The following is a 55699-nucleotide window of genomic DNA, read 5'->3' as shown; positions in this document are numbered from 1 at the left end:
CGAGCAGGTGTTCGTCGGCAACGGCTCCGACGAGGTACTCGCTCACACGTTCCATGCGCTGCTCAAGCACGACCGGCCGCTGCGCTTCCCCGACATCACGTACAGCTTCTATCCGACCTATGCACGCCTGTACGGCGTCCAGACGTCGATCGTGCCGCTCGCGGACGACTTCTCGATCCGCGTCGAAGACTATCTCGACGACGCCGGCGGCGTACTGTTTCCGAATCCGAACGCGCCGACCGGGCGCGCACTGCCGCTCGCCGACGTCGAGCGGATCGCGGCCGCGAATCCGTCGTCGGTCGTCGTGGTCGACGAAGCCTATGTCGATTTTGGCGCGCAGTCCGCGATTACGCTGATCGACCGCTACCCGAACCTGCTCGTCGTACACACGACGTCGAAGGCGCGCTCGCTCGCGGGCATGCGCGTCGGCTTCGCGTTCGGCGATGCGGCGCTGATCGACGCGCTGAAACGCGTGAAGGACAGTTTCAACTCGTACCCGCTCGACCGGCTCGCGCAGGTCGCCGCGCAGGCCGCGTACGAAGACACCGATTATTTCACCGCAACCTGCCGGCGCGTGATCGACAGCCGGACGCGTCTCACGCATGCGCTCGACGCGCTCGGCTTCGACATCGTGCCGTCGGCCGCGAATTTCGTGTTCGCGCGCCATCCCGCGCACGACGCGGGTGCGATTGCGGCAAAGCTGAAGGAACGGGAAATTTTCGTGCGGCACTTCGGGCTGCCGCGGATCGACCAGCACCTGCGCATCACCGTCGGCACGGACGCCGAATGCGATGCGCTCGTCGCGGCGTTGCGCGAGCTGCTGGCCTGAAACGAAAGAACCGGCGCCAGGCGGCGCCGATCCGGACGCGCAACGTGCGCACCGAAGCACTCGAGCGCGCGCGTCACCGCTGGGTCACGACGCGTCGTCGCGCTTCCCGGCGGTCAATGCGTGATACTTCTCCATCAACTGCGCGTGCGATTCGTCATGCTGCGGATCGCGCGGAATGCATTCGACCGGACACACCTGCTGGCACTGCGGTTCGTCGAAATGGCCGACGCACTCGGTGCACTTGCTCGGGTCGATCACGTAGATGTCCGGGCCCATCGAAATCGCGCCGTTCGGGCACTCGGGCTCGCACACGTCGCAATTGATGCACTCGTCGGTAATCATCAAAGCCATACTGATCTCACTTCTTCAGGCCGGCGGCCGGCTTCTCGACGAAACCGGCCGGCGCCGCGTCACGCGGCAGGGCCTCCGATCGCGGCGACTTTCTCGGTCAGCCACTTCTCGACGGACGGGAACACGAACTTGCTGACATCGCCGCCCAGCTGCGCGATTTCGCGCACGATCGTCCCCGAGATGAACTGGTACTGGTCGGACGGCGTCATGAACATCGTCTCGACGTCGGGCAGCAGGTAGCGGTTCATCCCCGCCATCTGGAACTCATATTCGAAATCGGACACGGCGCGCAGGCCGCGCACGATCACGCGCGCATTGTTGGTGCGGACGAAATCCTTCAGGAGGCCGGTGAAACTCATCACCTTCACATTCGGATAATGGCCGAGCACCTCGTTCGCAATCGTCAGACGTTCTTCCAGCGAGAAGAACGGCTTTTTCGCGCGGCTGTCGGCAACACCGACCACCAGCGTATCAAAAATGCTCGACGCACGCCGCACGAGGTCTTCGTGCCCGCGCGTCAGCGGATCGAACGTACCGGGATACACGGCGACTACCATGTCGCTCCTCCTGTCATCACGCAAACGGGATGGCAGCCGTGCGATGCGCACGCCGCCGCCGAGATGGGCATGCGTCGCCTTTGCGGCGCGCCGCCTCGTATGGAACGCGCATTATTCATCATTTTCGCGCCGCAGCAAATGATAGTGAACCGCACCTGCCTTGCCGTGCTTCACGACCTCCCAGCCTGCGAGCGCGTCGTGCGCGGCCGGATCGAGCTCCGCCCCCGTTTCGACGTACAGCGCGCCGCCTGCCGCGACGAGCGGCGCCGACAGCGTGATCGCGCGCTCGAGCGCAGCGGAATCGCCGAACGGCGGATCGAGAAACACGACGTCGAACGCGCCCGGCGTGAGCCCGGCCGCGAGCCGCAGCGCATCGGCTTCGGCGACTTCGACCGCACGCGCGCCGAGCTTGTCCTTGATCGCACGCAATTGCTGCGCGGCGCGCGGATGGCGCTCGACCATCACGACGCTCGCCGCGCCGCGCGACGCGGCCTCGAAGCCGAGCGCGCCGGTACCCGCGAACAGGTCGAGGCAGCGCCGGCCCTCGAGATCCTGGCCGAGCCAGTTGAACAGCGTCTCGCGCACGCGATCGGGCGTCGGCCGCAGGCCGTCGAGATCGAGCACCGCGAGCGGCGTGCGTTTCCAGTCACCGCCGATGATGCGGATCGTGTGCGGCTTGCCGCGGCCAGAAGGGGCCGCCGGGCGGCCGGGAGAGGAACGGGACATACGGAATATCGACGACGGAGGGACCGGGCGCGCGCGAGGGCGCACCGCTAAACAGGCGCACGTTACCACAGCGGCGGCGCGCACTGACGCGAGCGCCACGCCGCACTGATAAAATGCACGGTTTCGGCCGCCGTGCGCCGCGCCCGCGCGAACGCAGGACGGCCCGTCCGGTGCCCCGCCGCTGGCGGCGGCCCGCCCTCTTCCCGACGTCAGACCATGTTCAGCTTCTTCAAACGATTCAAGAAAACGCAGGAGCCCGATCCGGCGGAATCGCGATCGGCCGACGCGCAGCAAACGGACGAGCCGTCCGATGCGCCCGCGGTCGAGGCCCCGCCTGCGGCCGACCAGCCGCAGGCGCCCGCGCAACCGGCCGCGCCGGCCGTCGTGGTGACGGTCACGCCGACCAACGACGGACGCGACGAAGTCGTCGAGACGGTCGAAATCGTCCCGCCGCCGCTGCAGGACGCCACCGCGAAGAAATCGTGGCTCGCGCGCCTGAAAACGGGGCTCGCCAAGACGGGTTCGAGCATCACCGGCGTGTTCGTCAACACGAAGATCGACGAGGATCTGTACGAGGAGCTCGAAACCGCGCTGCTGATGTCCGACGCGGGCGTCGACGCGACCGAGTACCTGCTCGGCGCGCTACGCGAAAAGGTGCGCACGGGCCGCCTGACCGACCCGCAGCAGGTGAAATCCGCGCTGCACGACCTGCTCGTCGAGCTGCTGACGCCGCTCGAGAAATCGCTGATGCTCGGCCGCGCACAGCCGCTCGTGATGATGATCACCGGCGTGAACGGTGCGGGCAAGACGACCAGCATCGGCAAGCTCGCGAAGCACCTGCAGAGCTTCGACCAGTCGGTGCTGCTGGCCGCGGGCGACACGTTCCGCGCGGCCGCGCGCGAACAGTTGGCGGTCTGGGGCGAGCGCAACAACGTGACGGTCGTGCAGCAGGAAAGCGGCGATCCGGCCGCGGTGATCTTCGACGCGGTCAGCGCCGCGCGCGCGCGCAAGATCGACGTGATGATGGCCGACACGGCCGGCCGCCTGCCGACGCAGCTCCACCTGATGGAAGAGCTGAAGAAGGTGAAGCGCGTGATCTCGAAGGCGCATGACGGCGCGCCGCACGAAGTGCTGCTGGTGATCGATGCGAACACCGGCCAGAACGCGCTCACCCAGGTCAAGGCATTCGACGACGCGCTCGGCCTCACCGGCCTCATCGTCACGAAGCTCGACGGCACCGCGAAGGGCGGGATTCTCGCCGCGATCGCGCGGCAGCGCCCGGTGCCGGTCTACTTCATCGGCGTCGGCGAGAAGGTCGAGGATCTGCAGCCGTTCAGCGCGGTCGAATTCGCGGACGCGCTGCTCGGCTGAACTTCGCCGGCACGCATCGCACAGGGCGCCTTCGGGCGCCCTTTTTCATGCGCACCCGGTCATGCATGGCCCGGGCGCGCCGCGCTCATTCGGCGTCGGGCTGCACGCCAGGCTCGGCGGCCTTGAACGCATCGAGCGTCGACGCATGGTCGACGATCCGCTGGATCGTCGGATAGCGCGTCGTGTCGATCGAGAAGCGGTTCGCGTTGAACACCTGCGGCACGAGGCACACGTCGGCAAGCGTCGGCGTGTCGCCGAAGCACAGCTTGCCGGTGCGTGGATCGCTCGCGAGACGCGTCTCGAGCGTTTCGAAGCCCGCCTCGATCCAGTGCCGGTACCACGCGTTCTTCGCCTCCTCGGGCACCTTCAGCGTGTGCTTCAGGTACTTCAGCACGCGCAGGTTATTGAGCGGATGGATTTCGCACGCGATCTGCAGCGCGACCGCACGCACATACGCGCGATCGACCGGCTGCTTCGGCAGCAGCGCCGGTTCCGGATGGGTTTCCTCGAGATATTCGATGATCGCGAGCGACTGCTGCAGCGTCGCGTCGCCGTCGATCAGCGTCGGCACGACCGCATCCGGATTCAGCGCGCGGTACGCGTCCTTCAGTTGCTCGCCGCCGTCGCGCAGCATGTGCACCGGGACATAGTCGAACGGCAGCTGCTTCAGGTTCAGGGCGATTCGCACGCGGTACGACGCGGAACTGCGGAAATAGCTGTAAAGCTTCATGGGATGTCTCTCGTAGTCGTATTCGGCCGGCGACGGCACGGGCGCGGCGCAGCCGGCGCGCACCGCCGGGAACCAGAGTGTAGCGCGCCGCGCCGTGCGGCCTCGCTTGCGACGGCCGCACCCGTGCGATACTCGGGGCATTCCTCACCGCTCACAGCGCGGCCCGATGCCGGCCCGCCCGCCCCACGCCCCGATGACCGCTTCCCACGATCCCGCCGCCGTTCCATTCCCTTGCGCCCGCTTCATCAAGGAAATCGGCCGCGGCCCGAACGGCGCGCGCGCACTGTCCGCCGAGGACACGTTCGAGCTCTATCGTGCGATGCTCGACGCGCGTGTGTCGGACGTCGAACTCGGCGCGATCCTGATCGCCTATCGGCTGAAGGGCGAATCCGCCGACGAACTGGCCGCGATGCTCGCTGCCGCGCAGGCGTCGTTCGAGCCGGTGCACGTGCAGGACGCCGCGTTCCGCCCCGTGTCGATCCCGAGCTACAACGGCGCGCGCAAGCAGCCGAACCTCGTGCCGCTGCTCGCGCTGCTGCTCGCGCGCGAAGGCGTGCCGGTGCTCGTGCATGGCGTCGAGCAGGATCCGGGCCGCGTGACGAGCGCCGAGATCTTCTCGGCGCTGTCACTCGCGCCGTCGACGTCGCACGATGCAATCGAGGACACGCTTGCCGAGCGCCGCGTCGCGTTCGCGTCGATCGAGGTGCTGGCGCCGCGCATTGCACGCCTGCTGTCGATGCGCAGCGTGCTCGGCGTGCGCAACTCGACGCACACGCTCGTGAAGATCCTGCAGCCGTTCGCGCCGGCCGGCCTGCGGCTCGTCAACTACACCCACCCGCCGTACCGCGACAGCCTGGCTCAATTGTTCCGCGACCATCCGGACGCCGCGCTCGGCGGCGCGCTGCTGGCACGCGGCACCGAGGGCGAAGCCGTTGCCGATACGCGGCGCCAGGTGCAGGTCGACTGGCTGCACGACGGCGTTTGCGACACGCTGATCGAGGCCGAGCGCTCGTCGACCGATGCGCCCCCCGTCGCCCTGCCCGAATCGCGCGATGCGGCCACGACGGCCGCGTGGACGGACGCCGTGTTGCGCGGCGAAGTCCCGGCGCCCGACACGGTCACCCGGCAGGTCGCGACGATCGTGCAGATCGCCCGCATCGCGCGCTGACGGCACGCTCGCGAACCGGCTCCGCTTGCAGGGCATTTGACACGGGGGCGCATACTGGCATAGAGTTGCCGTCATGCGTTCCTATCCGAACACCCTCCGAATTACCTCCGGCCGCCTAGCGCGGCTGCTATCGCTACGACTAGCCTAAGGCTTTCGTAGCGCCGTGTGCTGTCCGCACGGTCCCTCCCAGCAGTTCCTCGCAGTACCCCTCTCGTAGTTTTTACAACCCGAAGTCGTCAGCATTCGTCCGTCTATCCGTCGGCCGACTCGCGAAGATCATCCGCATCCGCAGCGCGTTCACGTGCCGCGGAGCGAGGCAGCGCCAACCGTCGCCCATGCCGCCCGTCTTCGCTCGCGACTTGAGACCCGAGGTCCAGAAGATGCAGCGCAATCCGCAAGACAAGTACCGTCCGTTCGAGCCCGTCCGCCTCAATGGCCGCAAATGGCCGTCGCGCACCATCGAGCGCGCGCCCGTCTGGATGAGCACCGACCTGCGCGACGGCAACCAGTCGCTGATCGAGCCGATGAGCATCGAGCAGAAGCTCGAGTTCTTCGAGATGCTGGTTGCGATCGGGTTCAAGGAGATCGAAGTCGGTTTTCCGTCGGCGTCGCAGACCGACTTCGATTTCGTCCGCAAGCTGATCGACGACAAGCGGATTCCCGACGACGTGACGATCGAAGTGCTCGTGCAGGCGCGCGAAGACCTGATCGCCCGCACGTTCGACGCGCTCGAAGGCGTGCCGCGCGCGATCGTGCACCTGTACAACGCGGTCTGCCCGTCGTTCCGCCGCATCGTGTTCGGGATGTCGAAAGCCGATGTGAAGGCGCTCGCGATCGACGGCACGCGCATCATCAAGGAACACGCCGCCGCGCGCCCCGACACGCAGTGGACCTTCCAGTACTCGCCGGAAACCTTCAGCATGACCGAGTTGACGTTCGCGCGCGAGATCTGCGACGCGGTCGCGCAGACCTGGCGGCCGACCCGCGATCACAAGATGATCGTCAACCTGCCGGCCACCGTCGAAGCCGCGAGCCCGAACGTGTTCGCCGACCAGATCGAGTGGATGGACCGCAACCTCGCGTATCGCGACAGCATCGTGCTGTCCGTGCATCCGCACAACGATCGCGGTACCGCGGTCGCAGCGGCCGAGCTTGCACTGCTCGCGGGCGCCGACCGCATCGAGGGCTGCCTGTTCGGCAATGGCGAACGCACCGGCAACGTCGATCTCGTCACGCTCGCGCTGAGTCTCTACACGCAGGGTATCGATCCGGGCCTCGATTTCTCCGACATCGACGCGGTGCGCCGGGTCGTCGAACGCTGCAACCAGATTCCCGTGCATCCGCGCCATCCGTACGCGGGCGACCTCGTGTTCACCGCGTTCTCGGGCTCGCACCAGGACGCGATCCGCAAGGGCTTCGCGCAGCAGCGCCCCGACGCGGCCTGGGAAGTGCCGTACCTGCCGATCGACCCGGCCGACCTCGGCCGCAGCTATGACGCGGTGATCCGCGTGAACAGCCAGTCCGGCAAAGGCGGCGCGACGTTCCTGCTCGAACGCGGGATGGGCTTCACGCCGACGCGCCGCGTGCAGATCGAATTCAGCCACGCGGTGCAGACGCTCGCCGACACGTCCGGCGAGGAAGTGACGGGCGACGCGATCTGTGCGCTGTTCGCGCGCGAATTCTTCGACACCGACGGGCCGGCCGCGCGCCACGGCAACGGCGCGCGCTGGCAGAACCGCGAGATCGCGACGGCGCCCGCGGCGGATACACCGCCCGACGATGCCGTGCGACAGTTGGCCGCGGCATTCGCGGCGGCCGCCGGCGCGGCGATCGACATCGCGTCGTGCGAACACGCGCGCACGACGGATGGGCGGATCGCGGTATCGGTCGGCTGCCGGGTCGGCAATGCGCCGCTGCGGCACGGCGTCGGCCTGCACGCGGATGCGGCGAGCGCCGCGCTCGATGCAGTCGTCAGCGCGATCAACCGCTCGGCCTGGCACTGCGCGGATCACCGCGCGGCGGCCTGAGCGCCGGGTTCCGTTTCAGGGTTCAACCGTCAGCGAGCGGGGCGTGACCGCCCGTGCGCCGCGCGATCCGCGCCGCACGAGGCAGCAAAAAGCGGCCCAGAAGGCCGCTTCGGTCGGGACATGGAAACGAGCGCCACGCGCGCTCATGTCTCGGTCGCGCACCGCGTCGCCTGCCACGCGAACAGGCTCCAGCGGCCCTGTTCGTGGGTGTGGACGGAGGTATAGGCAATCGGGAAGACCAGGCCGCCGTTGTTCGTTTCCATCTCGATCAACGCGCGGCCGGTGACGATGCAGGTTTCATCGCCGACGGGCAGCACGTCCTGCGACTGGATTTCGATCTGGCGATAGCGGCGGCGGCCGGCGACGATGGCGTCGATGAACTGCTGCTTGGTTTCGCGTTTGCCGTTGGTGTGCACGAAGAACACCTTGTCCGACAAAAGCGCGTCGAGCGCCTCGCCGTCCCCGTCCACCATCGCCCGGAACCGATCGCGCTCGAGCGCGCGGATCGCATCGACCACCTTCGCCATCGCCTGACTCCTCGGCAACGCGCACGCCGTGCGCGGGCATGCGGATCAGAAGTTGTACTGCAAGTAGAACTGGTGGAAATTTATACCAGGATTCGGCTCTTTGATACCCGCGTTAGACACATGTTCAAAACGGTAGCCGACCTGATACTGTTGCCGTTGGCCGAACTGCACGCCCACCCCCGCCGTCGGCGCGAACTGGAACGCGGTCCCCATCGAGAAATGATCCGAGATCGTCGGGTGCGTCAGCAGCCTGACGCCGCCGCCGGCCTCGATGAACGGGCGAATCTCCCCGGCGCTCTTGATGAAGCGGAACATCGGCGTCACGCCGAATTCGCCAATGCTGCCGTGGACGTTGCCGCCCGTGTGCCAGTAGCCGGCGTGTCCTTCCACGACGAACGCGAAGTGCCAGCCGCCGATTTCCCACCAGTTCCAGCCCGGATCCCACACCACGCCGAGATCGGCCTTGTCGACACCGTGGCGATCCGAAAAACCGCCGCCCGCCTGAATCCCCCATCGATCCGCGCATGCCGCGCCTGATCCGCCGAGAAGGGACGCCGCCAGCATCGCGTGCAGCGCAAGCCGGCTGCGGGGCCAGCGATTCTTCTTATTGTTCATCTGACACTCCAACTTTGTGGGTTGAATGGAGCCTGCCGCTCTGGCCGGCTCAAGCGAACTGAATGGTATGGTAAAGGACTTTCCGGATCGGCATCACAAAGCGAAATGGCTTCCTTCCAAAACGACAAAAATTGAAATCGTCTACTGATAACCATCAGAAACAACGGCTTACGGAACTTCGCTTCGCCGCCTCGGTCGCAGAATAGACTATCGATTCGACTTTCTTGATAGAAAAACGGGAACTCCGATGCCCACGCTTGCTCTAAGGAATTAGCACTCATCTTGCGGGAGTGCTAAGATGGCCCACGGAATCTCATTCGAGACCGGGGGTTTGTCCCTGATTCCAAAGGAGTTTTTTAGTGAGCAACGCCCTGACCCTCCCGAACACCCTGAGCCCCACGCCGGCCAAGGCCGAATCGGCAGGCTCGCTGGCGCTCGCAGCCCAATCGATGTTGCCCGGCCAGCTCGGCAACATCGACGCGTATATCCAGGCCGTCAATCGTATTCCGCTGCTGACGGCCGAAGAGGAACGCCAGTACGCAACCGAATTCCGTGAAGGCAACAATCTCGACTCGGCACGCCGCCTCGTGCTGTCGCACCTGCGGCTCGTCGTGTCGATCGCGCGCAACTACCTCGGCTACGGCCTGCCGCACGGCGACCTGATCCAGGAAGGCAACATCGGCCTGATGAAGGCCGTGAAGCGCTTCGATCCGGCTCAGAACGTGCGTCTCGTGTCGTACGCGATCCACTGGATCAAGGCCGAGATCCACGAGTACATCCTGCGTAACTGGCGCATGGTGAAAGTCGCGACGACGAAGGCGCAGCGCAAGCTGTTCTTCAACCTGCGCAGCCACAAGAAGAGCATGCAGGCGATGACGCCCGAGGAAATCGACGGCCTCGCGCAAGAGCTCAACGTCAAGCGCGAAGACGTGACCGAAATGGAAACGCGCCTGTCGGGCGGCGACATCGCGCTCGAAGGGCAGGTCGAAGACGGCGAGGAGTCGTACGCGCCGATCGCCTACCTAGCCGACTCGCACAACGAACCGACCGCCGTGCTCGCCGCGCGTCAGCGTGACACGCTGCAGACGGACGGCATCGCGCAGGCACTCGACGCACTCGACGCGCGCAGCCGCCGCATCATCGAGGCGCGCTGGCTGCACGTCGACGACGACGGCTCGGGCGGCTCGACGCTGCACGATCTCGCCGCCGAGTTCGGTGTGTCGGCGGAACGCATCCGCCAGATCGAAGCGAGCGCCATGAAAAAGATGCGCACCGCCCTCGCCGAATACGCGTAAATCGCTGCGATTTAGAGCGCTTCATCAAAAACCGCTGCCCGACCGGCAGCGGTTTTTTTTCGCCCGTCTTTTCTCCTGCTTTTCATTCGCTTCTCCGCCCGCTTCATCACTCGTTTCCGCGCCGATTAATTGACCTGATTCGTCAGGCAATAGGCCGTTTGCAGGCCCCTTCCGCATAACCTTGATCTGCCTCAAGTTTCGGCCCGTGTTTCGCGACGGTCTGCCGCAGCGCAGCACTCGGAATCGGAAAGCCGTCCTTTTAAAATTGGCATGTCAGGCGCAAAAGGATTAAAACAGCTTCACGGCCGTCATAAATCCGACGTAAAGTCGCCCCAAATTCGACGTAAATCGATTCAGGATAATCGCCTTGATCTCGATCAATAAAGAGCCCGCGCCGCCTCCCCCGCGGCCGGCCGGCACGATCGGCTGGCGCGCGCGCATCGCCGCGTGGGCTCGCGGCCCCACCCTCGCCCGCGACATCACCCTGGTGCTGATCGTCAAGCTGATCCTCCTGATGTCGCTCAAATACGCATTCTTCAATCATCCGCAGGCCGAGCACATGGCGCTTGCGCCTGCCGTCGTCGCCGAGAAACTGCTCTCGGTACCGGCGCCAGCACCCACCGAGGGAGACCACCATGATAAGTAGTGAAGTCGTCGATCTGTCGCGTCTGCAGTTCGGCATCACGGCGCTCTACCACTTCCTGTTCGTGCCGCTGACGCTCGGCCTGTCCTGGCTGCTCGTCATCATGGAAGCTGTTTACGTGATGACCGGCAAACAGGTCTACAAGGACATGACCCAGTTCTGGGGCAAGCTGTTCGGCATCAACTTCGCGATGGGCGTGACCACCGGCATCACGCTCGAATTCCAGTTCGGCACGAACTGGTCGTACTACTCGCACTATGTCGGCGACATCTTCGGCGTACCGCTCGCGGTCGAAGGCCTGATGGCGTTCTTCCTCGAATCGACGTTCGTCGGCCTGTTCTTCTTCGGCTGGAACCGCCTGTCGAAGGTCAAGCACCTGATGGTCACGTTCCTGGTCGCGCTCGGCTCGAACCTGTCCGCGCTGTGGATCCTCGTCGCGAACGGCTGGATGAACAACCCGGTCGGCGCCGAGTTCAACTATCAGACGATGCGCATGGAGTTGACGAACCTGTTCGACGTGCTGTTCAACCCGGTCGCGCAGGTGAAATTCGTGCACACGGTGTCGGCCGGCTACGTGACGGCTGCGATGTTCGTGCTCGGCATCTCGTCGTGGTACCTGCTGAAAAAGCGCGACACCGATTTCGCGCTGCGCTCGTTCGCGGTCGCGGCCGGCTTCGGCCTCGCGTCGACGCTTTGCGTGATCGTGCTCGGCGACGAGTCGGGCTACACGACCGGCGAAGTGCAGAAGATGAAGCTCGCCGCGATCGAGTCCGAATGGGAAACGCAGCCGGCGCCCGCCTCGTTCACGCTGATCGGCCTTCCGAACCAGGAAGCGCAGCGTACCGACTACGCGATCAGGATTCCGTACGCGCTCGGCCTGATCGCGACGCGCTCGGTCGACGAACCCGTGGTCGGCCTGCGCGAACTCGCGAAGCACAGCGAGGAGCACATCCAGAGCGGGATGATCGCGTACGGCGCGCTGCAGAAGATGAAGGAAGGCGACGCGAGCGCGGCCACGCGCGAACTGTTCGACCAGCACAAGCAGTATCTCGGCTACGGGCTGATGCTCAAGCAGTTCACGCCGAATGTGGTCGATGCGACGCCCGAGCAGATCAAGGCCGCCGCCATGAAGACGATCCCGCCGGTCGCGCCCGTGTTCTTCTCGTTCCGGATCATGGTGTTCCTCGGTTTCCTGTTCCTCGCGACCTTCGTCGCCGCGTTCTGGTTCTGCGCGCGCCGCCAGTTGCTGCAGGACAACCGCCGCTGGTTCCTGCGCTATGCGGTGTGGGCGATTCCGCTGCCGTGGCTCGCCGCGGAATTCGGCTGGGTCGTGGCCGAGCTCGGCCGCCAGCCCTGGACGATCGCGGGCATCCTGCCGACGCATCTGTCCGCGTCGAGCCTGACGCCCACGGACCTGTACCTGAGCCTCGCCGGTTTCATCGCGTTCTACACGGTGCTGTTCGTCATCGAGATCAAACTGATGTTCAAGTACGCGCGCCTCGGCCCGTCGTCGCTGCATACCGGCCGTTATCACCACGAAATCGCGGCCGCCAGCGAGCGCGCCCCGGCGTGAGCACGCACTTGAAACGGAACAAGGAATCGCTATGGACTATGCAACTCTCAAGCTGATCTGGTGGCTGCTCGTCGGCGTGCTGCTGATCGGTTTCGCCGTCACCGACGGCTTCGACATGGGCGCGACCGCGCTGCTGCCGTTCCTCGGCAAGACCGACGAGGAACGCCGCATCATCGTCAACACCGTCGGCGCGACGTGGGAAGGCAACCAGGTGTGGCTGATCACGGCCGGCGGCGCGATGTTCGCGGCCTGGCCGCTCGTCTACGCGGCGTCGTTCTCCGGCTTCTACTTCGCGATGCTGCTCGTGCTGTTCGCGCTGTTCTTCCGGCCGGTGGGCTTCGACTACCGCAGCAAGCGGCCGGACCCGCGCTGGCGCGCGGGCTGGGACTGGGGCCTGTTCGTCGGCGGCTTCGTGCCGGCGCTCGTGTTCGGCGTCGCGTTCGGCAACCTGCTGCAAGGCGTGCCGTTCAAGTTCGACAGCGACCTGCGCGTGACCTACTACGGCGGCTTCTGGGCGCTGCTGAACCCGTTCGCGCTGCTGTGCGGGCTCGTCAGCCTCACGATGCTCGTCGCGCACGGCGCGGCCTTCATCAAGATGAAGACGGAAGGCGTGATCGCACGTCGCGCATCGGTCGCATTGCGGGCGGCGTCGTTCCTCGCGGTCGTGCTGTTCGTACTGGCCGGCGTGCTGGTCGCGTCGACTATCGGCGGCTTCCACATCACGCACGCCGCGCCGACCGATACGGTCGCGAACCCGCTGCTCAAGGACGTCGCTGCCGGCTCGGGCCTGTGGCTCGCGAACTACGGCGAGTATCCGTGGATGATCGCGGCGCCCGTCGTCGGGATCGCGGGCGGCCTGTTCGCACTGCTGCTCGCCGGCTCGAAGCAGGAAAAGACGGCGTTCTTCTGCACGGGCCTGATGATCGTCGGCGTGATCCTGACCGCCGGCTTCTCGATGTTCCCGTTCATCATGCCGTCGTCGCTCGACCCGCGCAGCAGCCTGACCGTGTGGGATTCGACGTCGAGCCACATGACGCTGCAGGTGATGCTGTTCGCGGTGATCGTGTTCCTGCCGCTCATCCTGCTCTACACGAGCTGGGTGTATCGCGTGATGCGCGGCAAGGTCACGCGCGAAGTGCTCGAAGAGAACAAGCATTCGATGTATTGATGCTTTGAACCGGGCCGGGGGCGCGCACGCGCCCTCTCCCACCGTTTCGCAAGGAGTCGGATCATGTGGTATTTCAGCTGGATTCTCGGTATCGGCGTCGCGCTGTCGTTCGGCATCGTCAATGCGATGTGGCTCGAAGCGCGGCAGAAGACGCAGGAAGCACGCGTTCGCCGCGACTGACGCGTATGCGGCCGATCGCGCCGCCGCCGTCCCGAAGGAACCTCGCCTCGCGCGAGGTTTTTTTTCGTCCCGGCCGGACAGGCCCAGCGTGCCGATGCCAATTTAGCGCCAGATTGATACCACTTGAATACCAATAAAAGGTTTCATAAGATCTTTGGACACGGCCGCAGACAGGCCGAATCCATCTGGTGGGGGAGACATGCGAAACCCGTATGTGGCGCGCGCATGCGCGCTGTCTCGTCGTCGATTCGTCCGCGTGGATCGCGTGCGCGCCTTTGCCATCGGGCGCGCCGCCGCGGCAGCACCCGCCGCTGCCGCGCGCCGCCGATGAAGACGCGTACCCGCCCGCGCCGATCCGACCGGCACGCCTGCCCGCCACCCGTTCCGTAACGCACGCGCCCGCGTGCCGACTGCGCGCGGAGCAGCCGCATCGCCCGCGCACCCTGTTGTCCCCGCAGCTCCGTTGAAAGACCCGCTTGCAGCGACGTCATCCCGTGACGCCGCCACGCCCCCTTTTTTTCTCAGGAGTCCGCATGAACCGAACCTTGTCCACCCTGTTTGCCGGCCTGCTGGTCGCGACACTGTCGCCGGTCGCGCTCGGCGCGCTGCCCGCGTCGAGCGCCGTGGTCGCGGCGACCGGCGCCGTACGGCCCCCCGTGCCGCCGGCCGATCTCGCGGCGCGGCTGTCGAACGGCCTCGCGCTGCGCGTCGCCGTCGACAACAATCACGCGGCCGCGGCCGGCGTGCCGTGCGCCGATCTCGGCGCCGACGGCGCGGCCTGCGCGACGGGCCGCCTGATCCTGCAGAACCGCGGCCACCAGGCGATCGCCGACGGCGGCTGGAAGCTCTACCTGCACAGCATCCGCCGCCTGCTGCGGATCGACCGTCCCGGCTTCGCGCTGCGACGGCTCACCGGCGACCTGTACGAGCTGACGCCGCAGCCAGGCTCGGTGCGCCTTGCACCGGGCGAGCGCATCGAGCTGCCGTTCGTCGCCGAATACTGGCTGCTGCGCTACAGCGACGTGATTCCGCGCCCGTACGTGGTCGTCGATGGCGCGCCGCCCGCCGTGCTCCGCTACGACGACACCGACGACGAGCTGCGCTACGTCGAATCGCTGCCGGCCGACGCGCAGAACAACTCGACCGGCAATGCGCCGCCCGTGGCCGCGCGGCCCGATGCGAGCCGCGCGCTGCCGAGCGTGAAGCGCGAGCAGCCGCTGCCCGGCACGCTCGACCTGCGCGGCGTCGAGCTCGCGCTACCCGATCTACCGGACGCACAGGTCGCGGCGCTGCGCGAACGCGCGACGACACTCGGGCTCGACGGCGCGCGCGTGCCGGTGCGTGGCGCCGTCGCGCCGCGCCGGCTGCCGGCCGACATCGCGACGCCGGGCGGCTATCGGCTCGCAATCGGGCCGCGCGGCGTGCTGATCGAAGGCTACGATCGCGCCGGCCTCTACTACGGCGTGCAGACGCTCTACTCGCTCGCACCCGCCGGCGGCGGCCCGATCCCGGCGATGCGGGTCGAGGATGCGCCGCGCTTCACGCATCGCGGAATGCACGTCGATCTCGCGCGCAACTTCAAGCACCCGGCCACGCTGCGCCGCCTGATCGACCAGATGAGCGCGTACAAGCTCAATCGCCTGCACCTGCATCTGTCCGACGACGAAGGCTGGCGCATCGAGATTCCCGGCCTGCCCGAACTGACCGAGATCGGGGGACGCCGCTGCCACGACCCGAGCGAGACGCGCTGCCTGCTGCCGCAGCTCGGCTCCGGCCCGGACAACCGCTCGGGCGGCGGCTACCTGACGCGTGACGACTACGTGTCGCTGGTGCGCTACGCGGCCGCGCATTTCGTCGAGATCGTCCCCGAGATCGACATGCCCGCGCATGCGCGCGCGGCCGTCGTGACGATGGAGGCACGTTACAAGCGGCTGCATGCAGCCGGCCGCGAGCAGGAAGCGAACGCATACCGGTTGCTCGATCCGCAGGACACCTCGAACCTGACGACGGTGCAGTTCTACGACCGGCGCAGCGACCTGAACCCCTGCGTGCCGGGCGCGCTCAATTTCGCATCGAAGGTGATCCGCGAGATCGCCGCGATGCATGCCGACGCGCAGGCGCCGCTGCACATCTGGCACTACGGCGGCGACGAGGCGAAGAACATCTTCCTCGGCGCGGGCTTCCAGCCGCTGAACGGCACCGATCCGAACAAGGGGCGCATCGATCTCGCCGCGCAGGACAAGCCGTGGGCGCGTTCGCCCGCGTGCACGGCGCTGCTCCAGCGCGGCGAGATCAAGTCGATCGACGAGTTGCCGACGCGTTTCGCGCAACAGGTGAGCGCGGCGGTCAACGCGAACGGGATCGACACGATGGCCGCGTGGCAGGACGGCATCAAGCATGCCAACGGGCCGCAGGACTTCGGCACGCGCCACGTGATGGTGTCGCTGTGGGACACGATCTTCTGGGGCGCGTCGGATAGCGCACGCGACCTGAGCGGCAAGGGCTACCTGACGGTGCTGGCACTGCCCGACTACCTGTACTTCGACTTCCCGTACACGCTCAACCCGCGCGAGCGCGGCTACTACTGGGGCTCGCACGCGACGGACGAGTACAAGGTGTTCTCGCTCGCGCCCGAGAACCTGCCGCAGAACGCCGAAGTCATGGGCGACCGTGACGGCAACGCGTTCGAGGTCACGGGCACGGGCCCCGCGCCACGCATCGAGGGCATGCAGGGGCAGGCGTGGGGCGAGGTGATGCGCAACGACACCTTCCTCGAGTACATGGCCTATCCGAGGCTGCTCGCGCTGGCCGAGCGCGCCTGGCACCGGGCCGACTGGGAGCTGCCGTATGCGGCCGGCGTGCGCTTCAAGCGCGGCGACACGCATCACGTCGACATCGCCGCGCTGCAGCGCGACTGGGCCGGCTTCGCGACGCTGCTCGTGCAACGCGAATTGCCGAAGCTCGACCGGGCCGGCGTCGGCTACCGGAAGCCGACCTTCACGCTGACGAATCCGTGATCCACTGAGCGACCAGGCGATGCGCGATGCTGGCGGGCACATCGCACCTTCATTCGCACCAAGGAAAAACGGCTTGCGACGCATCGCAAGCCGTTTTCGTTTCTGCCGACCGGCGCGAACCCGCAGCGCGAATCCTGCCGGCCTTATTGCGTCATGCCGGCTGCGCAGCCGCCCCTCCGCCCGACGGCGGCAGGCGCGCGCCGAGCTGTTCGGCATAGCGTGCCGCCGCGTTGCCGCAGACGATGTGGAACGTGTCGAGCGACACCCACGCGACGTCGAGCGCACCGAGACGATCGCGATCGACCGCCGACGGATCGCGCACGACCACACGCAGGCGCGTGGTCGCGACCGCATCGAGCGACGCGACGTTGGTCGCGCCGCCGAACACCGCGAGCCAGCGCGTCGGCTCCGGATCGAGCGGGCCGGCGGCCGCGCCGGTGACGGGCTGCGCCGCGGCAGCCGTCGCCGTCGATGCCGCGCCCGCCGCGCCGCTGCCGATGGCGGCACGCATCTCGTCGGCGATGATGTCGGCCTCGGGCCCGATGATCACCTGCACGCTGTTGCCGCCGCGCTTGAGCACGCCGCGCGCGCCGATCGACTTCAGTTCCGGCTCCGAGACCTTCTCCGGATCGACGACGGTCAGGCGCAGGCGCGTCGTGCAGGCGTCGACGACCGACAGGTTGCCCGCCCCGCCGAGCGCGGCGATGTAGCGCTGCGCGCGCGGCGCGGCGCCGGCAGCCGGTGCGACGAAGCCGCCCGATGCGTACGATTCGACTGCCGAATCGGCCGATGCCGGCTCACGGCCCGGCGTGGCCATGTTGAACTTGCGGATGAAGAAGCGGAACAGTCCGTAGTACGCAGCGCCGTACGCGATGCCGAGCGGGATCGCGATCCAGCCCTTCGTCGACAGCCCGTAGTTCAGCACGTAGTCGATCGCGCCGGCCGAGAACGTGAAGCCGAGCTTTACGCCGAGGATCTGGCAGATCGCGAGCGACAGCCCCGTCAGCACCGCGTGGATCACGTACAGCACCGGTGCGAGGAACATGAAGCTGAATTCGATCGGCTCGGTCACGCCGGTCAGGAACGACGTGAGCGCCATCGAGAACAGCAGGCCGCCGACCATCGCGCGGCGTTCCTTCGGCGCTTCGTGCAGCATCGCCAGGCACGCGGCCGGCAGGCCGAACATCATGATCGGGAAGAAGCCGGCCATGAAGGTGCCCGCGGTCGGGTCGCCCGCGAAGAAGCGGTGCAGGTCGCCGTGCACGATCTCGCCGCCGGCGGGCGGCGTGAAGTTGCCGAACACGAACCATGCGAGCGAGTTGATGATGTGGTGCAGGCCCGTGACGAGCAGCAGGCGGTTCAAGAAGCCGAACACGAACGCACCGATCGCGCCCGCCGTCGTCAGCCACTGGCCGGCCGCGTCGATCGCATGCTGGACCGGCTGCCATACATACCCGAACACGATGCCGAGCACCACGCAGGCCAGCCCCGTGATGATCGGCACGAACCGTTTCCCGCCGAAGAACGCGAGGTAGTCCGGCAGCTTGATGTCCTTGTAGCGGTTGTACAGCAGGCCCGCCACGACACCCGCGATGATCCCGGACAGCACGCCCATGTTCAGCTTGGGATCGATGTCCTTCATGATCGCGGTTTCGATCAGGTAGCCGATCGCGCCCGCGAGCGCCGCCACGCCGTTGTTGTCCTTCGCGAAACCGACCGCCACGCCGATCGCGAACAGCAGCGGCAGGTTGTCGAAGATCGCGCCGCCGGCGTCGGCGATCATCTTGATGTTGAACACGTCAGGCTGACCGAGTCGCAGCAGGATGCCGGCAACCGGCAATACCGCGATCGGCAGCATCAGCGCCCGGCCCAGGCCCTGTATTTTCAGAAACGGATTCCCGTTCATTCAGTCCTCCAATCCTTGTCTCGTCGTTAAGCGTCGTTGACCTAATTGCTTTCGTAGTAAAACGGGTCGCGAGCCTGCCCTCGACGTTCAGTCGAGCGGCCAGACCTCGCGGCTTGCTGCCCTTACCGCCTGCGCCGAATCGAGTGCGAGCAGATCCTGCGCGCGCTGACGGCACAACTGGTAATCGAGACGGCGCACCCGCGCCTTGATGCCCGGCACCGACACCGGGTCGACCGACAGTTCGGTCACGCCGAGGCCGACCAGGATCGGCACCGCGAGCGGATCGCCGCCGAGCGCGCCGCACACGCCAACCCACTTGCCGTGCTTCGCGGCGCCGCGCACCGCGATGTCGATCAGGCGCAGCACGGCCGGATGCAGGCCGTCGGATTGCGCGGCCAGGTCGGCCTGGCAGCGGTCCATCGCGAGCGTGTACTGCGTCAGGTCGTTGGTGCCGATCGACAGGAAATCCGCGTGCTGCGCGAGCTGGTCGGCCAGCAGCGCGGCCGACGGCACCTCGATCATCACGCCGACCTCGATCGGCTCGGTGCGGCCCTGTGCGCGCGCGAACTCGTCGATACGCTTTCTCAGCCGCACGATCTCGCCCGCGTCGGTGACCATCGGCAACAGGATGCGCACCGCGCCGAACGGCTTCACCGCGAGCAGGCCCTGCAACTGATCGTCGAGCAGGTCGGGGCGCACCTGCGCGAGGCGGATGCCGCGCAGGCCGAGCGCCGGGTTCGGTTCGGGCGGCAGCGTCAGGTAGTCGACCTCCTTGTCGGCGCCGACGTCGAGCGTGCGGATGATCGCCGTGCGGCCCTGCAATGCGTCGACGATCGACTGGTAGCTCTGCTGGTGTTCGACGACCGTCGGCGCGGCCTGGCGATGGATGAACATCAGTTCGGTGCGCAGCAGGCCGACCGCGTCCGCGCCGTTGTCGATCGCGGTGTTCGCGTCGTCGAGCGTCGCGATGTTCGCGGCGACCTCGATCGCACGGCCATCGACGGTCGAGGCGGCAACACCCGCCAGTTGCCGGTTCGCCTCGCGCACACCGTCCAGGCGCTGGCGCTCGTGCCGCGCGCGCTCGACGTCGAGTGCGGTCGGCGCGTGCTCGAGCCGGCCCGCGCTTGCATCGACGACGACCTGCGTGCCGTCCGGAATCGCGTACAGTGCATCACCGACCGCGACCAGCGCCGGAATGCCGAGCTGCCGCGCGATGATCGCCGCATGCGACGTCGCGCCGCCGCGCGCCATCACGAGCGCGGTCACGCGCTGGCGATCGAGCGACGACAGGTCGGACGGCGTGAATTCCTCGGCCGCGAGCACGGCCTCGTCCGGCAGCGCACGCGCGGCGCCGTTCGTATGACCGAGCGCGCGCAGCACGCGCTTCTCGATGTCGCGCAGGTCGGCCGCGCGTTCGGCGAGCAGCGCATCGTCGAGCTTCGACAGCGTGTCGATCTGCGTGCGGATCGTCGCGCGCCATGCGAAGCCCGCGCTTTTGCCGAGGCTGATCAGGTCGCGCGCCGCGTCGATCAGCGTCGGATCCTCGAGCAGCACGCGGTGCACCGCGAAGATGCCCGCTTCGCCGACCGCGCCGCGCGCCGATGCGTTGCGCACCGTTTCGTCGAGTTCCGCATCGACGGACTTCAGCGCCTGGTCGAGCTGACGGCTTTCCGTGGCCGGCGTGCCGGCAGCCTGCTCGGGCGGCACGATTTCCGCATCGTCGAGACGCACCAGCGTGCCGACCGCGATACCGGGCGCCGCGCACACACCCGCGAGCGTGTTCGGGTCGATCGGCGCGCCGACGTTGCGCGCGACCGTCTGCGGCGCGGGCGACCTCAGCCGCGCCGGTTTTTCCTCGACTTCACCGTGCGCTTCGCGCAACAGCTCGTGCTCGACCGCATCGACAGCCTGCTGCGCGTGCGCGCCACGGCCGACCAGTTCGACCGTCGCGCCTTCCCCGGCGCCGAGGCCGAGCAGGCCGACGACGCTCGCGATCGATGCCTTGCGGCCGTCGAACAGCACGTCGACGGTCGCGTCGAACCCGCGCACGGCTTCACGTGCACGTGCGGCCGGCCGCGCATGCAGGCCGCCCGGCTGCGCCAGCACGATTTCGCGGCGCACTTCGTTCCCCGCCGCCGCGCTGGTTTGCGCTGCCTGCGCGGCCGCTTCGCCCTTGCCGCGCAACGCCAGCAACGGCGTCTCGCCGGCCGTCGCGAAACCGCTGGCGCGCTCGACGACCTCGAACGCATCCGAGTTCGCGATCGCGATCACCGACACGAGCGAATGCGCGCTGCGCGCCACCGCGTCCTGGTCGAACTCGATCAGCAGCGTGCCCGCCTCGACACGCGCGCCGGCCTCGACGTGCGCGATGAAGCCCTGCCCGTTCAGTTCAACGGTATCGATGCCGATGTGCAGCAGCACTTCCGCGCCTTGCGGCGTCGTGATCGTCACGGCATGGCCCGTGCGGGCGAGATGCGACACGACACCCGCGCACGGTGCGACGAGCTGGCCCGCGAGCGGGTCGATGCCGATGCCGTCGCCGAACATCCCGCCGGAGAACACCGGATCGGGCACGTCGGCCAGCGCGACGATCGGCCCCGTCAACGGGGCAAGCAGGACGATCTGATCGGGGGTGGGGCTCTTCAACTGGGACTCCTCGGCGCGTCTCATCGGCTGTCTCGGCTATCAGTGCGTTTCGGTGACTTTGTTCAGGTGGCGCGGCGTATCGGGATTGCGGCCGCGCGCGACGGCGAGATCCGCCGCCATCACGTAGAACGAAAGAATGGCGGCGATCGGGTCGAGCGCCGGATGGGCGGACTGCGCGAGCGGCAGCACCGTGCCCGATGTGCCGGGCGTGCCGGCGGGCGCCGCGAGCAGCACGGCGGCGCCGCGGGCGCGCATGTCTTCGGCGAGCTGCAGCAGGCCGGCCTGCTCGGGCCCCGGCGGCGCGAACACGAGCAGCGGATAGTCGCGGTCGATCAGCTCCATCGGGCCGTGACGGACTTCGGCGCTCGAGAAGGCCTCGGCCTGGATGCCGGACGTTTCCTTCAGCTTCAGCGCGGCTTCCTGCGCGATCGCGAGGCCCAGGCCGCGGCCGATCACGATCATCCGTTCGACGCCCGCCAGCGCGGCAACGGCCCGCGACCAGTCGAGCTGGCCGGCCTGCGCGAGCACGTCGGGCAGGCCGCGCAGCGCGGTCATCAGCGCGGCGTCGCGCTGCCAGTAGGCCACGATCTGCGCGGACAGCGACAGCATCGCGATATAGCTCTTGGTCGCGGCCACCGACAGTTCGGGGCCGGCGAGCAGCGGCAACTGGTGCTCGCATGCATCGGCAAGCGGCGACGGCAACACGTTCACGGCGGCGACGGTGCGCGCACCGGCTTCGCGCAGCGCGGCCATCGTGTTGACGAGATCGGGGCTCTTGCCCGACTGGGAGAACGCGATCGCGAGCTGGTCCTGCACCTTCAGCGGCGCCTGCTGCAGCGTCGCGACCGACATCGGCAGCGACGCGACCGGCACGCCGAGGCGGCTCATCGTCAGGCTCGCGAAATAGTTCGCGGCGTGATCCGAGCTGCCGCGCGCGACCGTCAGCGCGACGGCCGGCGGGTGATCGAGCAATTGGCCGGCGAGCGCTTCGACGCGCGTGGTGTCGGCGATCTGCGCGGCGACGACCTGGGCGGACTCGCGCGCTTCCTTAAGCATATTCGACAATCGATTCTCCTTCGACGTAAGTCGCGGTGAGGTTCAGGTCGCGATCGAACACCGCGAGGTCGGCCCATGCGCCGCGCTCGAGGCGGCCGCGATCGGTGACGCCGAGGTAGTCGGCCGCATAGCGCGACATCCGGTTCGACACGTCGGCGATCGGCAGGCCGAGCGACACGAGGTTGCGCAGCGCCTGATCCATCGTCAGCGTGCTGCCGGCGAGCGTGCCGTCGGCCAGCCGCACGCCGCCGAGGCACTTCGTCACGTGCTGGCTGCCGAGCCGGTATTCGCCGTCGGGCATCCCGGTGGCGGACGTGCTGTCGGTCACGACGTACAGGCGCGGGATCGCGCGCAGCGCAGCACGAATCGCGCCCGGGTGGACGTGCAGCAGGTCTGGGATGATTTCCGCGTATTCGGCATGCGCAAGCGCCGCGCCTACCAGGCCCGGGTTGCGGTGATGCAGCGGCGACATCGCGTTGAACAGGTGCGTGAAGCCGCACGCGCCGTGCTTGAGCGCGGCCACCGCGTCGTCGTAGGTCGCGAGCGAATGGCCGAGCTGCACGCGCACGCCGCGCGCGGCCATCTCGCCGATGATCTCGATGTGGCCGGCGATTTCCGGTGCGAGCGTGACGACGCGAATCGGCGCGATCGACAGGTACTTCAGCACTTCGTCGAGCACGGCCGACACGGCCGCGTCGGGTTGCGCGCCGAGCTTGCCGGGGTTGATGTACGGCCCTTCGAGGTGCACGCCGAGCACGCGCGCGCCGCCCGGCGTGCGGGTGCGTGCAACGCTGCCGAGATTGCCGACGACTTTCATCAGTTCGTCGCGCGGCGCGGTCATCGTCGTCGCGAGCAGGCTCGTCGTGCCGAATTGCGCGTGCGTGCGGGCGATCGTCTCGATCGCGTCGCCGCCTTCCATCACGTCGGCGCCGCCGCCGCCGTGCACGTGCAGGTCGATGAAGCCGGGCAGGATGTAAGGCGCGTCGTTCTTCGCGGGATCGACGGGCTTGCCGTCGAGGGTCGTGATGCGGCCGTTCTCGCTATCGAGCGAACCGTGAATCCAGCCGTCGGGGGTAAGGATGTTTCCAGTCAGCATGACGTTCTCTTGATGATCTGGTGACGCGAGCATCCGCGTCGTGATTTGCAAATCCGTGTCGTTGCTTCACGCGGGTCGCGCGCGGGCAGTCTCGCGCGTCAGCGTTTCAGTTCGGCGACGAAGTCGTAGTAATCGTCGCGGCAATACGTTTCACTCACTTCGATCGCGCGCTGGTCGGCGCCGTAGCCGACCCGCGTGATCACCAGCAGCGCCGAACCCGGCTTCACCGCCATCCATTTCGCGATCGCGTGGGTCGCGTTCGCCGCGCGAAAGTGCTGCAGCGCGCGCACGACGGTCATCCCGCGCGCTTCGAGGTATTCGTACAGCGACGCGCCGAGCACCTGCGGATCGGGCACCACCGCGGCCGGCAGCGTCGAGTGCTCGACGGCCATCACGATGCCGTCCGCACGGCGCAGCCGTTCGAGTCGCGCCACCGTCGCGCCGGGCGCGAGGCCGAGACGCGTGATCTCGTCGCGGTTTGCGGCGCGCAGCGTGCGCGACAGCCACACCGAATCGGGCACGAAGCCGCGCTGCCGCATCTTCGCGGTGAAGCCGACGAGACGCGACAGCGGATCGGCAACGCGCGGCGTGATGAAGCTGCCTGCCCCGCGCGCCCGCTTGATCAGCCCCTGCTCGACCAGCAGCGCGAGTGCGCGACGGGCCGTGATCCGCGACACACCGACCGACACCGACAGCAGCCGCTCCGACGGTAGCGCCTCACCGGCCTGCCATGCGCCGGCGTGGATCGCACTCGCCAGGTTGCGGGCGAGCTGCAGATAAAGCGGCGTGTCGCTGAGGGGATCGGGCGCCAGTTCGGACCAGCCGGTTTCCATGTGCCTCCGGGTGTCGGACGACGACCTCGGGCCGTCGAAAGTGAGGGCATTATATAACCACCATAATACCAGTCAACGAACTGGTATTAGCGGTGCAGAAATCGCCGAAAGCCTTGCCAGGCAAGCGGTTTAGTTCCAACAAACCCTTTGTTTACAACAAAGTATCGGATAGGGATTTACCCGGATTGGTATGCAAGGGGACAGTTCCAGTACGCGTCTCGGCCAGGTTTTGGGCGCGAATATGAGACCTGAATAGAACCAGTTGAGCCGACTGGTATGCACGGATGGCGGCAGGCGCGCCGCGACCGCCACGGTGCGTCAGTGGAATTCGCGGCTCGCTGTGCGCAGGCCGCCGAGCAGCGGCGTCAGATCCTCGAAGTGTTGCGCGACGAGGTGCCTCACGTCGCTCACGACCTGCCACACGCCGGACGCCGCGAGCAGCCGCGAATCGAGGGTTTCGCGGCGCTGCCGCGCGAGCAGTTCGGGCCGGACGATCAGGTTCACGCAGCCGGTTTCGTCCTCGAGCGTCATGAACATCACGCCTTTCGCGGTGCCCGGCATCTGCCGTGCAGTCACGAGCCCGCACGCGCGCGCGAGCCGGCCGTCGGGGCGGTCATGCAATTCGGCCGCGGACGACAGCCGCCGCGCGCGCAGCTCGGGCCGCAGCAGCGCGACGGGGTGGCGGTTCAGCGTGAGGCCGGTGGTGTGATAGTCGGCGAGGATGTCGTCGGCTTCCGACGGCGCACCGAATGCGGGCTTCTCCACTTCGTCGATCGGCGCGGCGGCGAGCAGGTCGCGCTCGGGGGCTGCTGCGACCGCTTGCCACAATGCGTCGCGGCGATGGCCGGCGAGCGTCGCAAGCGCGTTCGCGGCGGCGAGCGCTTCGAGGTCGCGGCATTCGAGCTGCGCGCGGCGCGCGAGGGTGTCGACACTGTCGAACGGGCCGGCTGCGCGTGCCGCTTCGATGCGGCGCGCGGCGGCTTCGCCGAGACCGCGCACAAGAGACAGGCCGAGCCGCACGGCGGGTTGGCCGTGCGGAGGCGGCTGGTCGGGCAGCGCTTCCAGCGACGCTTCCCAGTTGCTTTGCGTCACGTCGATCGGCAGCACCTGCACGCCGTGCCGCTTCGCGTCCTGCACGAGTTGCGACGGCGGGTAGAAACCCATCGGCTGGCTGTTCAGCAATGCGGCGAGGAAGATCGCCGGTTCGTGGCATTTGAGCCAGCTGCTGGCGTACGCGAGTTTCGCGAAGCTTGCCGCGTGGCTTTCGGGGAATCCGTAATCGCCGAAGCCCTTGATCTGTTCGAAGATCTGTTCGGCGAAGTCGGGTGGATAGTCGCGCTCGCGCATCCCGTCGACGATCTTGCGGTGATATTTCTCGAGATTGCCCTTGCGCTTCCACGCGGCCATCGCGCGGCGCAGCTCGTCGGCCTCGCCGGGCGTGAAGCCTGCCGCGATCATCGCGATCTGCATCACCTGCTCCTGGAAGATCGGCACGCCGTACGTACGTTCGAGCGCGGGCTTCAATTCCTCTTTCGGATAACTGACCTTTTCGATTCCCTGGCGCCGTTTCAGATAGGGGTGCACTGCCCCGCCCTGGATCGGCCCCGGCCGCACGATCGCCACCTCGATCACCAGATCGTAGTAAGTCTTCGGGCGCAGGCGCGGCAGCATCGACATCTGCGCGCGCGATTCGATCTGGAACACGCCGACTGTGTCGGCACGACAGATCATGTCGTAGGTCGCCTTGTCATCCTGTGGAATGTGCTTCAGCGTGAACGGCTCGCCGCCCGGTTTCGGCGGCCCGCGCCATGCGGTGCGCATGTCGAACGCGCGATGCAGCGCCGACAGCATGCCGAGCGCGAGCACGTCGACCTTCATCAGCTTGAGCGATTCGAGATCGTCTTTATCCCACTGGATCACGCGCCGCCCGTCCATTGCGGCGTTCTCGACGGGCACGAGCCGCGTGAGCTTGCCGCGGCTGATCACGAAACCGCCCGAGTGCTGCGACAAGTGGCGCGGAAAGTTGAGCAGTCGCCCCGACAATTCGGCCCATGCGCGAATCATCGGCGTCGCCGGGTCGAGCCCGGTCGTCGCGAATTGCTGCAGCAGGTCACGGCTGCCGTCGAACCAGCGGTGCCCTTTCGCGACGCGATCGATCAGCATCGGATCGACACCGAGCGCCTTGCCGGTTTCGCGCAGCACGCCGCGCGGACGATAGGTCGAAACGGCCGCCGCGAGTGCCGCGCGATCCTTGCCGTATTTCTTGTAGATATGCTGAATCACTTCCTCCCGGCGCTGATGCTCGAAGTCGACGTCGATGTCGGGCGGCTCGCCACGCTCCTCGCTGATGAAACGCTCGAACAGCATCGTGCTCTGATCGGGGTCGACCTCGGTGATACCGAGGCAATAGCAGACAACCGAGTTTGCCGCCGAGCCCCGGCCCTGGCACAGGATGTTCTGGCTGCGCGCGTATTTGACGATGTCGTAGACGGTCAGGAAGAACGGTTCGTAGCTCAGCTTCGCGATCAGGTCGAGTTCATACCGGATCTGCTTCGCCACTTTCTCCGGAATGCCGTTCGGATAACGCTCGGCCGCGCCTGCCCGGGTTTCCTGTTCCAGATAGCTCGTCGGCGTGAGCCCCTTCGGCACGATCTCGTCGGGATATTCGTAGCGCAGCGAATCGAGTTCGAAATGACAAGCATCGAGAATCGCGCACGTCTGCGCGATCTCCTCCGGCGAGTACAGTTGCCCGATTCGCTGTCGCGAGCGCAGATGCTGTTCCGCATTCGGCGCAAGCGCATACCCGCACTCGGAAACCGGCATGCCGACGCGGATTGCCGTCATCACGTCCTGCAGTTCCTTGCACGAGCGCCGGTGCATCGTCACGTCACCCAGCGCGACGATGCGCACGCCACGTCGTTCGCCGGCCGCACGAATCTCCTCGCGCTGCGCACCGTCCAGCGCGCGCTGCAACTGCACGAGCCCGAGCCGCGCACGTTCGCCGAACGTCGCGCGAAACCACGCGACCTGCGCATCGAGTACATCGGCACGCACCGGATACGTGGGCACGAGAATCGCGAAGCAGTCGGGCACGCCGCGCAAGTGGGCAAACTCGGCAGGCGGTGCCGACAGCATCCGCGACGTCAGCGTGTAAGTGCCCTTCGGCGACGCCATTCGCCGCCACGAAATCAGCTCGGACAGGTTGCCGTAGCCCTCGCGGTTCTGCGCCAGCAACACGAGCCCGAACGCGCCGGGGCCCGGATCGTGGCCAGGCGCGACTTCATCCGGCGTGACTTCGAAATACGAACCGATGACGAGCGGCAGCCCTTTCGCCTTCGCGGCGACATGCATGCGCGGCGCGCCTGCGAGCGAACATTCGTCGGTGATCGCGATCCCGCGATAGCCGAGTTCGGACGCACGCTCGACCAGTTCCTCCGCATGCGACGCGCCATGCAGGAACGAAAAGTTCGAGCGGCAAAACAACTCCGCGTAATCGGGCAGCCAGCTGAATTCCGCAACCATCGCCGCTCACCCGAACAGGCCGTGCAGGAACCAGCGCGGCTCGGACTCGCTCCTCGCCCGTTCCTTGAATACCCAGTAGCACGCACCGGCCTCGTCCTGCGCGACGCAGTAATCGCGTGCAGCAAGCTGACCATCGAACCACCCTGCCTCGATCCGCTCCACCGACGACATCATCCTGAGCGGCGTATGAAATACCGGCCGCTCCCCGCGCATCAGCAACGGCAGCGGCTCGGCCAGCAGCCACGCGGGACGCGGCGGCACGGCCGGCGGGCCAGCGGCCGGCTTGCCGGCCGGCGCATCCAGCGGCAGCCAGCGGTTCGCGGCCTCGGGCCGGTAATCGGCAACCGGCGCCGCGCGCAGCACGTTCTCCGCGCCGAGCCGCGCGACCAGCAGCTCGAACAGCCGCGCGCGCGTCTCGCGCGTGCCGCCCGGCTCGGGGAAAAGATCGTCGGCCGGCGGCGCGACCGATTCGACGCGCGTGGCCTTCAGGCGCACCGCGATCACCGCGGCCGGCAACTCGACGCGCGCGAGCCGCTCGCCGAGCAGCCGCATGAAATGCGCCTCGTCGCGCACGGGTGCGGCGAACGCGAGTTCGAGCGGCGTCGGCGGCACGGCCTGGCGGCCGCGCTCGTGCTCGAGATCGAACGTCATCGCGGCCAGCGACAGTTGCCGCGCGGCCAGCCAGCCGCAGAGCTGCACGACGAGCCGCCGCGCGGCGAACAGCACGGCTTCCGCGTATTCGACGCGCTCCGGCAATTCGAGCCGCACGTCGAACACGGGCGGCACCGCCATCCACGCCAGCGGCTCGACCGCATCGCCGTACGCGCGATCGAGCGACGCCAGCAGCGCGGGACCGCAGCGGCGCTGCAGCCCCGCGCGCGGCAGGCGGCGCAGATCGGCGAGCGTGCGGCAACCGAGACCGTCGAACCAGCCTGCATACGGACGCGCATCGGGCAACAGCACGCACGGCAGCCCATCGAGCGCGCGAACCAGCGACGCAGGGGCGGCCACCCGGCGCCGGATCCGCGCGCGGGCCGAGACACGCGCGAGCAGCCACGCACCGCGCCCGGTCGGCGCGGCGGACAGGCGCGCCGCATAACCGAGCGCCGCGAGCGTCGCACGCACCTGGCTGCACAGCGACGGCAAGCCGCCGAACAGGCGCAGGCTCGGGCCGACGTCGACAATCAGCGTGGCCTCGTCGTCGAGCGCGACGCACGGCGAGAAGCGCAGCAATGCGAGCGCGACCGCGCGCAGCGCATCGGCCTCGCGCGCGGGATCGCGTTCGACGAGTTGCGTGTCGGGCGCGAGCGTCAGCACGCCGCCGCGCTTCATGCCCGCGCGTACGCCTTGCCGGCGCGCGGCTGCATCGGCGATCAGCACGACGCCTTGCTCGAGCACCGCGCAGCCGGCGCCGCCGGCCGCTGCGTCAGACGGCGGCGGGGCGCACACGTCGAGCGGCAGGCGCGGCAGATGGATGCCGAGCAAGACGCGCATAGCGGCTCTCCACGATGGGCGACGGCAGGTCGAGCACGAGCGGCTCGCCGCGCGCCGGCCCGCGACGCTTGACGATATCGAGCGACACGCCGCCCGGCACGGGATACAGCGCGACGCGCAGCACGGCCGGCGACGGCTGCCGCGCGGCGGACAGCGGGCGCAACATCACGAACAGCGTGTCGCCCGTGCGCGCGGCCGCGAGATGCAGGCGCCGCAGCGCATCGGGCCGCGGGTCCTGCCAGAGCAGCAGCGCGCCGCAACAGCCGGTCTTGAGCGCCTGTTCGGCGGCCCACAACGCATCCGTGCGGCTGCCGGCGCGCAGCCACAACAACGCGTCGGCCGGCACGCCGAGACTGGCGAGCGCGATCGCATGCGGCGATTGCGGCGGCGCGACGAGCGCGAGCGGACGCCGGGCGCTGACGGTGCGTGCGAGCGCGGGCGCGAGCAGCCGCATCTCGCCGCAACCCGGCTGCGCGGCCAGCAGTTCGACGAGCCCGCCGACCGGCCAGCCGCCGCCCGGCAGCTCGGCGGACAGCGGCGCAAAGCCCGTGTCGATCGTGCGCGGACCGCCGCGCGCGAGCTGCGAGCCACGCCAGAGCGATGGATGAAGGGATTCGGGAGAAATGGAGGATGCGAGCATGACGCCACCCACAACTGTATGGATATACAGTATATGGCAATGCGCTCGCATCGCACAGCGCCGGTGCGAAACCGGTTTTTGTCAGAGGAAAAACGGGGAGAAAGCCGGCGCGCCCGTCATGTTACGGTGCGCCGGATCGGGCGTGGCCGGATCGTGCCGCCCGAACGCCCGCCACAACCATCCGGCCCGATGCGACGCACGCGCGCCGAATCGCCCGGCCGGATCGGCATGCCACGCCTCACGCAAACCGGCACGGTGCGGCATCCCGCACCGCGCCGGCCCGCCTGCCGCCCGTCAGCCGAGCAGCAACGCGTCGTCGTCGAGCTGCTCGTGACGCACCTTCTCGAACATCTGCAGCAGGTCCGGCACGTCGAGCCCCTTGCGCGCGTCGCCCGACACGTCGAGCACGACCTGCCCCTGGTGCAGCATCACCGTGCGGTCGCCGTAGTCGAGCGCCTGCCGCATGCTGTGCGTGACCATCATCGTCGTCAGCTTGCTCTCGGCGACGATGCGCGCGGTCAGTTCCAGCACGAATGCGGCCGTCTTCGGATCGAGCGCGGCGGTGTGCTCGTCGAGCAGCAGGATCCGCGACGGCCGCAGCGACGCCATCAACAGGCTCACCGCCTGCCGCTGGCCGCCCGACAGCAGCCCGATCCGGTCGGTCAGCCGGTTCTCGAGGCCGAGGTTCAGGAGCCGCAGCTTGTCGCGGAACAGCTCGCGCGACGGCCGGTCGAGCGCGGCCCGGAAGCCGCGCCGCGCACCACGCGCCATCGCGAGCGCCATGTTCTCCTCGATCGTCAGCGCCTCGCAGGTGCCGGCCATCGGATCCTGGAACACGCGCGCGACGAGGTGCGCGCGATCCCACGCGGCCTTGCGCGTGACGTCCGTGCCGTCGATCGAGATGCGTCCCGCATCGACGGCCTGGTCGCCGCTGACCGCATTGAGGAAGGTCGACTTGCCGGCGCCGTTCGAGCCGATCACCGCGACGAACTGGCCGTCGGGGATCTCGAGCGACAGCCCGCGCAGCGCACGCGTCTCGATCGGCGTGCCGGGATTGAACGTGAGTGTCAGGTCTTGTGCGGACAGCATGTCAGGCCCCTCCGTTCTTGCGCGCGAACAGCTTCTTGCGCGTCGCCGGCAGCACCAGCGCGATCGTGACGAGCGCGGCCGTCACGAGGTTCAGGTCCTGCGCCTTCAGCCCGATGAATTCGCTGTTGAGCGCAAGCGCGATGAAGAAGCGGTAGACGATCGCGCCGAGCACGACGGCAAGCGTCGTCAGCACGAGCCGGCGCGCCGGCAGCAGCGTTTCGCCGATGATCACCGCGGCCAGCCCGATCACGATCGTGCCGATCCCCATCGAGATGTCCGCGCCGCCCTGCGTCTGCGCGAACAACGCGCCTGCGAGCGCGACGAGCGCGTTCGACAGCGCCATCCCGGCGAGCGTCGCGCGGCCGGTCGCGATACCTTGCGCACGCGCCATCCGCGGGTTCGCGCCGGTCGCGCGCATCGCGAGGCCGAGCTGCGACGAGAAGAACCAGTCGAGGCCGAGCTTCGCGACCACGACGACGATCGCGAGCAGCGCCGGGCGCAGCACGTAGTCGGGCATCCAGTCGGGCTGCAGCACGGTGAAGAGGGTCGGCTCGGTGATGAGCGGCACGTTCGGCCGGCCCATGATCCGCAGGTTCACCGAATACAGCGCGATCATCATCAGGATACTGGCGAGCAGATCCATGATCTTCAGGCGCACGTTGAGCCACCCGGTGACGAAGCCGGCCGCCGCGCCCGCGACGATCGCGATGCAGGTGGAACTGAACGGGTCGTGGCCGGCCGAGATCAGCGTCGCGGCGACGGCGCCGCCGAGTGGAAAGCTGCCGTCGACGGTGAGGTCGGGGAAGTTGAGGATGCGAAACGAGATCAGCACCCCGAGGGCGACGAGACTGAAGATCAGGCCGATCTCCAGCGCGCCCAGAAACGAGAACAGAGACATGATGGGGAAATCCTGTTGCTTCCCGGCCGGACGTGTACGGCCGGGCGAAGCGAACGGGCGGCCCCGGGTGGGAGCCGCCCGTCCGGCGGTGTCGTTCAGGCCCGGATCGGGCCCGCAAGCGCGGCGCTCGGGCCGCGGCTTACTTGATGACCGTCTTCGCGTCCTTGAGCAGATCCGGCGACAGCGTCACGCCCTGCTTCGCGGCCGCGCCCGTGTTCGCGAACAGCTCGAGGTTGCTGCTCGTTTCCGACGCGATCGCGCCCGGCTTCTCGCCCTTCAGGATGCGCGCGACGACCTTGCCCGTCTGGCGGCCGAGGTCGCCGTAGTTGATGCCGAGCGCCGCGATGCCGCCGCGCTTCACGCTGTCGGTGTCGCCGGCGACGAGCGGGATCTTCGCTTCGTTCGCGACCTTCACGAGCGCTTCGTACGCGGACACGACGTTGTTGTCGGTGTTCGTATAGATCACGTCGACCTTGCCGATCAGGCTCTTCGCGGCCGGGCCGATGTCGACGGTACGCGGTGCGGCCGCTTCCTTGAGCGTCATCCCCTGCTTCGCGAGGATCTCCTTGAGCGCCTTCACGACGACGACCGAGTTTGCCTCGCCCGGGTTGTAGACCATGCCGACCGTCTTCGCATTCGGCACGACGCGCTTGATCAGCGCGACCTGGCGATCGAGCGGCAGCTTGTCGGACACGCCCGTCACGTTGGTACCCGACGGGCCCCAGCCCTTCACGAGCTGCGCGGCGACCGGATCGGTCACGCCCGAATAGACGACCGGTACGCTCTTCGTCGATGCAACCACCGCCTGCGCGGCCGGCGTCGCGATCGCGACGATCACGTCGGGCCGGTCACCGACGAACTTGCGCGCAATCTGCGCGGCCGTGCCCGTGTTGCCCTGCGCGCTCTGGTATTCCCACTTGAGCTTGTCGTCGCCGTACCCTTGCGCCTTCAGTTCGGCGCGCACGCCGTCGCGGATCGCGTCGAGCGCCGGGTGATCGACGATCGACAGCACCTTGACGGTCTGTGCGTGCGCGGCGCCTGCCAGCGCGAGTGCGGCCACGCCGGCCGTGATCGAACGGATCGCGAAAGTCTTGAAACGCTTCATGGATGTGTCTCCCCCGTATTGTGTCGGTTCTGGATGATGGATTCCCGCCGCCGTCAGGCGGGCGCCGCCATGCGTGCGACGCGTCGGCGAGCGGCCCGCGCACGCTCCGGGAAAGCGTGCAGCGGCGAACGCACGAGGATACCATTTCCGCAGACCACCGCCTGACTCCGCGCTTTCGCATCACACCCCGAATCGCAGCGCCCGCCGACGCCCGCGAACGCGCGCGAAGCCCGGCCGGCGGCGGTTCCCGCCGGCTCCAACGCAACGGGTCAGCCGCGCTTGCGGCTTTACGTTATGCTGTCGGCCGACCCAATCCACGCCTTCGGAGGGCACATGAAACGGGGGATCCGAGCCATCGCATTCGCGGCGCTCGCGCTGGCGCTGCCGAGCGCGGCGTTCGCGCTGACCGACGGCTATGCGCAATACGACGACTGCATGCTCGGCGCGCTGCGCGACAGCCGCAACGGCGCGGCGGCGCAACTGATCCAGCGCTCGTGCGACGCGCTGTATCGCAACAACGCGATGCTGCTGCCGCGCGAACGGCGCTTTCATGAGTGTGTCGTGCAGTCGCTGCCAGGCGTGCGCGACAATTACGCGATCCAGCAGATCATGTCGATCTGCTCGCGGCGCGGCGAGATGTGAGCCGGCCGCGGAACGCGACACCTCCTGCGGCCGTCGATCGGCCGCGCCAACGAAAAAAGGGCCTGCACGCGATGCAGGCCCTTTTCATTCAGCGGTTCGACCGGTATGCGGCGTTCAGAACGACGCGACCATCGAGCCCTTGAACTGCTTCTTGATGAATTCCCGCACTTCCGGCGACTGGTATGCCTTGACCAGCTTCTTCACCCACGGCTGATCCTTGTCCTTCGCGCGCACGGCGATCAGGTTCGCGTACGGGCTCGTCAGCGCTTCGAGCGCGATCGCGTCCTTGGTCGGCTGCAGGTTCGCGGCGAGCGCGTAGTTAGTGTTGATCACGGCCGCGTCGACGTCCGACAGCACGCGCGGCAGTTGCGCGGCGTCGAGTTCGGAGATCTTCAGTTTCTTCGGGTTGTCGGCGATGTCGAGCACCGTTGCGTTGTTGCCGCCCGTGCCGGCGCCCGCCTTCAGCTTGATCAGGCCTTGCGTCTGCAGCAGCAGCAGCGCGCGGTTCTCGTTCGACGGATCGTTCGGCACCGCGACCTTCGCGCCCTGCGGCAGGTCCTTCAGCGCCTTGAACTTCTTCGAGTACACGCCGATCGGCGAGATGTAGGTCAGGCCCGCGCTGACGATCTTGTAGCCGCGCTGCTTCACCTGGCTGTCGAGGTAGGGCTGGTGCTGGAAGCTGTTCGCGTCGAGGTCGCCCGAGTCGAGCGCCGCGTTCGGCTGCACGTAGTCGTTGAACTCGATGACCTTCACGTTCAGGCCTTCCTTCTCCTTCGCGACCTTCTGCACGAGTTGCCACACTTCCGAATCCGGGCCGGCGACCGTGCCGACCTTGATCACCTTGTCTTCGGCGTGCGCGCCTGCCGACAGCGTCAGTGCTGCACCGGTGGCCAGCGCGGAAAATACCTTCAGGAGACTGCGACGCTTCATCTGTTTCTCGCTTTCTTGCTTACTGGATTACTCGAAATAGGGCGCGATACGGGTATGCCCCGACTCGCAGGAAGGGGCAAATGGTGTCACAGGATCGGCGGGAAGTGAAATACATCCCGCTCATATGGGTATGCTCCGCAGCGGTGCTGGCAGCACCTGCGCGACTCGGCCGTTAGTTGCGTTTATGCAGGTCGCGCATCGGCCTCCTGTGCGTTACGCCACCGCCGCCTGATCTGCCTTCGTGGCGCCGAGTGCAGGCCCACCCACCTGCCCGCCGACCCGGAACGCGCCGACCGTGTCGCGCAGCCGTGCGGCCTGTTCCTGCAGCGACGCGGCGGCCGCGGCGGCCTCCTCGACGAGCGCCGCGTTCTGCTGCGTCACCTGATCCATCTGCGTGACCGCGCGCCCGACCTGCGTGATGCCGCTCGCCTGCTCCTCGGACGCCGCCGCGATCTCGCCCATGATGTCGGTCACGCGTGCGACGGCCTGCAGGATCTCGCCCATCGTCGTGCCGGCCTGGCCGACCAGCGCCGACCCGTTGCGCACGCGCTCGACCGAGTCGACGATCAGCTCGCGGATCTCCTTCGACGCCGTCGCGCTGCGCTGCGCGAGCGAACGCACTTCGCCCGCGACCACCGCGAAGCCGCGCCCCTGCTCGCCGGCGCGCGCGGCTTCGACCGCCGCGTTCAGCGCGAGGATGTTGGTCTGGAATGCGATGCCCTCGATCACGCCGATGATGTCGGCGATCTTGCGCGAGCTGTCGTCGATCTCGCCCATCGTGCCGATCACGCGGTTCACGACGTCGCTCCCGGTACGGGCGATCTCCGATGCGTTGTTCGCCAGCCCGCTCGCCTGCCGCGCATTGTCGGCGTTCTGCTTCACCGTCGCGGTCAGCTGCTCCATGCTCGCGGCGGTTTCTTCCAGCGACGCGGCCTGCTCCTCGGTGCGCTGCGACAGGTCGTCGTTGCCGGCCGAGATCTGGCGGCTCGCCGACGCGATCGCTCCGGCCGACTGGCGAATCCCGCCGATCGTCGCCTGCAGCCGTGCCTGCATGTCGTGCATCGCGGCCATCATGCTCGTGCGGTCGCCCGCCCGCACGGGCACCGGCTGCGTCAGGTCGCCCTGCGCGATACGCGCCGCGAGCGCGGCCGCTTCGTCGGGCTCGCCGCCGAGGCTGCCGCGCACGTTGCGGATGATCACCAGCATCGCCGCGCTGATCACGAAGCCGATCACGAACACGACCGCGAGGTGGCCGAGCAGTGTCCGGTAGTAAATGGTGTCGATGTCCTTCAGGAAGACGCCGCTCGAGATGTTCCAGTCCCACGGCGTGAAGCGCGTGACGTAGCTGATCTTCGGCACGGCGGTCTCGCTGTGCGGCAGGCGCCCGCGATACTCGGCGAAGCCGCTGCCGGTTTCCTTCGCGGCGTTCAGGATCGTGACGAACAGCGGCTTGCCGTCCGGGTCGAGATAGTCGCCGACCTGCGTGCCGACCAGCTTCGGCAGCGTCGGATGCATCAGCACGACCGGCTTCGAGTCCATCACGAACACGTAGCCCGAATCGCCGTAGCGCATCGCGGCCAGGCTCGCGAGCGCGTCGCGCTTCGCGTCGGCCTCCGGCAGCGTGCCGCTTTGTGCGAGTGCGTGATACGCCTTCACGATGCCGGCCGCCGAATCGACGAGATTCGCGATGCCGGCCTTGCGTTCGGCGAGCATCGTCGCGCGCGTCTCGTACGCGCTCCATGCGCCAACGCCCAGGAGACCGATCCATACCAGCGCAAGCGCGAGCCACAGCTTGCGGTTCAAACTCATTCTGCTCATCTGCGTGCCTTTGTCGATGTCGATGCGCACGCTGCGCGCGAACGGCCTGCCGCGCGCAAACGCTTGCCCATTCATTTACGGCACCGAGGCTTACAACTTGAATACGAACGGGCGCCACGCACCGGCGATCGACACGCCGCCCGCGCCCCTCCCCGCGACCACCGGCGCGACAGCCCGCATCCGCTGTGCTAAAAAGACCGGCCAGCCGGCACGCGAAGAGCCGGCACCATTCCGGGGCCATCCATGTACGTCATCGACATTCACTACACCGCATCGCTCGAGCGCATCGACGACGCGCTCGAACGCCATCGCGCATTCCTGCAGCCGCAGTTCGACAAGGGCATCTTCATCGCGGCCGGGCCGAAGGTGCCGCGCGAAGGCGGCGTGATCCTCGCGGCCCGCATCGATCGCGACGAACTGGACGCGATCCTGAAGACCGATCCGTTCGTCACCGAAGGGCTCGCCACGTATCGCGTGACGGAATTCCGGATCACGCGTGCCGCATCCGGCTTCAACGTACCGGCGCTGCCGTAACGCGACGCCTGCGCGATGCGCGCGCAGGCCGCCACGCCGCCCGACGCGCGGCGCATGCAATCAACGAGGGAAGCGGGAAAGCGTGACGGCGCGTGGCGGCCGTCACGTGATCGCCGGGCCGGGCGCCCGGCGGCGGCCGGTCAGTCGACCAGCAGCTTCAGGTCGTGGACCCACGGGCCGGGGCCCTGGCCGTCGCGCACGAACAGGCGCAGCTTGCCGTCGCGGTCGAACACGTAGCTCGCGGCGGTGTGATCCATCGTGTAGCTGCCGGGCGTCTTGCCGGGCACCTTCGCGTAGTACACGCGGAAATCCTTCGTGACCTTCTTCAGTGCCGCTTCGTCGGCCGGCCGCAGGCCGATGAACGACGGATCGAACGCGGGCACGTACTGGCCGAGCAGCGCCGGCGTGTCACGCTCCGGGTCGACGGTCACGAACAGCACCTGCACGCGCTTCGCGGCATCCGGCCCGAGCTGCTTCAACGCTTCGGACAGCTCGGCCATGGTCGTCGGGCACACATCCGGGCAGTGCGTATAGCCGAAGAACATCACGACCGCCCGGCCCTTGAAGTCGGCGAGCGTGCGCACCTTGCCGGTCGTATCGGGCAGCGAAAAGTCGCTGCCGAATTGCGTGTTGCCGGTGATGTCGAGATTCTGGAATTTCGGCGCGTTGTCGCATCCGGCGAGCAGCAGCGCTGCCGTGAATGCGCATGCGAACATCCAGCCTTGGCGCGCGCGGCGCCCGAACCGTGATTGGAGCATTGCGTTCAAACCGTGCGGTTACACGCCGAGCAGCGGGCGTGCATAGTGATCGACGAGCAGCGCGGCAAACAGCAGCGACAGGTAGACGATCGAGTAGCGAAAGGCCTTGCGGGCGAGTGCGTCCGAATAGTCGCGATGGATCTTCCACGCATACGCGAGGAACACCGCGCCGAGCAGCACCGCGCTCGTCAGGTAGACGGCTCCGCTCATCCCGGAGATGAACGGCATCAGCGTGACCGCGAACAGGATCACCGTGTACAGCAGGATGTGCAGCCGCGTGAACTTCTCGCCGTGCGTGACGGGCAGCATCGGCAGCCCCGCGTTCTCGTAATCCTTGCGGCGATAGAGCGCGAGCACCCAGAAATGCGGCGGCGTCCACACGAAGATGATCAGCACGAGGATCCACGCGTCGCCCGGCACCGCGCCGGTGACCGCGGCCCAGCCGAGCGCCGGCGGCATCGCCCCCGATGCACCGCCGATCACGATGTTCTGCGGCGTCATCGGCTTGAGCAGCAGCGTGTAGATCACCGCGTAGCCGACGAAGGTGGCGATCGTCAGCCACATCGTCAGCGGGTTCGTGAACGTATAGAGCGTCCATGCGCCGACGCTGCCGAGCACGGCCGAGAACAACAGGATCTGCGGGGTCGTGATCTCGCCGCGCGCGGACGGGCGCCACGCGGTGCGGCGCATCATCGCGTCGATCTTCTGTTCGACGAGGCAGTTGATCGCGAACGCGGCGCCGGCCAGCAGCCAGATGCCGACCGTACCGCCGATCAGCACGTGCCACGGCACCATGCCCGGCGTCGCGAGGAACATGCCGATCACCGCGCAGAACACCGCGAGCTGCGTGACACGCGGCTTCGTCAGCGCCATGTATTGCGAAAACCGGCTACCGGGCGATTGGGAGAGGGTGCTTTGCATGGGGGCGGTCACGCCGGGGCGGCGTCGCGCGCAGGCTGCGCGACACGGCCGGGGCGGCTTGAAAGGATGCGAAAGTTTAACATGACGACGAGCAGCAGCAGGATCGCGGCCCCGCCGTTGTGCGCGACGGCGACCGGCAGCGGCCACTGCAGCACGATGTTGGTCAGGCCCGTCACGAACTGCAGCAGGACGACCAGCAGCACGCCGTTCGCGGGCCGCCGCAGCGACTCGAAGCGACGCATCTTCAGCGAGAACGCGACCAGGTACGCGACCACGACGAACGCGAACGTGCGGTGCGTCCAGTGGATCGCGACCAGCGCGTCCTGCGTGATCGCCTCGCCGTCCTTCGTCATCCCGAGCGCGCGCCACAGGTGGAAGCCGTGCTCGAAGTCCATCGGCGGGATCCACTGGCCGTTGCAGGTCGGGAAGTCGGTGCACGCGAGCACCGCGTAGTTGGTGCTCACCCAGCCGCCGAGCGCGATCTGCACGACCAGCAGCACGAGCGCCGCGAGCGCGGCCGCGCGATAGCGGCCGGCTTCGGGGTCGTGCGACGGCAGCGGCGTCTGCCGCGCCGCGAGCCAGCCGAGCGTGCCGAGCAGCGTGAGGCCGAGCAGCAGGTGGATCGTGACGATCACCGGCTGCAGCTTCATCGTGACCGTCCACGCACCGAACGCGCCCTGCACGAGGATCAGCAGCAGCAGGCTCGTCGGCCACCACGGCGACACGTGCAGCGGGCGGCGGCGCAGCCGCGCGGCCCACGCGATCACGACCTGCGCGATGATCAGCACGCCGATCGCCATCGCGAAATAGCGGTGGATCATCTCGATCCACGCCTTCGACATGCTGACCGGGCCGGTCGGCATCGCCTGGTGCGCGGCCGTGATCGCGGCGTGCGCAATGAACGGCGACGACGTGCCGTAGCAGCCGGGCCAGTCCGGGCAGCCGAGCCCCGAATCGGTCAGCCGCGTGAAGCCGCCGAACATCACGAGGTCGAGCGTCAGGAAGGTGGTGATCCACACCAGCTTGCGAAACTTGTTGTCGTCGGCCTTCACCCACACGTACGACAGCGGCAGCAGCGCGATGCAGAAGCCGATCAGGCCGAGTTGCAGTAGATACGCCATCGGTTTATTGCCTCTCGTATTGCCTTAGCCGATGCTCGACCACTTCAGCAGCTTCGTCACGTCCGACTTGATCTTGCTGGGGTTCGGATCCTTCGGGAAGCGCATCATCAGGTTGCCGTTCGGATCGACCAGGTAGATGTGGTCGCTGTCCTTCGTGCCCGCGTCGGCCGGCAGCCACGCGGCCACCGCGGCCGGGTCGGCGACGAGACGGCGCGTATCCGGGTACGCATCCAGCACCTTCTGCGGCGTCGCGCCCGCATCGCTGCGCAGCCACACCATCGCGAGCCGGTGCCGCTCGCCCGCCTGCGTGACGCGGATCTGGCGCATGAAATAGAGCTTCTTCGCGCACGCTTCGTCGCACGCGCTGCTGTCGGTCATCACGAACAGCCACACGCCGCGCAGCGACGACAGCGGCACGGTCTTGCCGGTTTCGTCGGTCACCTGCAGATCCGCGGGGATCGGGCGCTGCGGCTCGATCAGCGTGCCGTAGTTGGTCGAGCCGCCCTTCGGCTTGATCACGTAATAGGTGAAGTACGACGCGATCATCGGTGCGGCGCACACGAGACCCAGCAGCACGAGCATCCAGCGGCCGCGCTTGCGGGCCGCAGGCGACGGCGCAGCGGCCGGACCCTGACGGGAAGATTGCATGGACAAATCAGACCTCTCGAAACGAACCCGCGGCGCCGGCGCCGCGTCCTGGCATGGCGCTCACGCGCCGGCCGACTTCTTCGCCGCACGCCGCGCGGCGTACAGCCCGAAGCCGAGCGCGGCCGCCGCCATCGCCCACCACTGAAACATGTAACCGTAATTGCGCTCGACGCCGGTCGTCGCCGCCGGCCAGTCGCGCACGAGCTTGTCGCCGTCATCGCTCGTCTGCTGGATCACGAACGGCTGCAGCGGCAGCCCCGTTTCCTTCGCATACGCGGCGACGTCCAGGTTCTGCCGGATTTTCTGGTGCGCCGCCGATCCGCCTTCGCCGAGCTCGAACGCCCGCGATGCGTCGGCGCGCGCAATGCCCACGATCTCGACGTCGCCCGCGGGCGTCGCGAACGGCTCGATCGCCGTGCGATCGGAGATATTGCGCGGCAGCCAGCCGCGGTTCACGAGCACGACGCCGCCGCCCGTGAGTTTAAACGGCATCACGACGTAAAAACCCGGCTGGTCGTTATACGGCCGATTGTCGAGGAACACGGCTTGCTCGGGCAGGAAACGGCCCGTCGCACGCACGCGATGGAACTCGATCGACGCGAGCGGCATCGGCTGCGCGCCGATGTCGACGGGCGCCGCCTGCTCGTAGCGCTCGATGCTCGCCTGCAGCGCTTCCTTCTGGTGCGCGCGGTCGCGCTGCCAGAAACCGAGACGGATCGTGACCGCGACGACGACGAGGATCAGCAGCGCGGGCAGCCAGCGAATCTTCATCATGCGGCCCGCCCGGCACCTGCCCGAAAGCGAAGTGCGATAATTATCCTCTTCCTTTCGAATTGCCGTCGTCCGGTTCGTGTCATGCACATACTCGTTCCCATCGCCTTCATCCTCATCATTGCCAGCATGGGCTCGGCGCTCTACTTCATGATGCACGACCGCGGCCACACGAAACGCATGGTCTGGTCGCTCGCCACCCGCGTCGGGCTGTCGGTGTCGCTGTTCCTGCTCATCCTGATCGCGAACTGGATGGGCTGGATCCATTCGACCGGCCTGCCGATCGGGCGTTGATCCGTTTGCCGCCGCAGCCGCTGTGACATTTCGCCGCACGGCCACGGCACCAAGCAAAAGCGCCGCCTGACTGAGTCGCGGCGGCGCCCGGGTGGTGAAGGCCGGCAGTCACGCTGCCCGGCCGACCCAATGAAAACGGCCCGCGCATTGCTGCGCGGGCCGTTGTTCCATTTACAGCCAGTAGACGACGACGTACAGGCCGAGCCAGACGACGTCGACGAAGTGCCAGTACCACGCGGCGCCTTCGAAGGCGAAGTGGTGATCGGGCTTGAAGTGGCCGCGGATCATCCGCACCAGCACCACCGCGAGCATCGTGCCGCCGAGGAACACGTGGAAGCCGTGGAAGCCCGTCAGCAGGAAGAACGTCGAACCGTACACGCCCGAGTTCAGCGTCAGGTTCAGTTCGTTGTACGCGTGGTAATACTCGAAGCCCTGCAGGAACAGGAAGCAGATACCGAACACGAGCGTCGCGGCCAGCCAGGCGATCGCCTTCTTGCGATGATCGTCACGCAGCGCGTGGTGCGAGATCGTCAGCGTCACGCCCGACGACAGCAGGAATGCGGTGTTCAGCGTCGGGATCGGCCACGGGCCCATCGTCTTGAAGTGACCGGCGAGCGCGGCGGGGCCTTCGTTCGGCCACACGGCGGAGAAATCCGGCCAGATCAGCTTGTAGTCGAGGCTGCCGAGCTGGTGCAGCGCGATTTCACGCGCATAGAACAGCGCGCCGAAGAATGCGCCGAAGAACATGACTTCCGAGAAGATGAACCAGCTCATGCTCCAGCGGTACGACTTGTCGACGTTCTTGCCGTAGTGACCGCCTTCCGATTCGGCGATCGCGTCGCCGAACCAGTGATACAGCGTGAAGAGCAACCAAAGCAGGCCGAGCAGCGCCGTAAACGGCGCCCAGTCGTGACCGTTGATCCACAGCGCTGTCGATCCGAGCATGACCAGCAGGCCGATGGCCGCGCTGATCGGATGCTGCGACGGATGCGGCACGAAATAGTACGGGGTCTGGTTTTGACCGCTCATGCTTGATTCTCCACTTCAGTCCAATTTGTGTACCGGAAACCGCTCCGGCTTTATTTCTTGCGCGGCGTGACCACCACCGCTCCTTCCTGCACGCGCCACCGTGGCGCCGCGCGCTGCATTCTTTCGTGGCCGCGGGCTTCAGCCCACGACGGCACGCACGATCAGGATCAGCACGCCGATGAACACACCGGCCGCCAGCAACGCGACGATCAGCACGTGCAGCGGATTCAGCTGCGTCGCATCGGCCTCCAGGTCGCGCCGCTTGCGCACCCCGAAGAACGACCACAGCACGGCCTTCAGCGCCTGGCCGAACGACCCGCCCCGCTTCTCCCCCGTCATCGCCCCGCCTCCGTCGTCATGCGTCCGGCTTCGCCGCGCCCTGCGCCGCGGTCTTGCCCGGCGCCGGCGCCGGCGTGTCCGGCGTATTCAGCTCGAAGAACGTGTACGACAGCGTGATCGTCTTCACGTCCTTCGGCAGTTTCGGATCGATCACGAACACCACCGGCATCTTGCGCGATTCGTTCGCGGCCAGCGTCTGCTGCGTAAAGCAAAAGCACTCGATCTTCTTGAAGAACTCCGTCGCCTGCTTCGGCGCGTAGCTCGGAATCGCCTGTGCAACGACCGGCCTGCCCTGCCCGTTCGTCACGTCGTACACGATCGTCGTCAGTTCGCCCGGATGCACGTCGAGACTGTTGTGCTCCGGCTTGAAACCGAGCGGGCCGCGCGCGTTCGCATCGAACTCGACCGACACCGTGCGGCTGGTGTCGACCTGCGAGTTCTTCGCCTCGCGCTCGCTGACATCGCGCTGCACCAGGTTGTTGATGCCGGTGATCTGGCAGATCGCCCGATACATCGGGATCAGCGCGAAGCCGAAACCGAACATCAGCCCGGCCACGACGAAGAGCTTCACCAGCATCGAACGATTGAACGCGCGATCGACGGCGCCCTCTTCCGGCTTCGACATACGACAACTTCCTCGCTACTGCGTCTGTTGCTGCATCAGTGAGTGGACAGCCACCACTGCTTGATCACGACACCCACAAAAAAAACGGCGGCGATGACGAGCAGGATGAGGCCGAGCCGCTTGTTGCCCGCGCGAATCTGCTCGGGCGTTCGTCTTTGTTGTGGATTCCGGGTCATCTGAAACTTCGCTGAAACCTCGATTCGGCGCCCGCCGCTGCCTGCCTGCGCGGCAGGCTGGCAGCGGCCAGGCGCACTGTGAAACTTACTCGACGTGCGGCGGTTGCTCGAACGTGTGGAAGGGAGCCGGGCTCGGCACCGTCCACTCGAGGCCCGTCGCGCCATCCCACGGCTTGTCCGACGCCTTTTCCAGCTCGCCGCCGCCACGGTAGGCCGGCAGCGCGACTGCGAACAGGAAGTACACCTGCGCGAGGCCGAAGCCGAATGCGCCGATCGTCGCAACCTGGTTGAAGTCCGTGAACTGCGCCGGGTAGTCCGCATAGCGGCGCGGCATGCCTGCGAGACCGACGAAGTGCATCGGGAAGAACGTCAGGTTGAAGAAGATCATCGACGCCCAGAAGTGGATCTTGCCGCGCGTCTCGTTGTACATCCAGCCCGTCCACTTCGGCGCCCAGTAGTACCAGCCCGAGAACAGCGCGAACAATGAGCCCGCCACCAGCACGTAGTGGAAGTGCGCCACCACGAAGTAGGTGCCGTGATACTGGATGTCGAGCGGCGCCATCGCGAGCATCAGGCCCGTCAGGCCGCCGAACGTGAACACGAACAGGAAGCCGATCGCGAACAGCATCGGGGTTTCGAACGTCATCGAGCCGCGCCACATCGTCGCGAGCCAGTTGAACACCTTCACGCCCGTCGGCACCGCGATAAGCATCGTCGCGTACATGAAGAACAGCTGGCCGGTCACCGGCATGCCCGTGGCGAACATGTGGTGCGCCCAGACCATGAACGACAGGATTGCAATCGAAGCCGTCGCGTACACCATCGAGCTATAGCCGAACAGCGTCTTGCGTGCGAACGCCGGGATCACCTGCGACACGATCCCGAACGCCGGCAGAATCATGATGTACACCTCGGGGTGGCCGAAGAACCAGAAGATGTGCTGGTACATCACCGGATCGCCGCCGCCTGCCGCGTTGAAGAACGACGTGCCGAAGTGGCGGTCGAACAGCACCATCGTGATCGCGCCTGCCAGAACCGGCATCACCGCGATCAGCAGGTACGCCGTGATCAGCCACGTCCACGCGAACATCGGCATCTTCATCAGCGTCATGCCCGGTGCGCGCATGTTCAGGATCGTCACGACGATGTTGATCCCGCCCATGATCGACGATGCGCCCATGATGTGGACCGCGAAGATCGCGAAGTCCATGCCCGGGCCCATCTGCGTCGACAGCGGCGCGTAGAGCGTCCAGCCGGCGGCCGTCGCGCCACCCGGCGCGAAGAACGAACCGACCAGCAGCACGGCCGCAACCGGCAGCAGCCAGAAGCTGAAGTTGTTCATCCGCGCGAACGCCATGTCGGACGCGCCGATCTGCAGCGGAATCATCCAGTTCGCGAAACCGACGAACGCCGGCATGATCGCGCCGAACACCATGATCAGGCCGTGCATCGTCGTGAGTTCGTTGAAGAACTCCGGACGCATGATCTGCAGGCCCGGTTCGAACAGCTCGGCCCGGATGGCGAGCGCCATCACGCCGCCCGACAGGAACATGATGAACGAGAACAACAGGTACAGCGTACCGATGTCCTTGTGGTTGGTCGCGAACAGCCAACGCCGCCAGCCGTGCGGCATTTCGTGCGCGTGGTCGTCGTGCGCGTGGTCCGCGGCTACGTCGTGCCCGATGCTAGACATGAGAATCTCCTAATGCGAATACGTCGACTAACTCAGCGACACGTCAAGCCGCCGGACCGATCTCGACACGCCGGGCTTCCTTCGCGTCCGCCCCGCCCGAGATCGTTTCCGGCTTTTTGAGAATAATGTGGTCTTCCGCCACGCCTGCTGCCTTCAGCGCGTCGCGCACGGCTTGCGCGCGATGCTTCGCCAGCTCGGCGTTCGCGTCGGCCGAGCCCGTCTTGTCGGTAAAGCCCGACAACGCGAGCTTCGCGTCCGGATGTGCCTTCGCATAGTCGGCCGCGGCGGCGATCGCCGCCTTCGCGTCGGCCGGCAGCACGCTCTTGCCCGTCTCGAAGTAGATCGTCGACAGTGCGGCCGATGCCGCTGCCGCCGGCTGCTCTGCGCCCGACGCAGCCTGCGCCGGCGCCGAAGCGGCTTCCGCCGGTGCGGCTGCCGCTGCGCCCGCCGCGTCTTCCGGCATCTTGCCGTTACGCGCGTCGGCCACTTGCTTCGGCTGCAGCAGGTCGTTCTTGTGGTTGCCCCACGAATTGCGTTCGTACGTGATGACCGAGGCGATGTCGAGATCCGACAGCGACGCCCACGACGGCATCGCGCCCTTGCCGTGCAGCACGCGCTCGACGTGGCCGGCGATCGGGCCGTTCGCGATCGGGCTGCCGTCCATGGCCGGGAACGCGCCGAGGCCCTTGCCGTTCACCTGGTGGCAGGCCGCGCAGTTCGCCTTGTAGACTTCCTCGCCATGCGCGACGAGTTCAGCCATCGTGTAGACCTTGTTCGGATCGACCGCGGCGCTGGCCAGCTTGGCCTTCTGCGCGGTGACCCACTTCGCGTAGTCGTCATCCGACAGGACTTCGACGACGACCGGCATGTACGCGTGTTCCTTGCCGCACAGCTCGGTACAGAAACCGCGGAACGTACCGACCTTGTCGGCCTTGAACCACGTGTCGCGCACGAAGCCGGGGATCGCATCCTGCTTCACGCCGAACGCGGGCACGTACCACGAGTGGACGACGTCGTTCGCGGTCGTGATGATGCGGATCTTCTTGTTGACCGGCACGACGAGCGGGTTGTCGACTTCCTGCAGATAGGTGTCGGTGATCGGCTTCTTGCCCATCACTTCGTCACGCGGGGTGCTGAGCGTCGACAGGAAGCCGATGCCCTCGCCCGGGCCCTTCACGTAGTCGTAGCCCCACTTCCACTGGTAGCCGGTGACCTTGATCGTGAGATCGGCGTTCGTCGTGTCCTTCATCGCGACGACGGCCTTCGTCGCCGGCAGCGCCATCAGCACGACGATGACGAACGGCACGATCGTCCAGATGATCTCGACGGTCGTGCTTTCATGGAAATTGGCGGCCTTGTGGCCCTTGGATTTGCGGTGCGCGAAGATCGAATAGAACATCACGCCGAACACGCCGACGAAGATCACCGTACACAGGATGAGCATCATCGTGTGGAGATCGTAGAGCTCCTCGGCGATTTTCGTGACCGGCGGCTGAAAGTTGATCTCGTTGACGCGGGGGCCGCCCGGGCTATCACCGACCGCCAGGGCGGCACCGGCAAAGAGCAATCCGCTGCATGCCAGCACGCCCGTGAGGGCTCGCTTGATTGTTTTCATAGCATCCTTACCCAAAATTTCCATTCAAACCCTCCCCCGTCGCAAGCCGCCGGCCCTATCCGCCGGTGCCCGCGCCTCGTCAGCCGCAGCGCCTGAGCGACACGCGCAGTTCGTCGGCGAACTGCGCACGCTTGTACTGCGCGAGATGCTGCCCGATTACGACGGTCTGCCCGCGCGATACCAGCCGAATCGGGTCGCGTGGCGTCGCACCCGGCTCGACCCGCACCCAGCGCGGGTTGAATTCGATCTGCGTGAGCCGCTCCGCATCCATCCGCTCGATCACGAGCCGGTGCGGATACAGCCTGATGCGTTCGTAATCGACCGCATGGCGAGCATAGATCGCAAATGCGACACCCACAGCCAGCAACTCGATTCCGGTAAAGGGCATGACGAGCCAAGCTCCCCGCCACATCAGCAATGTCGCGATCAGCAGCGAGAAGCCCGCGAGCGACACGTAAAACAGCACGAACTGACGCGGCGACGCCGAACAGTTGCGTTTCATGAGCCAGTCTTCGAGGACCGGCTCGCCGTTCGTCGTCTCCGCCAAAACCCTCGCTGCTTCCATCGCCGCCTCACGCGAATGGCATGCGATGCATGCCTGCATCGGACTCGTCGTTCCGTATTGCGGGGACCCCGGGACGACAAGCTGACGCATTATAGGCGGGTTCAATGGCATCCACAAGCAAGCGACTATCGGCCCGCGAGCCAAGCGCGACAAGCTTTCCGGCCATTTCAGGCGCCAATTCGACCCCGCTTTGCGCCGCTAATTTCAGACATAACAAAACCCCTCTTTACCGCTTTACCGATTCTTCGGACGCCCCTTTCCGATGTCCTCGATGCGCACGATCCCGTGCCCTTCGGCGGTCGTGCGCGGTACGGCCTTCCATGCGTGGCCGTAGATCACTTCGAACGTGAGCGGAATCGTGCCGTCCGCGCGCCGGCGGGCCTCCAGCGCGTCGCCGAGCGCCGCGCGAAAGCGCCGCGTCGCGCGTTGCGGCGCCTCGCGCTCGAACGGATAGGCGCCCCAGCGGCGCACGTCGGCCAGCAGGGAGTCGGGGGATTTGTAGGTGACGGTCAGCACCTCCTGATCCATCACGGGAATCTCGAAGCCGCTCTCGACGAGCATGTCGCCGAGGTCGTGCATGTCGACGAAATCGATCACGCGCGCGGCGGGCGACGCGATGCCGAGCGCCGCTTCGGCGTCCGCGCAGGCCGCGCGCAGTTCGCGCAGGGTATCGGGGCCGAGCGTGCTGAACATCAGCAGCCCGTTCACGCGCAGCACGCGCTGCCATTCGGGCAGCACCGCGTCCGGGCGCGAATGCCAGTGGAGGGCGAGATTCGACCAGATCAGGTCGAACGCGCCGCCGGGGAACGGCAGCGCGGCGAAGTCGGCCTGCGCGACGCGCGGGCCGCGCTGGCCCAGTGCGCGGCCGAGCGAGGCCGGCAGCCAGCGGCGCCAGCTCGTCTGCTCGACCTCGCGCTGACCGGCTCGCGCGAGCATCGCACCGGACAGGTCGACGCCGAACACGGGCGCCTCGGGAAAGCGTGCGCGCAGCGCCGGCAGATCGTCGCCCGGGCCACAGCCCGCGTCCAGCACGGCTGCGGGGCTCACCTTGATGTATTCGAGGCGCTCGTTCATGCGCTGCGCGATCTCGCGCGGCAGGAACGCGACCGCATCGAACGTGGCGGCACGGCGGTCGAAGATCCGCCGAAGGCGCCTTGCGTCATTGGCCGGACGGCCGGTTGAAGTCGAAGCTGGGGACATGTCGGGCACACTGGCGAAGAGCCCGAAGTATACTCGCTCGCCCCGCGGGCTTCATTGAGGCGGGGTGTCAGGAGTGTTGCGATGATCCGCCGTTCCGCCCGACGCACGATGCGCGTCGCTTTGTCGCAGGTCCGCGCGCTGGGCGCGCGCGTCGCCGCGGTCGCGCTGCCGAATCGCTGCGCACTATGCGGCAATTTGTCACACGCCGTGATGTGCGGCGCTTGCGACGCCGCGTACTGGAACGAAGCGCGGCTGCGCTGCGACGTCTGTGCGCTGCCGCTGGGCATCGGGCCACCGCGTTCGGCCTCGCCCCGCGGCGCTCGCGCCGGCCGCGCGGCCGCATACCGGTGCGACGCGTGCCGTGCGGCGCCGCCGCCGTTCGATGCAACGCTCGCGCTGGCGGATTACCGTGCGCCGCTCGACGGACTCGCGCGCGGCCTGAAGTTTCACCGGCAACTCGCGCTCGGCGCCGAATTCGCGGCACGCCTCGCCCAGTTGATCGACGATACGCCCGGCGCCGGCGGCTTCGACCTGGTGGCGCCCGTGCCGCTGTCGCACCGGCGGCTCGTCGCGCGTGGCTACAACCAGGCCTGGGTCATTGCGCGCCCGCTCGCGCGGCGGCTCGGCGTGCGCGCGGATGCGGCGCTGCTCGCGCGGGTCGCCGACACCGCGCCGCAGTCGCGGCTCGACCGGCACGCACGGCGCGACAACGTGATGGCCGCATTCGCGGTGGCGGGCGGCGTCGCCGGGCGCCACGTCGCGGTCGTCGACGACGTGATGACGTCGGGCGCGACGCTCGCGGCGGCCGCGCACGCGCTGAAAGCGGCGGGCGCCGCGCGCGTGACGAATCTGGTTGCGCTGCGCACCGCCAGGGATTAATTAGATAGAGAGGCCAGCCGCCCGAACACGGCGGCGGCCGCCACGAACCGGCCGGCCGGGAACGCGCAGATTGCGCCGCCCCGGCCGGCCCAGCCAGACCGAAACATGTTCAACGTCGTCCTCGTCGCCCCCGAAATTCCGCCGAACACCGGCAACGTGATCCGCCTGTGTGCCAACACGGGTGCGCGCCTGCACCTGATCGAGCCGCTCGGCTTCCCGCTCGACGACGCGCGGATGCGCCGCGCGGGCCTCGACTATCACGAGTATGCGCAGATGCGCGTGCACCGCGACTGGGATGCGTTCGTCGCGGCGGAAACGCCCGACCCCGCGCGGATGTTCGCGTTCACGACCCGCGGCTCGGGCCGCTTCCACGATCATGCGTTCCTGCCCGGCGACTGGTTCGTGTTCGGCTCGGAAACGCGCGGCCTGCCCGCCGAACTGCTCGAGCGCTTCCCGAACGAACAGCGCGTGCGCCTGCCGATGCGGCCGGACAACCGCAGCCTGAACCTGTCGAACACGGTCGCGGTGGTCGTGTTCGAGGCGTGGCGCCAGGCCGGCTTCGAAGGCGGCGCATGACGCTTGCGCGGCGCATCCCGCTCCGCGGGACGCGTCACGTCCGTGCGAGTCGTGCGCGATAGAGGTCGTAGATGTCGGGAGAAAAGCACGCGAACACCACGCGTGCGAGGTTCGGCGCCTGCGGCAGCATTTCGGCGACTGTGCCGACCGCAATCTCGACGGCTTCTTCAGCCGGATAGCGATAGATGCCGCAACTGATCGCCGGGAACGCGATCGACGCCGCCGCGACCTCCTCGGCCAGCTCGATCGCGCGTCGGTAGCACGACGCGAGCAGGTCGGCCTCGCCGCTCCCGCCGCCGTGCCACACCGGCCCGACCGCATGGATCACGTAGCGCGCCGGCAACCCGTGGCCGCGCGTGAGCTTGGCGTCGCCCGTCTCGCAGCCGCCGAGCGTGCGGCATTCGGCAAGCAGGCCGGGGCCGGCCGCGCGGTGGATCGCGCCATCGACGCCACCGCCGCCGAGCAGCGAACCGTTCGCGGCGTTGACGATCGCGTCGACATCGAGCGTCGTGATGTCGACGACCTGCGCATCGAGCGTGGTGGAATGGATCCGCAGCATGACAACCTCCCGGAGCGCCGGAGACTGTTCAAGCGTAGCGCGCTTTGACGCCGCGCGCCCGAAGCGAACACGGCGCCAGACGGCGGCGGGCTGCGTTACTCGGCGCGCGCGTCGCGCCGCAGCAGGCCGCTGACGGCGTCGCGCGGCGCGATGCCGTCGAACAGCACGCCGCACACGGCTTCGGTGATCGGCATTTCGATCGACTGCGCGCGCGCGATCGCCAGCACGGCCTGCGCGCAGCGCACGCCTTCGGCCACGTGGCCAAGCGCGCCGAGGATGTCGTTCAGCGTGCGGCCGGCCGCCAGCTTCAGGCCGACCGTGCGGTTGCGCGACAGGTCGCCCGTTGCGGTGAGGATCAGGTCGCCGAGGCCCGTGAGGCCCGTGAAGGTTTCCGCCCGGCCGCCGAGCGCGACACCGAGGCGCGACATTTCGGCGAGGCCGCGCGTAATCAGCGCGGCGCGCGCGTTCAGCCCGAGACCGAGGCCGTCGGCGATGCCGGTCGCGATCGCGAGCACGTTCTTCACCGCGCCGCCGACCTCGACGCCGACCACATCGTCGCCCGTATAGATCCGCATCGCGCCGTGATGGAACGCGGCGAGCGTGCGCTCGCGGCATTCGGCGGACGTGCTCGCCACCGTCAGCGCGACGGGCAGCGACTGCCCGACTTCCCGGGCGAAGCTCGGCCCCGACAGCACGCCGTTGCTGTGCTGTTCGGGCAGCTCGGCCGCGATCACCTGATGCGGCAGCAGATGCGTGTCGGCCTCGAAGCCCTTGCAAACCCAGACGATGTGCGCGGGCACGCAGCCTGCATCGCGCATCGCGTGACACAGCGTGCGCAGCCCGGCCACGGGTGCGGCGATCACGCACAGTGCGTCGTCCGCGGCGCCATGCGCGAGCGCGGCGCCGAGATCGGCGCCGTAGCGCAGTGCGTCAGGCAGCGCGATGCCGTCCAGATAGCGGGAATTTTCGTGCCGGGCCTGCAGCCCGGCGATGAGCGCGGCGTCGCGCGCCCACAGAAGCGTGTCGTGCCGCGCGGCCAGATGGCCCGCGAGCGCGGTGCCCCACGCACCGGCGCCGAGAACGGCTACTTTCATACCCAGCACCGGTCCTCCGAGTGAAACGTCAGTTCAGCGTCGTGCCGTTCGGCGCGCCTGCTGCGGCGCCGGCCTGCTGCTGAAGCTGCGCGAGGCGCTGTTCGTACAGCGCCTGGAAGTTGATTTCCGCCAGGTGGATCGGCGGGAAGCCCGCGCGCGTGATCGCATCGGCGATGTTCGAACGCAGGTACGGGAACAGGATCGTCGGGCATGCGATGCCGACGAGCGGGTCGAGCTGTTCGTCCGGAATGTTGCGGATGTCGAAAATGCCGGCCTGCTTCGCTTCGATCAGGAACGCGACCTTGTCCTTCACCTTCGCGGTGACGGTGCCCGACACCACGACTTCGAACACGCTTTCCGCGAGGCGGTCGGCCTTCACGTCGACTTCGACTTCAACCGACGGCATGTCCTGCTCGAGGAAGATCGCCGGCGAATTCGGCTGCTCGAGCGACATATCCTTCAGGTAGACGCGCTGGATGTTGAAGAACGGTTGGTTTTCGACGTCGGACATGGTGTTTCCCTAAAAGTGGTGACGGGGCGGCCCGGCTTCTCGCCGGCCGCCACGGATGAATCCTGCGCGCCAAGCCGCGGCGCGGCCGGCGGCCATTCTGCCCTAATCAGGCCGCTTGCAGAAGCGGGACGAGCCCGCCTTCGCGGTCAAGCTTCGACAGATCGTCGTAACCGCCGACGTGCGTGTCGCCGATATAGATCTGCGGCACCGTGCGGCGCCCCGTGCGCGTCATCATTTCGTCGCGGCGCGCGGGATCGCGGTCGATCAGCACCTTCTCGATCTGCTCGACACCGCGCAGCTTCAGCAGGCGCTCGGCCTGGATGCAATACGGACACACCTGCGTGCTGTACATCAAAACCTTGTTCACTTCGCCACTCCTTGTTTGACGACCGGCATCCCGGCCTGCTGCCAGGCGGCCACGCCGCCCTCGAGCACGTGCACCTCGGCGTAGCCCGCCGCCTCGACCTCGCGCGCCGCCTTCTGCGACTGCTGGCCGTTCTGGCAGACGAGCAACACCGGCGTGCTCTTGTTCTTCGCGACCTGCGCGATCTTCGTGCCGATCTCGCCCGCCGCGACCTGACGTGCGGACGGCAGGTGGCCGGCAGCGAAATCGGACGCGGCGCGCACGTCGATCACGACCGCGTTGCGGCGGTTGATGAGTTGCGTCGCCTCTGCGGCCGACAGGCCGCCGCGGCCGCGGCGCAGCGCGGGCCAGGCCAGCAGGCCGCCGGATACCACCAGGATCGCGATAAGGGCCAGGTTGGTGTAATCGGTAAAGAACGTCACGGAATTCCGCCGGAAAAAGAGAAATCGGATGAGGACAATCCCGCCATTATAAAATAACCGTCTTGCGCGATGGCGGGCCCGGGTCGGGTCCTGCGCGACGCGCCACAGCTTCCTTCACTACCGACCGCAAGATCCATGTACAAACTCGTTCTCATCCGCCACGGCGAATCGACGTGGAACAAGGAAAACCGCTTCACCGGCTGGGTCGACGTCGACCTGACCGAGCAGGGTCGCAACGAGGCCTACCAGGCCGGCGAATTGCTCAAGGAGGCCGGCTACACGTTCGACATCGCGTACACGTCGGTGCTCAAGCGCGCGATCCGCACGCTGTGGCACGTGCAGGACCGGATGGACCTCATGTACCTGCCGGTCGTCCACTCGTGGCGCCTGAACGAACGCCACTACGGCGCACTGTCGGGCCTGAACAAGGCCGAAACGGCCGCGAAGTTCGGCGACGACCAGGTCCTCGTGTGGCGCCGCAGCTACGACACGCCGCCGCCCGCGCTCGAGCCGACCGACGAACGCGCGCCGTTCAACGACCCGCGCTACGCGAAGGTGCCGCGCGAGCAGCTGCCGCTCACCGAGTGCCTGAAGGACACGGTCGCGCGCGTGCTGCCGCTGTGGAACGAGTCGATCGCCCCGGCGGTCCGCGCCGGCAAGCAGGTGCTGATCGCCGCGCACGGCAACTCGCTGCGCGCGCTCATCAAGTACCTCGACGGCATCTCGGACAGCGACATCGTCGGCCTGAACATCCCGAACGGCGTGCCGCTCGTGTACGAACTCGACGAAAACCTGAAGCCGATCAAGCACTATTACCTCGGCGACCAGGACGCGATCGCGCAGGCGCAAGCCGCCGTCGCTAAGCAGGGCAAGGCGGGCTGACGCCCGTCGGCCGGGTGAGCCGGGTGAGCCGGGCGGGCTGCGTCCGGTGCGGTTCGCCCGGCCCGAGCGCCGCCCCTTGTCCGGCACACCGCGCGAACCTTCGCGGCGCCGGCGCTGTCGAATCCGCTTTCGAACCCGCAGCGCGCCGCCGGGCCGGCTCCGGGCCCTTTTCGACGCTTTTCGCGCCGTTCCACTGAGTCATCGGACGAACAGTTATACTTGTCCGCTACATCCCCGCTACCGCCACGCGCTTCCCGACCGCACCAGATCTCTATGCGAATGAAATTGAAGAACATCGGCCTGATTGCCGCGGGCCTCGCCACGGGCGTGTTCGCCACGCTGCAGGTTTCCGCATCGGCCGAGCAGACCGCCACGGCGCCGCTTCCCCTCGACCAGCTCCGCCTGTTCGCGGAAGTCTTCGGACAGATCAAGCGCGAGTACGTCGAACCGGTCGACGACAAGAAGCTGCTGACGGCCGCGATCAAGGGCATGGTGTCGAGCCTCGACCCGCACTCGTCGTTCCTCGACAAGACCGACTATGACGAGTTGCAGGAACAGACGAAGGGCCGCTTCGCGGGTCTCGGCATCGAGATCTCGCAGGAAGACGGCCTCGTCAAGGTGATCTCGCCGATCGAAGATACGCCCGCGTTCCGCGCCGGCATCCGTCCGGGCGACCTGATCACCCGCATCAACGACAAGCCGGTGCGCGGCATGACGCTCGACAAGGCCGTGAAGCAGATGCGCGGCGAGCCGGGCACCAAGGTCACGCTGACGATCTTCCGCAAGAGCGACGACCGCACGTTCCCGGTCACGGTCACGCGCGCGATCATCAAGGTCCAGAGCGTGAAGATGAAGATCCTCGATCCGGGCTATGCGTATGTCCGCATCACGAGCTTCCAGGAGCGCACGACGCCCGATCTCGCCGCGAAGCTGCAAGACATCGCACGCCAGCAGCCGAACCTGAAGGGCCTCGTCCTCGACCTGCGCAACAACGGCGGCGGCCTGCTGCAGAGCGCGGTCGGCGTGGCCGGCGCGTTCCTGCCGCCCGACTCCGTCGTCGTGTCGACCAACGGCCAGATCGCCGATTCGAAGCAGGTCTACCGCGATACGTACGACAACTATCGCCTGCCGTCCTTCGACGGCGATCCGCTGAAGAACCTGCCGCCGGTCTTCAAGACCGTGCCGATGATCGTGCTGACGAACGCCTATTCCGCGTCCGCGTCGGAAATCGTCGCCGGCGCGCTGCAGGATTCGAAGCGCGCGCAAATCATGGGCAAGACGACGTTCGGCAAGGGTTCGGTGCAGACGGTTCGCCCGATGACGGCCGACACCGCGCTGCGCCTGACCACCGCTTATTACTACACGCCGAGCGGCCGTTCGATCCAGAACAAGGGCATCACGCCGGACGTGCCGGTCGATCAGTACGCGGACGGCGATCCGGACGACGTGCTCGTGACGCGCGAGGTCGACTACTCGAACCACCTTGCGAACACGCAGGATCCGAACGAGAAGAAGGAACAGGAAGACCGCGAGCAGCGCCGGATGGATCAGCTGCGCATTCTCGAAGAGCAGAACGACAAGAAGACGCCGGAGCAGCGCCAGAAGGATCGCGATCGCAAGCCGATCGAGTTCGGCAGCGCCGACGACTTCATGATGCAGCAGGCGCTCAAC

Annotated in this window: 55 protein-coding genes (2 of these 55 only partly in view); 17 read left to right on the top strand and 38 right to left on the bottom strand. The window is 67.4% G+C overall.

Translation table 11 applies throughout. The features are described from left to right. A protein-coding gene (hisC, locus tag LGN17_RS32970; protein WP_226201047.1) for a histidinol-phosphate transaminase crosses the window boundary here: on the top strand, nt 1-829 show its 3' portion. Its footprint begins 239 nt before the window's first position; the window shows 829 of its 1068 coding nt (coding positions 240-1068); the start codon falls outside the window, past its left edge; the stop codon is at nt 827-829. An 84-nt stretch (nt 830-913) separates the two neighbouring features. Here hisC and LGN17_RS32965 read toward each other — a convergent pair whose 3' ends face one another. From LGN17_RS32965 to rsmD, 3 genes are all read right to left on the bottom strand, one after another. After that, the gene (locus LGN17_RS32965) at nt 914-1180 is read right to left on the bottom strand and encodes a YfhL family 4Fe-4S dicluster ferredoxin (protein ID WP_175970678.1); all 267 of its coding nucleotides are present in this window, start codon (nt 1178-1180) and stop codon (nt 914-916) included. 59 nt (nt 1181-1239) lie between these two features. After that, nucleotides 1240-1737, bottom strand: coding sequence for a pantetheine-phosphate adenylyltransferase (coaD, locus tag LGN17_RS32960; protein ID WP_039346084.1), 498 nt, complete (start codon nt 1735-1737; stop codon nt 1240-1242). Between the two features lie 111 nt (nt 1738-1848). Beyond that, nucleotides 1849-2463 carry a 16S rRNA (guanine(966)-N(2))-methyltransferase RsmD gene (rsmD, locus tag LGN17_RS32955; protein WP_175951487.1) on the bottom strand — a complete coding sequence of 205 codons (615 nt, stop codon included), beginning with the start codon at nt 2461-2463 and terminating at the stop codon, nt 1849-1851. 216 nt (nt 2464-2679) lie between these two features. Here rsmD and ftsY point away from each other — a divergent pair, with 216 nt between their 5' ends. Further along, on the top strand, nt 2680-3834 hold the full coding sequence (gene ftsY / locus LGN17_RS32950) for a signal recognition particle-docking protein FtsY (protein ID WP_226201046.1): 1155 nt from the start codon (nt 2680-2682) through the stop codon (nt 3832-3834). A gap of 85 nt (nt 3835-3919) precedes the next feature. Here the strand turns inward: ftsY and maiA are convergent, their stop codons facing one another. Continuing rightward, a complete protein-coding gene (maiA, locus tag LGN17_RS32945) occupies nt 3920-4564 on the bottom strand; it encodes a maleylacetoacetate isomerase (RefSeq protein ID WP_226201045.1) in 645 nt (214 codons plus the stop codon). Between the two features lie 193 nt (nt 4565-4757). On the opposite strand from maiA, the gene ybiB reads away from it, so the two are divergent. Then, nucleotides 4758-5732 (top strand): DNA-binding protein YbiB, encoded by a 975-nt coding sequence (gene ybiB / locus LGN17_RS32940; protein WP_226201044.1) that lies wholly within the window; start codon nt 4758-4760, stop codon nt 5730-5732. Nucleotides 5733-6112: 380 nt separating this feature from the next. Next, nucleotides 6113-7759 carry a 2-isopropylmalate synthase gene (gene leuA / locus LGN17_RS32935; RefSeq protein WP_226201043.1) on the top strand — a complete coding sequence of 549 codons (1647 nt, stop codon included), beginning with the start codon at nt 6113-6115 and terminating at the stop codon, nt 7757-7759. Nucleotides 7760-7902: 143 nt separating this feature from the next. On the opposite strand, the gene LGN17_RS32930 is transcribed toward leuA, so the two are convergent. Together LGN17_RS32930 and LGN17_RS32925 are read right to left on the bottom strand one after the other, a co-directional pair. Continuing rightward, nucleotides 7903-8286 (bottom strand): nuclear transport factor 2 family protein, encoded by a 384-nt coding sequence (locus LGN17_RS32930; RefSeq protein WP_011353245.1) that lies wholly within the window; start codon nt 8284-8286, stop codon nt 7903-7905. A 45-nt stretch (nt 8287-8331) separates the two neighbouring features. Beyond that, nucleotides 8332-8901, bottom strand: a complete 570-nt coding sequence (locus LGN17_RS32925; RefSeq protein WP_175970813.1) for an acyloxyacyl hydrolase — start codon at nt 8899-8901, stop codon at nt 8332-8334. Between the two features lie 359 nt (nt 8902-9260). On the opposite strand from LGN17_RS32925, the gene rpoH reads away from it, so the two are divergent. Then, on the top strand, nt 9261-10196 hold the full coding sequence (rpoH, locus tag LGN17_RS32920; RefSeq protein WP_226201042.1) for an RNA polymerase sigma factor RpoH: 936 nt from the start codon (nt 9261-9263) through the stop codon (nt 10194-10196). A gap of 24 nt (nt 10197-10220) precedes the next feature. On the opposite strand, the gene LGN17_RS32915 is transcribed toward rpoH, so the two are convergent. Next, on the bottom strand, nt 10221-10391 hold the full coding sequence (locus LGN17_RS32915; protein WP_226201041.1) for a hypothetical protein: 171 nt from the start codon (nt 10389-10391) through the stop codon (nt 10221-10223). A 172-nt stretch (nt 10392-10563) separates the two neighbouring features. On the opposite strand from LGN17_RS32915, the gene cydP reads away from it, so the two are divergent. The 5 genes from cydP to LGN17_RS32890 all read left to right on the top strand — a co-directional run bounded on the left by cydP (nt 10564) and on the right by LGN17_RS32890 (nt 16777). Then, complete coding sequence (cydP, locus tag LGN17_RS32910) at nt 10564-10842, top strand: cytochrome oxidase putative small subunit CydP (RefSeq protein WP_264166144.1); 279 nt, start codon at nt 10564-10566, stop codon at nt 10840-10842. After that, nucleotides 10832-12412 carry a cytochrome ubiquinol oxidase subunit I gene (locus LGN17_RS32905; RefSeq protein ID WP_226201040.1) on the top strand — a complete coding sequence of 527 codons (1581 nt, stop codon included), beginning with the start codon at nt 10832-10834 and terminating at the stop codon, nt 12410-12412. Before cydP ends, LGN17_RS32905 begins: the two co-directional genes overlap by 11 nt. Before the next feature lie 31 nt (nt 12413-12443). Then, nucleotides 12444-13580 carry a cytochrome d ubiquinol oxidase subunit II gene (cydB, locus tag LGN17_RS32900; RefSeq protein ID WP_226201039.1) on the top strand — a complete coding sequence of 379 codons (1137 nt, stop codon included), beginning with the start codon at nt 12444-12446 and terminating at the stop codon, nt 13578-13580. 63 nt (nt 13581-13643) lie between these two features. Further along, complete coding sequence (gene cydX, locus LGN17_RS32895; RefSeq protein ID WP_128849540.1) at nt 13644-13760, top strand: cytochrome bd-I oxidase subunit CydX; 117 nt, start codon at nt 13644-13646, stop codon at nt 13758-13760. Between the two features lie 533 nt (nt 13761-14293). Continuing rightward, the gene (locus tag LGN17_RS32890; protein WP_226201038.1) at nt 14294-16777 is read left to right on the top strand and encodes a family 20 glycosylhydrolase; all 2484 of its coding nucleotides are present in this window, start codon (nt 14294-14296) and stop codon (nt 16775-16777) included. A gap of 151 nt (nt 16778-16928) precedes the next feature. On the opposite strand, the gene nagE is transcribed toward LGN17_RS32890, so the two are convergent. The 11 genes from nagE to LGN17_RS32835 form a co-directional block, all read right to left on the bottom strand. After that, on the bottom strand, nt 16929-18683 hold the full coding sequence (gene nagE, locus LGN17_RS32885; protein WP_226201037.1) for an N-acetylglucosamine-specific PTS transporter subunit IIBC: 1755 nt from the start codon (nt 18681-18683) through the stop codon (nt 16929-16931). An 87-nt stretch (nt 18684-18770) separates the two neighbouring features. Next, a complete protein-coding gene (gene ptsP, locus LGN17_RS32880; protein WP_226201036.1) occupies nt 18771-21353 on the bottom strand; it encodes a phosphoenolpyruvate--protein phosphotransferase in 2583 nt (860 codons plus the stop codon). A gap of 15 nt (nt 21354-21368) precedes the next feature. Beyond that, nucleotides 21369-22385 carry an SIS domain-containing protein gene (locus LGN17_RS32875; RefSeq protein ID WP_226201081.1) on the bottom strand — a complete coding sequence of 339 codons (1017 nt, stop codon included), beginning with the start codon at nt 22383-22385 and terminating at the stop codon, nt 21369-21371. After that, on the bottom strand, nt 22378-23481 hold the full coding sequence (gene nagA, locus LGN17_RS32870) for an N-acetylglucosamine-6-phosphate deacetylase (RefSeq protein WP_041492962.1): 1104 nt from the start codon (nt 23479-23481) through the stop codon (nt 22378-22380). The genes LGN17_RS32875 and nagA overlap by 8 nt, the downstream gene beginning before the upstream one ends. 98 nt (nt 23482-23579) lie before the next feature. Further along, nucleotides 23580-24314: a GntR family transcriptional regulator gene (locus LGN17_RS32865; RefSeq protein WP_226201035.1), complete on the bottom strand. Its 735-nt coding sequence runs from the start codon at nt 24312-24314 to the stop codon at nt 23580-23582. 318 nt (nt 24315-24632) lie between these two features. Beyond that, nucleotides 24633-27836 (bottom strand): error-prone DNA polymerase, encoded by a 3204-nt coding sequence (locus tag LGN17_RS32860; protein ID WP_226201034.1) that lies wholly within the window; start codon nt 27834-27836, stop codon nt 24633-24635. 6 nt (nt 27837-27842) lie between these two features. Next, nucleotides 27843-29330: a Y-family DNA polymerase gene (locus LGN17_RS32855; RefSeq protein WP_226201033.1), complete on the bottom strand. Its 1488-nt coding sequence runs from the start codon at nt 29328-29330 to the stop codon at nt 27843-27845. After that, nucleotides 29263-29970 (bottom strand): translesion DNA synthesis-associated protein ImuA, encoded by a 708-nt coding sequence (imuA, locus tag LGN17_RS32850; RefSeq protein WP_226201032.1) that lies wholly within the window; start codon nt 29968-29970, stop codon nt 29263-29265. The genes LGN17_RS32855 and imuA overlap by 68 nt, the downstream gene beginning before the upstream one ends. A gap of 294 nt (nt 29971-30264) precedes the next feature. Continuing rightward, on the bottom strand, nt 30265-31059 hold the full coding sequence (locus LGN17_RS32845) for an ABC transporter ATP-binding protein (protein ID WP_226201031.1): 795 nt from the start codon (nt 31057-31059) through the stop codon (nt 30265-30267). A gap of 1 nt (nt 31060) precedes the next feature. Further along, the gene (locus LGN17_RS32840) at nt 31061-31957 is read right to left on the bottom strand and encodes an ABC transporter permease (RefSeq protein WP_226201030.1); all 897 of its coding nucleotides are present in this window, start codon (nt 31955-31957) and stop codon (nt 31061-31063) included. Nucleotides 31958-32096: 139 nt separating this feature from the next. Next, on the bottom strand, nt 32097-33062 hold the full coding sequence (locus LGN17_RS32835; protein WP_226201029.1) for an ABC transporter substrate-binding protein: 966 nt from the start codon (nt 33060-33062) through the stop codon (nt 32097-32099). Between the two features lie 333 nt (nt 33063-33395). Between LGN17_RS32835 and LGN17_RS32830 the strand changes: the two genes are divergently transcribed. Beyond that, nucleotides 33396-33704 carry a VF_A0006 family four-cysteine protein gene (locus tag LGN17_RS32830; RefSeq protein ID WP_175951468.1) on the top strand — a complete coding sequence of 103 codons (309 nt, stop codon included), beginning with the start codon at nt 33396-33398 and terminating at the stop codon, nt 33702-33704. Nucleotides 33705-33818: 114 nt separating this feature from the next. Here the strand turns inward: LGN17_RS32830 and LGN17_RS32825 are convergent, their stop codons facing one another. Further along, entirely contained in the window at nt 33819-34634 is an 816-nt protein-coding gene (locus LGN17_RS32825) for a MetQ/NlpA family ABC transporter substrate-binding protein (RefSeq protein WP_175970695.1), read from the bottom strand. Between the two features lie 213 nt (nt 34635-34847). Next, nucleotides 34848-36452, bottom strand: a complete 1605-nt coding sequence (locus LGN17_RS32820) for a methyl-accepting chemotaxis protein (RefSeq protein ID WP_226201028.1) — start codon at nt 36450-36452, stop codon at nt 34848-34850. Between the two features lie 243 nt (nt 36453-36695). Here LGN17_RS32820 and LGN17_RS32815 point away from each other — a divergent pair, with 243 nt between their 5' ends. Continuing rightward, on the top strand, nt 36696-36986 hold the full coding sequence (locus LGN17_RS32815; RefSeq protein ID WP_039346187.1) for a YciI family protein: 291 nt from the start codon (nt 36696-36698) through the stop codon (nt 36984-36986). Between the two features lie 140 nt (nt 36987-37126). Here the strand turns inward: LGN17_RS32815 and LGN17_RS32810 are convergent, their stop codons facing one another. The 5 genes from LGN17_RS32810 to LGN17_RS32790 are packed head-to-tail and all read right to left on the bottom strand — an operon-like array spanning nt 37127 to nt 41205. Further along, nucleotides 37127-37744 (bottom strand): SCO family protein, encoded by a 618-nt coding sequence (locus LGN17_RS32810; RefSeq protein WP_226201027.1) that lies wholly within the window; start codon nt 37742-37744, stop codon nt 37127-37129. 18 nt (nt 37745-37762) lie between these two features. Continuing rightward, on the bottom strand, nt 37763-38665 hold the full coding sequence (cyoE, locus tag LGN17_RS32805) for a heme o synthase (protein ID WP_226201026.1): 903 nt from the start codon (nt 38663-38665) through the stop codon (nt 37763-37765). 8 nt (nt 38666-38673) lie between these two features. Continuing rightward, nucleotides 38674-39786 (bottom strand): COX15/CtaA family protein, encoded by a 1113-nt coding sequence (locus LGN17_RS32800; protein WP_226201025.1) that lies wholly within the window; start codon nt 39784-39786, stop codon nt 38674-38676. 24 nt (nt 39787-39810) lie between these two features. Beyond that, nucleotides 39811-40434 (bottom strand): SCO family protein, encoded by a 624-nt coding sequence (locus tag LGN17_RS32795; RefSeq protein WP_226201024.1) that lies wholly within the window; start codon nt 40432-40434, stop codon nt 39811-39813. A 60-nt stretch (nt 40435-40494) separates the two neighbouring features. After that, on the bottom strand, nt 40495-41205 hold the full coding sequence (locus LGN17_RS32790; protein WP_226201080.1) for an SURF1 family protein: 711 nt from the start codon (nt 41203-41205) through the stop codon (nt 40495-40497). Between the two features lie 84 nt (nt 41206-41289). On the opposite strand from LGN17_RS32790, the gene LGN17_RS32785 reads away from it, so the two are divergent. Then, nucleotides 41290-41499, top strand: coding sequence for a twin transmembrane helix small protein (locus LGN17_RS32785; RefSeq protein ID WP_226201023.1), 210 nt, complete (start codon nt 41290-41292; stop codon nt 41497-41499). A 171-nt stretch (nt 41500-41670) separates the two neighbouring features. On the opposite strand, the gene LGN17_RS32780 is transcribed toward LGN17_RS32785, so the two are convergent. The 8 genes from LGN17_RS32780 to LGN17_RS32745 form a co-directional block, all read right to left on the bottom strand. After that, nucleotides 41671-42528 (bottom strand): cytochrome c oxidase subunit 3, encoded by an 858-nt coding sequence (locus LGN17_RS32780; RefSeq protein WP_039346195.1) that lies wholly within the window; start codon nt 42526-42528, stop codon nt 41671-41673. Between the two features lie 138 nt (nt 42529-42666). Beyond that, nucleotides 42667-42867: a DUF2970 domain-containing protein gene (locus tag LGN17_RS32775; protein ID WP_175951461.1), complete on the bottom strand. Its 201-nt coding sequence runs from the start codon at nt 42865-42867 to the stop codon at nt 42667-42669. 16 nt (nt 42868-42883) lie between these two features. Further along, complete coding sequence (locus LGN17_RS32770; protein ID WP_226201022.1) at nt 42884-43492, bottom strand: cytochrome c oxidase assembly protein; 609 nt, start codon at nt 43490-43492, stop codon at nt 42884-42886. Nucleotides 43493-43527: 35 nt separating this feature from the next. Next, nucleotides 43528-43668: a cytochrome oxidase small assembly protein gene (locus LGN17_RS32765; protein WP_174921494.1), complete on the bottom strand. Its 141-nt coding sequence runs from the start codon at nt 43666-43668 to the stop codon at nt 43528-43530. An 85-nt stretch (nt 43669-43753) separates the two neighbouring features. Further along, complete coding sequence (gene ctaD, locus LGN17_RS32760) at nt 43754-45361, bottom strand: cytochrome c oxidase subunit I (protein ID WP_031401318.1); 1608 nt, start codon at nt 45359-45361, stop codon at nt 43754-43756. 43 nt (nt 45362-45404) lie between these two features. After that, the gene (gene coxB, locus LGN17_RS32755) at nt 45405-47000 is read right to left on the bottom strand and encodes a cytochrome c oxidase subunit II (RefSeq protein WP_226201021.1); all 1596 of its coding nucleotides are present in this window, start codon (nt 46998-47000) and stop codon (nt 45405-45407) included. A 55-nt stretch (nt 47001-47055) separates the two neighbouring features. Further along, complete coding sequence (locus tag LGN17_RS32750; RefSeq protein WP_226201079.1) at nt 47056-47580, bottom strand: DUF2244 domain-containing protein; 525 nt, start codon at nt 47578-47580, stop codon at nt 47056-47058. A 195-nt stretch (nt 47581-47775) separates the two neighbouring features. Beyond that, a complete protein-coding gene (locus LGN17_RS32745; RefSeq protein ID WP_175970702.1) occupies nt 47776-48741 on the bottom strand; it encodes a methyltransferase domain-containing protein in 966 nt (321 codons plus the stop codon). 81 nt (nt 48742-48822) lie between these two features. Here LGN17_RS32745 and LGN17_RS32740 point away from each other — a divergent pair, with 81 nt between their 5' ends. Beyond that, complete coding sequence (locus LGN17_RS32740) at nt 48823-49620, top strand: ComF family protein (protein WP_226201020.1); 798 nt, start codon at nt 48823-48825, stop codon at nt 49618-49620. Nucleotides 49621-49725: 105 nt separating this feature from the next. Next, complete coding sequence (trmL, locus tag LGN17_RS32735; protein ID WP_011353282.1) at nt 49726-50196, top strand: tRNA (uridine(34)/cytosine(34)/5-carboxymethylaminomethyluridine(34)-2'-O)-methyltransferase TrmL; 471 nt, start codon at nt 49726-49728, stop codon at nt 50194-50196. 34 nt (nt 50197-50230) lie between these two features. Here trmL and LGN17_RS32730 read toward each other — a convergent pair whose 3' ends face one another. From LGN17_RS32730 to LGN17_RS32710, 5 genes are all read right to left on the bottom strand, one after another. Next, a complete protein-coding gene (locus LGN17_RS32730) occupies nt 50231-50755 on the bottom strand; it encodes an O-acetyl-ADP-ribose deacetylase (protein WP_226201019.1) in 525 nt (174 codons plus the stop codon). A 95-nt stretch (nt 50756-50850) separates the two neighbouring features. Further along, the gene (locus LGN17_RS32725; protein ID WP_226201018.1) at nt 50851-51849 is read right to left on the bottom strand and encodes an NAD(P)H-dependent glycerol-3-phosphate dehydrogenase; all 999 of its coding nucleotides are present in this window, start codon (nt 51847-51849) and stop codon (nt 50851-50853) included. Between the two features lie 28 nt (nt 51850-51877). Continuing rightward, complete coding sequence (gene secB, locus LGN17_RS32720; RefSeq protein ID WP_011353285.1) at nt 51878-52360, bottom strand: protein-export chaperone SecB; 483 nt, start codon at nt 52358-52360, stop codon at nt 51878-51880. 106 nt (nt 52361-52466) lie between these two features. Then, nucleotides 52467-52727, bottom strand: a complete 261-nt coding sequence (gene grxC, locus LGN17_RS32715; protein ID WP_039346228.1) for a glutaredoxin 3 — start codon at nt 52725-52727, stop codon at nt 52467-52469. After that, complete coding sequence (locus LGN17_RS32710) at nt 52724-53146, bottom strand: rhodanese-like domain-containing protein (protein ID WP_011353287.1); 423 nt, start codon at nt 53144-53146, stop codon at nt 52724-52726. The genes grxC and LGN17_RS32710 overlap by 4 nt, the downstream gene beginning before the upstream one ends. Before the next feature lie 135 nt (nt 53147-53281). Here LGN17_RS32710 and gpmA point away from each other — a divergent pair, with 135 nt between their 5' ends. Both gpmA and LGN17_RS32700 read left to right on the top strand, forming a co-directional pair. Beyond that, nucleotides 53282-54028, top strand: coding sequence for a 2,3-diphosphoglycerate-dependent phosphoglycerate mutase (gpmA, locus tag LGN17_RS32705; RefSeq protein WP_021164239.1), 747 nt, complete (start codon nt 53282-53284; stop codon nt 54026-54028). 273 nt (nt 54029-54301) lie between these two features. Further along, a protein-coding gene (locus LGN17_RS32700) for a S41 family peptidase (RefSeq protein WP_226201017.1) crosses the window boundary here: on the top strand, nt 54302-55699 show its 5' portion. Its footprint extends 153 nt past the window's final position; only the first 1398 of its 1551 coding nucleotides appear in the window; its start codon is at nt 54302-54304; its stop codon lies beyond the right edge, outside the window.

The sequence above is a fragment of the Burkholderia sp. AU30280 genome (assembly GCF_020420125.1).
Lineage (GTDB): Bacteria > Pseudomonadota > Gammaproteobacteria > Burkholderiales > Burkholderiaceae > Burkholderia.
This window is presented reverse-complemented; position numbering and strand designations above follow the sequence as displayed.

Coding starts and splice junctions, on each gene's coding strand:
- LGN17_RS32925 (WP_175970813.1), bottom strand. CDS start 8,901: ATGAACAATAAGAAGAATCGCTGGCCCCGCAGCCGGCTTGCGCTGCAC.
- LGN17_RS32730 (WP_226201019.1), bottom strand. CDS start 50,755: ATGCTGCGGATCCATTCCACCACGCTCGATGCGCAGGTCGTCGACATC.
- LGN17_RS32790 (WP_226201080.1), bottom strand. CDS start 41,205: ATGAAGATTCGCTGGCTGCCCGCGCTGCTGATCCTCGTCGTCGTCGCG.
- LGN17_RS32930 (WP_011353245.1), bottom strand. CDS start 8,286: ATGGCGAAGGTGGTCGATGCGATCCGCGCGCTCGAGCGCGATCGGTTC.
- LGN17_RS32765 (WP_174921494.1), bottom strand. CDS start 43,668: ATGACCCGGAATCCACAACAAAGACGAACGCCCGAGCAGATTCGCGCG.
- LGN17_RS32905 (WP_226201040.1), top strand. CDS start 10,832: ATGATAAGTAGTGAAGTCGTCGATCTGTCGCGTCTGCAGTTCGGCATC.
- secB (WP_011353285.1), bottom strand. CDS start 52,360: ATGTCCGACGTCGAAAACCAACCGTTCTTCAACATCCAGCGCGTCTAC.
- rsmD (WP_175951487.1), bottom strand. CDS start 2,463: ATGTCCCGTTCCTCTCCCGGCCGCCCGGCGGCCCCTTCTGGCCGCGGC.
- LGN17_RS32775 (WP_175951461.1), bottom strand. CDS start 42,867: ATGACGGGGGAGAAGCGGGGCGGGTCGTTCGGCCAGGCGCTGAAGGCC.
- LGN17_RS32865 (WP_226201035.1), bottom strand. CDS start 24,314: ATGGAAACCGGCTGGTCCGAACTGGCGCCCGATCCCCTCAGCGACACG.
- LGN17_RS32820 (WP_226201028.1), bottom strand. CDS start 36,452: ATGAGCAGAATGAGTTTGAACCGCAAGCTGTGGCTCGCGCTTGCGCTG.
- ftsY (WP_226201046.1), top strand. CDS start 2,680: ATGTTCAGCTTCTTCAAACGATTCAAGAAAACGCAGGAGCCCGATCCG.
- ptsP (WP_226201036.1), bottom strand. CDS start 21,353: ATGAGACGCGCCGAGGAGTCCCAGTTGAAGAGCCCCACCCCCGATCAG.
- trmL (WP_011353282.1), top strand. CDS start 49,726: ATGTTCAACGTCGTCCTCGTCGCCCCCGAAATTCCGCCGAACACCGGC.
- LGN17_RS32800 (WP_226201025.1), bottom strand. CDS start 39,786: ATGGCGTATCTACTGCAACTCGGCCTGATCGGCTTCTGCATCGCGCTG.
- imuA (WP_226201032.1), bottom strand. CDS start 29,970: ATGCTCGCATCCTCCATTTCTCCCGAATCCCTTCATCCATCGCTCTGG.
- LGN17_RS32785 (WP_226201023.1), top strand. CDS start 41,290: ATGCACATACTCGTTCCCATCGCCTTCATCCTCATCATTGCCAGCATG.
- ctaD (WP_031401318.1), bottom strand. CDS start 45,361: ATGTCTAGCATCGGGCACGACGTAGCCGCGGACCACGCGCACGACGAC.
- cydX (WP_128849540.1), top strand. CDS start 13,644: ATGTGGTATTTCAGCTGGATTCTCGGTATCGGCGTCGCGCTGTCGTTC.
- LGN17_RS32780 (WP_039346195.1), bottom strand. CDS start 42,528: ATGAGCGGTCAAAACCAGACCCCGTACTATTTCGTGCCGCATCCGTCG.
- LGN17_RS32830 (WP_175951468.1), top strand. CDS start 33,396: ATGAAACGGGGGATCCGAGCCATCGCATTCGCGGCGCTCGCGCTGGCG.
- LGN17_RS32740 (WP_226201020.1), top strand. CDS start 48,823: ATGATCCGCCGTTCCGCCCGACGCACGATGCGCGTCGCTTTGTCGCAG.
- LGN17_RS32815 (WP_039346187.1), top strand. CDS start 36,696: ATGTACGTCATCGACATTCACTACACCGCATCGCTCGAGCGCATCGAC.
- LGN17_RS32770 (WP_226201022.1), bottom strand. CDS start 43,492: ATGTCGAAGCCGGAAGAGGGCGCCGTCGATCGCGCGTTCAATCGTTCG.
- LGN17_RS32845 (WP_226201031.1), bottom strand. CDS start 31,059: ATGCTGTCCGCACAAGACCTGACACTCACGTTCAATCCCGGCACGCCG.
- nagE (WP_226201037.1), bottom strand. CDS start 18,683: ATGAACGGGAATCCGTTTCTGAAAATACAGGGCCTGGGCCGGGCGCTG.
- LGN17_RS32750 (WP_226201079.1), bottom strand. CDS start 47,580: ATGCAGGCATGCATCGCATGCCATTCGCGTGAGGCGGCGATGGAAGCA.
- coxB (WP_226201021.1), bottom strand. CDS start 47,000: ATGGAAATTTTGGGTAAGGATGCTATGAAAACAATCAAGCGAGCCCTC.
- LGN17_RS32825 (WP_175970695.1), bottom strand. CDS start 34,634: ATGAAGCGTCGCAGTCTCCTGAAGGTATTTTCCGCGCTGGCCACCGGT.
- ybiB (WP_226201044.1), top strand. CDS start 4,758: ATGACCGCTTCCCACGATCCCGCCGCCGTTCCATTCCCTTGCGCCCGC.
- LGN17_RS32855 (WP_226201033.1), bottom strand. CDS start 29,330: ATGCGCGTCTTGCTCGGCATCCATCTGCCGCGCCTGCCGCTCGACGTG.
- LGN17_RS32875 (WP_226201081.1), bottom strand. CDS start 22,385: ATGCTTAAGGAAGCGCGCGAGTCCGCCCAGGTCGTCGCCGCGCAGATC.
- LGN17_RS32890 (WP_226201038.1), top strand. CDS start 14,294: ATGAACCGAACCTTGTCCACCCTGTTTGCCGGCCTGCTGGTCGCGACA.
- LGN17_RS32860 (WP_226201034.1), bottom strand. CDS start 27,836: ATGGTTGCGGAATTCAGCTGGCTGCCCGATTACGCGGAGTTGTTTTGC.
- LGN17_RS32840 (WP_226201030.1), bottom strand. CDS start 31,957: ATGTCTCTGTTCTCGTTTCTGGGCGCGCTGGAGATCGGCCTGATCTTC.
- gpmA (WP_021164239.1), top strand. CDS start 53,282: ATGTACAAACTCGTTCTCATCCGCCACGGCGAATCGACGTGGAACAAG.
- LGN17_RS32725 (WP_226201018.1), bottom strand. CDS start 51,849: ATGAAAGTAGCCGTTCTCGGCGCCGGTGCGTGGGGCACCGCGCTCGCG.
- cyoE (WP_226201026.1), bottom strand. CDS start 38,665: ATGCAAAGCACCCTCTCCCAATCGCCCGGTAGCCGGTTTTCGCAATAC.
- leuA (WP_226201043.1), top strand. CDS start 6,113: ATGCAGCGCAATCCGCAAGACAAGTACCGTCCGTTCGAGCCCGTCCGC.
- coaD (WP_039346084.1), bottom strand. CDS start 1,737: ATGGTAGTCGCCGTGTATCCCGGTACGTTCGATCCGCTGACGCGCGGG.
- nagA (WP_041492962.1), bottom strand. CDS start 23,481: ATGCTGACTGGAAACATCCTTACCCCCGACGGCTGGATTCACGGTTCG.
- maiA (WP_226201045.1), bottom strand. CDS start 4,564: ATGAAGCTTTACAGCTATTTCCGCAGTTCCGCGTCGTACCGCGTGCGA.
- cydB (WP_226201039.1), top strand. CDS start 12,444: ATGGACTATGCAACTCTCAAGCTGATCTGGTGGCTGCTCGTCGGCGTG.
- LGN17_RS32835 (WP_226201029.1), bottom strand. CDS start 33,062: ATGAAGCGTTTCAAGACTTTCGCGATCCGTTCGATCACGGCCGGCGTG.
- LGN17_RS32810 (WP_226201027.1), bottom strand. CDS start 37,744: ATGCTCCAATCACGGTTCGGGCGCCGCGCGCGCCAAGGCTGGATGTTC.
- LGN17_RS32795 (WP_226201024.1), bottom strand. CDS start 40,434: ATGCAATCTTCCCGTCAGGGTCCGGCCGCTGCGCCGTCGCCTGCGGCC.
- LGN17_RS32965 (WP_175970678.1), bottom strand. CDS start 1,180: ATGGCTTTGATGATTACCGACGAGTGCATCAATTGCGACGTGTGCGAG.
- LGN17_RS32745 (WP_175970702.1), bottom strand. CDS start 48,741: ATGTCCCCAGCTTCGACTTCAACCGGCCGTCCGGCCAATGACGCAAGG.